The following is a 57,671-nucleotide window of genomic DNA, read 5'->3' on the forward strand; positions in this document are numbered from 1 at the left end:
GCCGCCCAAATCACGTGGGTCAGCGATTTTCGGCGAGCTTCTTTACCCGTGGATCCACCGGACCCGACTTTTATCAGGCTAGTGCGCACGTAGGCTGTGGATGTTTGCGAGGATTTCGGCGAGGTCGGGTGGTGGCGGTTCAGCAGCGGTCAGGGTGTGCTTGCCGGCTTGGATAGTGACGGTACGGTAGCGGCGTGCGGTGCGAACGAATTTCTTAATGCTCCAACCGGTTTGGTGCTCGATCCAGTGCGATACCGCCATCGCGGCGAAGACAACGCTGAGGTGGGCTTCGATGGAGTCGCGGGTGCGGTGATAGATCGGGCGGGCTTGCAGGTCGTGCTTGGACATCCGGAACGCCTTTTCAATGCGCCACAACTGGTGATACGCCTCGATGACGAAAGTGGCCGGTTGGCTCACCAGGTTGGTGGTGTATCCCTTCCACCCGGCCAACGCCCGGGCCTTGGCCTCCAGTGTGCGATTCACGCTCTTGGTAGCCCCGGTGAGCTGGATGTAGCGGTTACGTTTGACCGGGGCATGCCCGTCAACAGCACGTTCGGCCTTGGCCACCTGCTCATCGATCCCCCGCAGCGTGCGCCGGGCCCGGTCATGGCGGTACTGGTAGTGGATGATCCGGTCCGGGATGCCGCGGGTTTTCTCGCCGCTGGTTGATGGCCAGGGCTGGGTGAGCACCAGGCCGTCGGGGATCGCCTCATCGGAGTGCTTGTCGCGCCACTCGCGCACCACATCAGGTAAAAACGGAATCCTCGCGCCGAGAATGTAGGACAGCCCTGCCGCGTGCAGGGCGACCTGGTTGGCTTCCGAGATCATCCCGGCATCAGCGACGACCGTGACGTCGGTGAGTTGGTGAGCGGCCTTGAACGCGTTGATCACCGGCAGCATGGTCGCGGTCTCTGCCTTATTGCCCTCAAAGGCCGCCACCGTCAACGGGAACCCGCCAGCATCGGTCAACAACCCCAGGGTGATCTGCGGGTCCAACCGTCTTTCCTTGGAGAATCCGGGCTCCCGGAACCCATCACCAGCATCGGTCTCGAAGTGCAGCGTCGACACGTCATAGAGCACCAGACTGGCCGGACCCAATTGCGCGTGGGCAGCGCATGCGGTCGAAAGCGCTTGCCGGAAAGCGGGTTTGGCGAACACCGGCAGACGGCGGTTCAGCGTCGGATACGACACCGGGACGACCCCAGTCTCCTCGACGACCCGAAGTGAATCGGCCTTGCTGGTCGGTTCGATGATCCGGGCCAACACCAACTGACGAAACGCCTCATCCCCATCGGCGACGTTGGCGAACCCGACCTTGTCATAAGCAGCGCACAATGCTTCCCACAGCAGCGCCGACTTCGAGGACGTGATCGGCAACGGCTCGGCCGCCGAACGTTCGGCCAAGCCAAGGTCGAGTTGCGCTTGGCCGGCGGCCAGTCGCTGCGCCGCGGCAGCCTTCAAAGCGGCCACCCCGGCCTCGTCATGCGCCGAACCCAGATGCTCGATCCGGCGTGACCCGCGCCGCGAGGACCACACGACCTGCACAGCCATCGCCCCCGAGGATGTCTTCACCGTGCGCACATAGGCCACGCAGGCACCCTACGGCCCACCGGCTAGTGCACAAATCCGCACCAGGCCACAACCGAAGACACAGGTCACAGCCCTACACAACCGCCGGATCGCCGACAGTGATAAAAGTCAGGTGATAAAAGTCGGGTACGAGTAGCGGGTTTCCAGCCCGCAACCCGTGCAGGTATGGGTAGTCATCCGGCTATGGTCTCATCGCGGCGGGCGTGCCTCGCGACTGACGCCTGACTGGGCCCAAACGCGTTGGAGCTAAGGGGATTCGAACGTCTTACCCGCAACAACCGCTACTGCCTGCCGGCAAAGCGGGACCTGGCCGCCCAAATCACGTGGGTCAGCGATTTTCGGCGAGCTTCTTTACCCGTGGATCCACCGGACGCCGGTCTTTTCGCTGGCCGCGACGGCCGCCTTGGCGGCAGCCTTGCGCACCGCGAGGCTCCGCTGCTCCACCTTTTGGGGGTTATCGTCCCGGGGCGCCATCGCCATCCTCCGGCCCGCTTAGTGCTGCATGTTCGGCAATCATCTGCACGATTTCGGAATCATCGACAGTCGCCAGTCTAGAGGCCACCAGGGCGGAGAGCATTTTCCAGCCCAACTCGGCCTGGGTGGCGGTGACCCCGCCGTCGACGGATTCGGATCCGTCCGCTTCCGCGCCGAAGTGCCCGGGTCCGATGGCATCAACCCGCACGACCACTCCTCCTCCCACCACCGCGGCAGCGAAGCCCTGTATGGCATGGCCGACGTCGTCTACGGTCACGGCGACCAACTCCAAGCCGACGGCATGACTGCCGAACATCGCCATTCCCTGGGCGGCGTGCAAGTCAGGATTCCAGGACTACCCCCGGTCACCATCGGTCCACGGCCCACTGCGCGGCCCGCGGGTAAGGGACGTCGTGGGTGATCGTGGCGAGTTCTAGCTAGCTCGGCTTGCTGGTACTGCGCCCGACGACTTTGATTGCGCCGCACATGGTTTGGCGCCCGGTCGGGACATCGCCGACTACGAATTCTCGGGCGGTGGACCATAGTAGCCTCGAATTTTGCGCTACTCGCCATTCCCTATTCAGCACTCGGCACGTAAGAGTAAGACTCGCGCACTTCCATTATCGACGACCACTGAGGAAATCCGGCGATTATCTCAGCGTCGGATAACTCACCCATATCAGGCGGCGCGCCGTCGATCCCCTCAATATGCCCAATATAAATACTGGCGCCCAGGCCAGATACCGACAAACGACCAAATTTCAGAATATATTCTGCTAACCCACTGGGGTTCAGACCTGCCGAACTCGCCGACGAGTTGAGTCCTTTTCCCTGCCGCGAGCTGTCTGACGCGTCAAGGGCCCGCATGTCCTCGTCGCTGCTATTCCACTGCGGAAACGGCGGTCCTGCGCCCGCGGACCCTATGGGCTCCCAATTGGCGTACCGCGCATGCCAGGGCCGCTGGCGCGCTGCGTCGTCGTTCGACCAAACAACGTTGCCGACACCGGTTACGACAACGAGTGCAGTATTCGAGCCTTCGAAACCACAACACCATTGAATGTCACAGAGGATGCCGACGCGAGACCGTTGCGGCGACAGGCGCATGTCGATGAACTCGGCATCGTTTAGCGCGCCGGTAATGGTCAGTGGGTTGCGGTGCAAGGACGACTTCGATTCCACGTCCGGCGTGAACTCATAAAGCTCGCTAACCGGGTAAAAATTCATGACCACCTCTCATTACTCCGGCAACGGTATGTGCGCATAGTCATCCGACGGAGGTATCGTTCGCCCGGTAAAGGGATTTACCGTTTGGCCCATGCCATTCATGTACACTACATAACCATCTGGATATTGGGCCGTCGGTTCCATAACGCGGATTGTCGTCACACGTGGGTCAATCCCCGCGTGACCAGGTGGCAATGAAAACTGCCAGCCCTTACCGGATTCGGCGGGTCCGATTGCGCTCTCTCCGGATGGGACACCCGGCAATTGCTCGCCGTGCGGGCCAACGACGCTCTCGGGCGGATGCTGATGGAATAGAACATCAAGATACTGCTGTTTTTCGGCGTTAAGCTGTTCGGTCTCAACGTGAAAATCGGCCCTTCGTGGGTCATTGGGCGGAAGCTGCTCAATGACCGGCTTATCGATATGGTTGTGCTCCCATATCCTTTTGTTGACATCTTTGAGACCAGCTTTGGCTTGCTCGCGTGACATGCCTGACGATGGAGCGTCTTTGAACGTGTGGTTGTCGACGCCGCGCACGTGACCATCCGTGGACGGCCTATTGGCGGTCGGATCGTGCGGGAAGGTATCGCGAACACCGGCGACCACGGCGGTGATTTTGCCGGCGACTTCTTGGTCCAGACTGACGAGTTGCGCCGCACGTTGGCGGATATCGCCGGCTAAGGCCCGGGCCTGAGCTTGCCGAGCGGCCCGCTGCGCGGTCGAGCCACCAACCGTGCGATCCCTAATCGAAAGATCTTCGCCCACATCGAATCCCGCGCTGTGCGCATCTTCGACGGCGTAGCGCACGCGGGAGCGGGCCGCAGAGAGATCCGAGGCCCCGCCACGCGCCACACTGGCTGCCGCTCGCAGCTGGTCAGCGACCGCGCTGGTGCTCGTCATGTCGGCGTGCGTCGCGCTGCGCAGCGTGTCAGCGGCGGCGCCGCGCCAATCGGCTGACAGCGCGTCGCGCCACACCTGGTGCGCGATCCCGAACGTGCGCTCGCTTACGGTCTCCCAGTAATCTGCTGCCTCGGTAAGGTGGTCGGTCGGCCAGGCCAATAGCGCGGATAACCCGGGCACCCCTGCGACGCCCGGCATTGCTACACGGTGGTTACCGGCGCGGCGACCGCAGCGAATTCGGCGGCCGACGCGCCTTCGTTGGAGGCATACCGACGATCTGCTTCGGCCAGACTAGTCGCGCGAGTCCCAATGCGGATGGCCAACTCGGCTCTGAACGAGGCGATAGCTCCGTGGGCGGCGCTAACGGCAGACAAACTGGGCTGGCACGACGACCCTGGCGTCGGCGGAGCCGCCGTCTCACTGAGAAGATCGCCCGCCGCAGCATCCCACCGGGCAGCCACAGCATGAAGACCGGCGCCATCAACACGCAATATGTGCTGCACGATCGCAACTGTAGGTTCGATGTTTCACGCCTGCCAGTCACTAGCCACGATGCTGCCGAGAACGCGTCGGGCCACAAGCGGCGGAGCAGTCACCGCAACGGGTGAGTCGGGCCATGGGTTACACCTGCGCGCCGCTGATGACTCGTGGAGCTAAGGGGATTCGAACCCCTGACCTACTCGATGCGAACGAGTCGCGCTACCAACTGCGCCATAGCCCCTGATCGCTAAGCAGGCTACCAGCCGCGGCAGCAACTGCCGAAACCGCGAGCACTATTCGCCGACGGCGCGCGGCAAGTCCCTGGGCCAACCGAACGTCCGCATCGGCATCGCGTACTCCAGGTGCTCGAAGATCGGGTCCTCGTCGTCGATCTCGAGCACCACCGCGCCCGGGCGCCGCAGCCGCGACGGCACCACGTCGTACTCACGGGCATAGGCGTTCTCGACGCCGAGCCGCGCCCGCGCCATCCGCTGCATGCGGCGCCGGCGCACCTTCTCCTCGATGCGCGTCTGGCGGCGCAGATAGCCCAGGTAGAGCAGGGTCACGGTGGTCGCGGCGCCGCAGACCCACCACGCCGTCGGCGAGATCTTGAACGCCGCGGTGGCCGAGCCGACCAACACGACCGCCATCGCCATCAGCACCCGCTTGCGGAAGGCGTATTTGCGGGCGCTGACCGCGGCGGCGGTCTTGGTGTCGAACCGGCGCCGCCGCGAGGCGTTGCGCGGCATCGGCGCCGGCGCCTCCTCGTCGGCCTCGTCGCCCTCGGCGGCAGGCTCCTCCAGGCCGGACGAGTCGTCGACGTACTCGTAGCTGTCCTGCTCGTCGCCGCCCTTGGCGACCGCCTCGGTGTCGACGTCGTCGTCCTCGGCCGGCTGCTCGTCGTTGTTCTCGGCCGCGGAACCGCTGGCGCCCACCGGAAGTGCGGCGGAATCCTCGACCACGTCGACGTCCAGATAGTCGGGCTCGGCGGGTTCGGCGGTGGCCATCCTCATGACCACCGGCCGCCGGCGGCTCAGCTCGTCGGTGTCGGCGTCGTCGTCCTGGTCACCGGGCTCGTCCGCGGCGACGTCGTGCTCCTCGTCGAGGTCGGCGTCGGAGTCTTCCGGTCGCGTCCAGTGGGGATCGCTGCGGTGCCCGGCGGCCGGCCCGCCGCGCTTGACCAGCCGAGAGTTGGCCCCGCCGTTGAGGACTCGGGTCGCCAGCGCCACATCGCTGGTGCGGCGCACCGCGTCGCGTTTGCTGACCAGCATCGGCACCAAGACGAACAGCCACAGCACCACGAGCGATATCCACAACAACGACTGCGGGATGCTTGGCATGATGACCTGCTCTCTTCGGTTCCCATCCCCCGCGAAGCCCATCGGTGGCCAACGCGGCCGGGTCGTGATGACCAGGACAATTACACACCTGTAATTTGCCTCTCACAAGCACCACTAGTCACTCGTGTCGCGCTAGTCCCAGATGGGCAACGTTTCGGCCGCCACCGGCGCGTCGCCGTAACGCCGCCGTACTAGGCCACGGCCGTCACACCCAGCTCGCGTTACCGGCCCGCACCAGCGTCGACGCCACCGATCCGCTGACCTCCTCGACCGTGATCGCCATCAACAGATGGTCCCGCCAGGCCTTGTCCACCTCGAGGTAGCGCTGCAATAGGCCCTCCTGGCGGAACCCGACTTTCGCCAGCACGGCCCGGCTCGCGGCGTTCTCCGGACGCACGGTGGCCTCCACCCGGTGCAGCATGACCGGGCCGAAGCAGTGGTCGAGACCCAGCGCCAGGGCCGCGGTGGCCACCCCGCCGCCGGTGGCCGAGCGCGGTACCCAGTAGCCGATCCACGCCGACCGCAACGCCCCGTGAGTGACGTTGCCGACGGTCAGCTGGCCGCAGAAGCGCCCGTCGAGCTCGATGACGTAGGGCAGCATCCGGCCCTGGCGCGCCTCGGCGCGCAGGCCCGAGCACAGGGCCGGCCAGGCGGCCACCGCGTGCCGGGTCGTCCAATCGCCCTCGGCGCTGGGCTCCCACGGTTCCAGATGCGCCCGATCGGCCAGCCGGATCCGGCTCCACTGCGCGCCGTCGCGCAGCCGGACCGCCCGCAACCGGACCACCCCGGCCGGCACCCGCAGCGGGCCGACACTCATCGGCCAACCGGGATGACGGGAATTGTTGCGCAACAGGTTCACGATGTGTGCAGTCGTTCCGCTCAGCCGCGCTGAGCCAAGAAGGCGACGTCGACGATCTCGCCGGTGCGGATCTGCTCGGCCCCGCTGGGCACCACCACCAGGCAGTTGGCTTCGGCGAGGGTGGCAAGCAGGTGCGACGACGCGCCCGGGGCGCCGCCCAGCGCCTGCACCAGATACTCGCCGCTGTCCTGATCGCGCATCAGCTGCCCGCGCAGATAGCCCTTGCGCCCGGCCACCGACGTGATGGGCGACAGCGTGCGGGCCTGCACGATGCGGCGCATCGGCTGGCGCTTGCCCAGCGACAACCGGATCAGCGGGCGGACCATCACCTCGAACACCACCAGCGCGCTCACCGGATTGGCGGGCAACAGGAAGGTCGGAACGCCCTCGCGGCCCAGCTGCCCAAAACCCTGGATGGAGCCCGGGTGCATGGCGACCCGGACGACCTCGATCTCCCCGAGCTCGGACAGCACCTGGCGCACCGCTTCGGCCGCGGCGCCACCGACCGCGCCGGCGATCACGATCACCTCGGCGCGGTTGATCTGGCCCTCGACGATGTCGCGCAGTTCCCTGGGGCCGCCGCCGACGATCCCGATCCGGTTGACCTCCGCCCCGGCGTCGCGGGCCGCCGCCGCCAGCGCATAGGAGTTGACGTCGTAGACCTGCCCGTTTCCCGGGGTGCGCGAGATGTCGACCAGTTCTCCGCCCAGCGCCATGATCGTCACCCGCGGCCGCGGATGCACCAGCACCCGCTCGCGGCCGACCGCGGCCAGCAGCCCGACCTGGGCCGCCCCGATCACCGCTCCGGCGCGCACCGCGACGTCGCCGGGCTGGACGTCGTCGCCGGCCCGGCGCACATAGGCGCCCGAGGGCGCGCCCCGGTAGATCCGCACCCGCTGCGTCCCGCCGTCGGTCCACCCCAGCGGCAGCACCGCGTCGGCCAGCGTGGGCAGCGGGGCGCCGGTTTGCACCCGGACGGCCTGCCGCGGCTGCAACCGACTGGGGGTGCGCGACCCTGCCTCGACGGTTCCCATCACCGGCAGCACCAGCCCGTCGCGCGCGTCGTCGACCGAGTCGTCGAGCGGCGCGGGCAGGCCCTCGGCGCCCACCTCGCCGACGCCGAGCACGTCGACGCTGCGCACCGCGTAGCCGTCGATCGCGGCCTGATCGAAACCGGGCATCGGGCGTTCGGTGACCACTTCCTCGGCGCACATCAGGCCCTGCGCCTCGGCGATCGCCACACGTATCGGCCGCGGCGCCACCGCGGCAGCCGTGATCCGGGCCTGCTGCTCTTCCACCGAACGCACAGCGCGCCTCTCTGCCCTCAAATCCGGCGGGCGCCGCATGGCGCACGACCCGCCCACTGCGCGGGCGGGGCATCCCCGCCCGGGACCGCTTGGCGTTGCGCCGACCCGCCGTCGCCTGCCGGCCCGGTTACTGCTCGGACAGGCCTAACCGCGCCACCAACCACTGCCGCAAATCCGGGCCGTAGTCGTCACGGTCCAATGCAAAGTCAACCGCAGCCTTGAGGTAGCCGCCAGGATTTCCCAAGTCGTGTCGAGATCCGCGGTGCACGACCACGTGCACCGGGTGGCCCTCGGAGATCAGCAGCGCGATCCCGTCGGTCAGCTGGACCTCGCCGCCGGCGCCGCGGTCGATGCGGCGCAACGCGTCGAAGATGGCGCGGTCGAGCACGTAGCGGCCCGCCGCGGCGAACATCGACGGCGCGTCCTCGGCCTTCGGCTTCTCGACCATGCCTTTGACCCGCAGCACGTCCGGATCGTCGTCGGGCACCGGCTCGACGTCGAAGACGCCGTAGGCACTGATCTCCTCGGGCGTCACCTCGATGGCGCACAACACCGTGCCGCCGTAGTGCGCCCGCACCTTCGACATGGTCCCCAGCACACCGGTCGGCAGCACCAGGTCGTCGGGCAGCAGCACCGCGACCGCGTCCTCGTCGTCGGCCAGCCGCGGTTCCACACACCCGATCGCGTGGCCCAGTCCCAGCGGCTCGCTCTGCACCACCGACTCGACCTTGATCAGCCGCGGCGCCCGCCGAACCTTGTCCAGCATCGCGGTTTTGCCGCGCTCCTCCAGCGTGCTCTCGAGCACCAGGTCCTCGACGAAGTGCGCGACGACACCGTCCTTGCCCTCCGAGGTGACGATCACCAGGCGTTCGGCGCCTGCCTCGGCCGCCTCGGCGGCGACGAGCTCGATCCCGGGGGTATCGACCACGGGCAGCAGCTCTTTGGGGACCGTCTTGGTCGCGGGCAGGAATCGGGTACCGAGGCCGGCGGCGGGCACAATCGCCGTGCGTGGCACCACCACGTTTGGGCATGACATCGTTCACACGATAACCCGCATCGACTTTGCCGAGTGGATGTGGCGCAGGCGAAGACCGGGCTGTCATGGTTTACCCATGGCCACCACCGGCAAGGCCGCCCTGCGCGAACGGCTGCTCGCCGCCCGGCGCCGCGTTGCCGACGACGTTCGCGCCGCTGAGGCGCGGATGCTGCGCGAACAGCTGGAGTTCATGGTGACCAGCGGCAGCACCGTGTGCGCCTACGTGCCGGTGGGCGCCGAGCCGGGCTCCGTCGAGATGCTGGACATGTTGCTGCGGCGGGCCGGGCGGGTGCTGCTGCCGGTTGCCCGCACCGCCGCCGACGACACCCCGCTGCCGCTGTGCTGGGGCGAATACCGGCCCGGCACCCTGACCACCGGGCGGTGGGGGCTGCTCGAGCCGGCGCAGCCGTGGCTGCCCGCATCGGCGCTGGCCGACGCGGCCCTGGTGCTGGTGCCGGCGCTGGCCGTGGACCGCCGCGGGGTGCGCCTGGGCCGGGGCCGGGGGTTCTACGACCGCTCGCTGGGCGACCGCGATCCGCGGGCGCGGCTGGTCGCGCTGGTGCGCGACGCGGAACTGCTCGACGAGCTACCGGCCGAGCCGCACGACGTCCCGATGACCCACGCGCTGACGCCGCAGCGCGGGTTGGTCACCCTCGGCGCCCGCTGACGTCTCGGTCGTCTCGGTCGTCTCGGGAATGAGACGCGTCACCTGGCGGTTCTAGCACTTGACACGCTAGAGTGCTAACAAGGTTTGCGACCATCCGGAGGTTTACGTGCCGACTTACAGCTATCAGTGCACCGAGTGCGACGATCGCTTCGACATCGTGCAGGCCTTCACCGACGACGCGCTGACCACGTGCAAGCACTGCTCCGGGCGGCTGCGCAAGCGCTTCAACTCCGTCGGCGTGGTGTTCAAGGGCAGCGGCTTCTACCGCACCGATAGCCGGGAGTCCGGCAAGAAGCCCGCGGGGTCGACCAACGGCTCCTCCTCGAGCGACTCGAGCTCGTCGACGAGCGACAGCTCCGGCTCGAGCGCCAAGTCCGGCTCGGGCGAGAAGGCCGCCAGCAGCCCCGCGCCGGCCGCCGCCGCGGCCGGCTGACGGTTATCCACAGCGGCGCCGCCGAGCGCCGACCCGGGCGCCGCGCCGCGCCTACCGTTGCGGCGTGGGCGAATCCTCGCTGAACCCAAGCGTATTGAGCCGGCTGTCGGTGTGGCTGCGGCCGGACTGGACGCGCACCGTACTGGCCCGTCGGGTCGCGGCCGGCGCCCTGGTGGTGTTGGCCGCGATCGCCGCGCTGCGGTCCGATCCCGCCGGTGACTATGCGCCGGTAGTGGTGGCCGAGCACGACCTGCGCCCGGGCGCCGCGTTGACCGCCGCCGATGTCCGTCTCGAAAAGCGTTTGGCCGCAACGGTTCCCGAGGGATCACCCGCCGAGATCGGCGCGGTGCTGGGTTCCACACTGGCCGGCCCGGCGCGACGCGGCGAGGTGCTCACCGACGTGCGACTGCTGGGCAGTCGACTGGCCGAGGCGGCCGTCGGGTCCAAGGCGGCAGCGGGCGCGCGCATCGTGCCGCTGCACCCGGCGGACGGCGCGCTGATCGACCTGGTGCGGCCCGGGGACGTGGTCGACGTGCTGGCCGCGCCGGCCAACACCTCGGCGGAGACGACCCACGCCGCGCCCAAGGTGCTGGCCACCGACGCCGTCGTGGTGCTGGTGTCGGCCCGGGAAAAGATTCAGGCCGCCGGTGCCGACCGCGTAGTGTTGGTTGCGCTACCGGCTGGGGTGGCGAACACGGTGGCAGGAGCGGCGCTCGGCCAGACGGTGACACTCACCCTGCACTGAGCGCCTGTCCGCGGGGGATCACCTGGCCGACAGCAAACTCTGTCCAGTCCCAGAAAGGCCATCGCCAATGCTCAAAGGGTTCAAGGAGTTTCTCTCGCGGGGCAACATCATCGACCTGTCCACAGCGGTGGTCATCGGTACCGCGTTCACCGCATTGGTCACGACATTCACCGACAGCATCATCAAGCCGTTGATCAACCGCATCGGCGTCAACCAGAAGTCCGACATCGGCATCCTGCGGATCAGCATCGGCGGCGGGCAGACCATCGACCTGAACAACGTGCTGTCCGCCGCGATCAACTTCGTGATCATCGCCGCGGTGGTCTACTTCCTGGTCGTGTTGCCCTACACGACGCTGCGCAAGCGGGGTGAGGTCGAGCCGGCCGACGACGCCCAGGTGGTTCTGCTCACCGAGATCCGCGATCTGCTCGCGCAGACCAACGGCGACTCGTCGGGCAAGCACGGCAGCGTGAGCACCACACCCCCACCGGAGTACGGGCCGCGCGCGGAGGCCGAGTCGTAACGACCGGCGCCGGGCAGCCCGGGTCTAGATCTCCAGGCTCGACAACTGCCCAATGATCTGGGCCGCCAACGGATTCAGCGTCGCCATGCCGTCGCGCACCGCATAGCGGGAGCCGGCCAGGTTGACCACCAGCGTGCTGCCGGACACCCCGGCCAGTCCGCGTGACAAGCCGGCGTCGATGATGCCGGCGGACAGCCCCGAGCCGCGGATGGCCTCGGCGATGCCGAGGATTTCGCGATCGAGGATCTCCCGGGTGGCCTCCGGGGTGACGTCGCGCGGGGTGACGCCCGTCCCGCCGACGGAGACGACCAGGTCCACCCCGCCGATCACCGCGGTGTTGAGCGCGTTGCGGATCTCGACCTCGTCGGCGGCGACGGCGACCACACCGTCGACGACGAATCCCGCCTCGGTGAGCAGCTCGGTCACCAGCGGCCCGCTGTGGTCCTCGTCCCCGTGGGCGGTGCGATCGTCGACCACCACGACCAGTGCCCGGCCAACTACCAACTCCGCACCCGTTTCCATGGGTGCAACCGTATATCCGAGCTCCGACAATCCCGCCGCCGAGGGTTCGTCCACTCTCACTACTGGTCCGCCTTTCCCAGGGTGACCGGCAAAGTCCGGCTGCCGCCGCCGGCGGGATCGGAGAACGTCAACGTGATCTTGTCGCCCGGCGCTTTGGACCGCACGGCGGCGACCAACGCGTCGGCGCTGTTGATCGGGCGGTCGTCGACCTTGGTGACGACCACGTTCTTGGGCAGGCCGGCGCTGGCGGCCGCACCGCCCGACACCACGTCGACGACCTTGGCGCCCGGGGTGCCCTTGTCGTTGGTCACCTGCACGCCCAGCGAGGCATGTGACGCCTTGCCGGTGGCGATCAGCTCGTCGGCGATCCGCTTGGCCTGGTCGACCGGGATCGCGAAGCCCAGCCCGATCGAGCCGCTCTGCGCGTCCGGCGAGTCGGCGCCCAGCGTGGCGATGGCCGAGTTCACGCCCACCAGTTGGCCGTTCATGTTGACCAACGCTCCCCCGGAGTTGCCGGGGTTGATCGCGGCGTCGGTCTGGATGGCGTCCAGCACGGTGTTCTGGTTGCCGGACTCACCGGTGGTGGACACCGGCCGGTTCAGGGCGCTGACGATCCCGGTGGTCACCGTGCCGGACAGACCCAGCGGCGACCCGATCGCCACCACCGGCTGACCGACCCGCAGGTCCGACGACGACCCCAGCGAGATGGGGGTGAGCCCGGACATGCCCTGCACCCGGATGACGGCGATATCGCTGGTGGGGTCGGCACCGACCACCGTGAACGGCGCGGTGCGGCCGTCGGAGAAGGTGACCGTCGTCTTCGGGGTGCCGGCGCCGGGACCACCGCCCGGGCCGCCGGGCGGCAGCGGGACCACCGGGGGCGCCGCGGGACCCTTGGGCGGTCCCGCCGCGGCCGCGACGACGTGGTTGTTGGTCAGGATCAGCCCGTCGGTCGACAGGATGATGCCGGAGCCCTCCTCGGACTGACGGCCCAGATCGGTCTCCAGCATCACCACGCTGGGCACCACCTTGGCCGCCACCTGCTCGACACTGCCCGGCGGCATGTTCGCCGCCGGGACGCTGGGCGCCGCCCCGGCGATGCGCCCGCCGCCGCTGCCCGTTGCGTGGGTGCCCATTTCGACGGCCGTTGCGGCGGCACCACCGATGCCGGCCGACACCACCGCGATGGCGACCGCTCCCACCGTCAAAAGCCCTGCGCGAGAACGCTTTTGAGGTTCCGGCGGCCCGGGCATCCCGGGGTGCATGCCGGGCAGCGGACCGGTGCCGGTGCCGCCGGGGACGCGTCCCGGCCCGGCATTGCCGAAGGGCTCGTAGGGCGAGCGGAACTGGGTGGTTTGCGAGGGCTGCGACCGATAGCGCCAGTCGAATTGCTGCTGGTAGGGCTGCTGCCCCTGGGCATAGCCTGAGGAGCCCGCGTGGCTCGGGACGGGCGCAGTCTGATTCGGCGCGGGCGGGTATCCCGGCTGCTGCTGCGGCGGTGGCGAATACCTCGGGTCATTCGTCATGTCGCTAAGTCGCTCTTCCTCTATCTCGGCGTTTCGGCTCGCGGTGGGCTCGGCTCGGCTGGGTTTAACAGTAGCCGCAGACCTACCTTGCCCGCGCGGACTGAGAGTCCACTGAGATAACGTTCGCCGATTCCCGAGAGTTCGCCGTGTCCCCGGCCACCGGTACGGCGGGGTCGGTGGCGGCCTCCGCCTTGTCGGTTTCCGACTCGCCGGCGGGCGTCGAGTGGCCGGCCGGCGGCAGCGGCCGCCCCGGCAGCAGCACATAGAAGGAGGTGCCCGGCGGCTGGCCGCCTGGCACCGTGTCCTCGACGCGCAGCATGCCGCCGTGGTTGAGCACGACCTTCTTGACGATGGCCAGCCCCAGCCCGGAGCCGGGCATGGCCCGCGCCGACGTCGAGCGGTAGAACCGCTCGAACACCAGCCGGCGCTCCTGCGGCGGAATGCCGGGCCCGTGGTCAGAGACCACCAGCTCGGCGTGCGACGGGTCGAGCTGGCGCATCGTGACGCCGACGTGCCCGCCGGGCGGGCTCCACTTGGCCGCGTTGTCCAACAGGTTGAGCACCGCACGCGACAACCCGGCGGCATCGCCGTACATCTGCCACGGCGTCACATCGACGTCGAAGTGAATGTCGTTGCGCCGCCGCCTGACTCGCTCCAGGCTGCGATCGATCACATCGGACATGTCGACCGGCTCGTGCACCACCTGCCCGGCGTCGTCACGGGTGAGGTCCACCAAATCGCCTACCAGCGTTGACAATTCCTCGATCTGGGCGAGCACATCGGCGCGCAGCTCGACCATCTCCTGCTCGGGCAGCCGCGGGGCACCCGGCTCCATCGAGGCCATCAGCAGCTCGACGTTGGTGCGCAGCGACGTCAGCGGGGTGCGCAATTCGTGTCCGGCGTCGGTGACCAGCCGGGCCTGTCGCTCCCGGGACTCGGCCAGCGCCCGCAGCATCAGGTTGAACGACTCGGTGAGCCTGGCCAATTCGTCGCTGCCGAACACCGGGATGGGCCGCAGGTCGTCGGTGCGCGCCACCCGCTCGGCCGCTTCGGTCAGGCGGGCCACCGGGCGCAACCCGGCCCGGGTGACCATGCCGCCCGCCACCGCCGCGACGGCCACGCCGACACCTCCGACGATCAGCAGCACCCACCGCAGTTTGTTCATCACCGCCTCGGTCGGCTTGAGGCTCTTGGAGATCAACAACGACGTGCCGTTCTGCAGATGCACGGCCAGGATGCGCTGATCGCCCGCGGTGCGCCGCGACATGAACAGTTCGCCGTGGATGACCGCCTTTTCCGGCGACCCCACCGGCAGCGTCTGACCCGGCTGCTGGGCGGTGTAGATGGCGTGGCCGGGGTTCACCAGCATCGCGTTGACGTCCGAATAGGCGGTGCCCTCGATCGCCTTGCCGGGGTCGGCGGCCAACGAGCCGCTGGCGATCAGCAGTTGCGCCCGGCTCTGCAGTTGGTTGTCGATGTCGCTGTAGAGGGCGGCCGAAATCACGGCGTAGACGGCGAACGCCATCAGCACCACGACCATGGCCACCATCGACATGGCCAGCAGCATCACCCGCCATCGCAGCGACAGCGAGGGGGTGGCGCGCAGGGGCGCGCGCAGCGGGGGGCGCTGGGGCCGGTGCAACCGGATCATCGCGGCGGGCGGCTCGTCACGGCGGCGTCTCCCGAAGCACGTAACCCACCCCGCGCACCGTGTGGATCAGCCGCGGCTCGCCGTCGGCTTCGGTTTTGCGGCGCAGGTAGCCGACGTACACCTCCAGCGCATTGCCCGAGGTGGGGAAGTCGAAGCCCCAGACCTCTTCGAGGATGCGGCTGCGGGTGAGCACCCGGCGCGGGTTGGCGATCAGCATTTCCAGCAGCGCGAACTCGGTGCGCGTCAGGCTGATCCGGCGCTGCCCGCGGGTGACCTCCCGGGTCACCGGGTCCAGCGTCAGATCGGAGAACGTCATCGCCACGGATTCGGCGTCGTCCTCGGGCTTGGTGCGGCGCAGCAGCGCCCGCATCCGGGCCAGCAGTTCTTCCAGGGCGAACGGCTTGGGCAGGTAGTCGTCGGCGCCCGCGTCCAGCCCGGCCACCCGCTCGGAGACCGAATCGCGGGCCGTCAGCACCAGGATGGGCAGGTCGTCACCGGTGCTGCGCAGCTGACGGCACACCTCGAGGCCATCCAGTCGCGGCATCATCACATCCAGGACGAGCGCGTCGGGGCGATCGCTCGCGATCATGTCGAGAGCCTCGACCCCGTCATGGGCCAACTCGACGGAGTAGCCGTTGAAGGACAACGACCTGCGTAACGACTCGCGCACCGCGCGATCGTCGTCGACGACCAGTATTCGCACGGCCCCTAGTTTCGTCCCACCGCCTGAGACTGACCTGAGAGGCGCGCCGGGATTGCGGCTAGCGGCGGTCGAGATCGATCAGGCCGAGACGGGCCGCCTTGAGCAGCCTGCGCGGCACCTTGTGCCGCTGACCTGCCACCGTCACACCGACGAGCTCGGTCTTCTCCGCCTTCCACTGCGCGCGCCGGCTACGGGTGTTCGCGCGCGACATTCTGCGCTTGGGTACGGCCATGGTCGGGCCTAACTCCTCGGTCGGGGGCTTGAACGGGCATGTCGCGCGGCGTGGCCGGTCGGGCCGAACGTGCGACGATTGGACATCAGGATAGTCGTTGGCCTGCTGGTCACCAAAACGACGCCCGCCGACGATCGACCGTCCTTGACGTGACACCGGCGGTACCCGATAACCTACCGGTTGGTTGGTTGGTTCGCGGTCACCGGTACGCCCACGAATGGAGGACACGCATGGCCTCTCCTTCCGGTCCTCCCGGCGATCCGGGAGCGGTCCGCATCGCGAACTGCTCCGGGTTCTACGGCGACCGGCTGTCGGCCATGCGCGAGATGCTGACCGGCGGTGAGGTGGACTACCTCACCGGCGACTACCTGGCCGAACTGACCATGCTGATCCTGGGCCGCGATCGGATGAAGCACCCCGAGCGCGGCTACGCCAAGACCTTCCTGACCCAACTCGAGGACTGCCTGGGCGAGGCCCGCGACCGCGGGGTCCGCATCGTGGCCAACGCCGGCGGACTCAACCCGGCCGGCCTGGCCGACGCGATCCGCGACCTCGCCGCCCGGCTCGGCCTCGATGTCCGGGTCGCCCACGTCGAGGGCGACGACCTGCTGGCGCGCGCCGCCGAGCTGGGGCTGGGCAGCCCGCTGACCGCCAACGCCTACCTGGGCGCCTGGGGCATCGTCGACTGCCTGGGCGACGGCGCCGACGTCGTCGTCACCGGCCGGGTCACCGACGCCTCGGTGATCGTCGGGGCGGCCGCGGCGCACTTCGGCTGGGAACGCAGCGACTACGACCGGCTCGCCGGGGCGGTGGTGGCCGGCCACGTCATCGAGTGCGGGGTGCAGGCCACCGGCGGCAACTATTCCTTCTTCACCGAGGTGCCCGACCTGACCCACGCGGGTTTCCCGCTGGCCGAGGTGCACGCCGACGGCTCCTCGGTGATCACCAAGCATCCGGGCACCGGCGGGCTGGTCAGCGTCGACACCGTCACCGCGCAACTGCTGTACGAGATCACCGGCGCGCGCTACGCCAACCCCGACGTCACCGCGCGGATAGACACCGTCGAGCTGTCCTCCGACGGCCCCGACCGGGTGCGCATCAGCGGCGTGCGCGGTGAGCCGCCGCCGCCCACCTACAAGGTGTCGCTGAACAGCATCGGCGGATTCCGCAACTCGATGACCTTCGTGCTGACCGGCCTGGACATCGAGGCCAAGGCCGAGCTGGTGCGTCGGCAGCTGCAGTCCGCGTTGGCGGTCAAACCCGCGGAGCTGCAGTGGTCGCTGGCCCGCACCGACCATCTCGACGCCGACACCGAAGAGGCCGCCAGCGCCCTGCTGCACTGCGTCGTCCGCGATCCCGACCCGGCCAACGTCGGGCGCCAATTCTCCTCGGCCGCAGTCGAATTGGCACTCGCCAGCTATCCGGGATTTCATGTCACCGCCCCGCCGGGCGACGGCCAGGTGTACGGCGTGTTCACCGCCGGCTATGTCGACGCCGATAAGGTGCCGCACATCGCGGTGCACGCCGACGGCACCCGGGTCGACATTCCTTGCGCCACCGATACTTTGGAGTTGGCGCCGGTCGATGACCCGGCGCTGCCCGAACCGCTGCCGGACGGCCCGGTGCGCCGCGCGCCGCTGGGTACTATCGCCGGGGCCCGCAGCGGAGACAAGGGCGGCTCGGCCAACGTCGGGGTCTGGGTCCGCACCGACGAGCAGTGGCGCTGGCTGGCCCACACGTTGACCGTCGAGCGGCTCACCGAGCTGCTGCCCGAGGCCGCCGAGTTCGCCGTCACCCGCCACCTGCTGCCCAACCTGCGCGCGGTCAACTTCGTCATCGACGGCATCCTCGGACAGGGTGTCGCCTATCAAGCCCGGTTCGACCCGCAAGCCAAGGGGCTGGGCGAATGGCTGCGCGGCCGCTACCTCGACATCCCGGAGAGCCTGCTGTGAATCTGTGGACCACCCCCGAGCGCGAACAACTGCGAAAGACGGTGCGCTCGTTCGCCGAACGCGAGATCCTACCGCACGTCGACGAGTGGGAGCGCAGCGGCGAGCTGCCGCGCGAATTGCACCGCAGCGCCGGGGCGGCCGGGCTGTTGGGCGCCGGCTTTCCCGAATCGGTCGGCGGCGGGGGCGGCGACGGCGCCGACGCGGTCATCATCTGCGAGGAGATGCATCAGGCCGGAGCACCGGGCGGGGTGTTCGCGTCGTTGTTCACCTGCGGCATCGCGGTGCCGCACATGATCGCCTCCGGGGATCAGCGGCTCATCGAGGAGTTCGTCCGGCCCACGCTGGCCGGCGAGAAGATCGGTTCGCTGGCCATCACCGAGCCGGGCGGCGGTTCGGACGTCGGTCATTTGCGGACCTCCGCGGTACGCGATGGTGATCACTACATCGTCAACGGCGCCAAGACCTACATCACCTCCGGGGTGCGTGCCGACTATGTGGTGACCGCGGTCCGCACCGGGGGCCCTGGGGCGGCAGGGGTTTCGTTGCTGGTGGTCGAGAAGGGCACTCCCGGGTTCGAGGTGACGCGCAAGCTGGACAAGATGGGCTGGCGCTCCTCGGACACCGCCGAGCTGTCCTACACCGACGTCCGGGTACCGGTGTCCAACCTGGTCGGCGCCGAGAACACCGGGTTCGCCCAAATAGCCCAGGCCTTCGTCTCCGAGCGGATCGGCCTTGCCGCACAAGCGTATTCGAGTGCGCAGCGGTGCCTGGACCTGACGGTGCAGTGGTGTCGCGACCGCGAGACGTTCGGCCGGCCGCTGATTTCCCGGCAGTCGGTGCAGAACACGCTGGCCGAGATGGCCCGCCGCATCGACGTCGCCCGGGTGTATTCGCGCAACGTGGTGGAACGCCAGCTGGCCGGTGAGACGAATCTGATCCCGCAGGTGTGCTTCGCCAAGAACACGGCCGTGGAGGCCGGCGAATGGGTTGCCAACCAGGCCGTGCAGCTGTTCGGCGGCATGGGCTACATGGCCGAATCCGAGGTCGAACGCCAATACCGGGACATGAGGATCCTGGGCATCGGCGGCGGCACCACCGAAATCCTGACCGCGTTGTCCGCCAAACTGCTGGGATTCCAATCATGACCGTGCTGCAGTCCACCCTCGACCGCGAGGCCACCGCCTTCACCGACGCGGCGTCGGCGGCGATGGCGAAACTCGAGGAGATCGACACCGAACTCGCCAACGCGCTGGCCGGCGGCGGACCGAAATACGTTGAACGCCACCACGCCCGGGGCAAGCTGACGGCGCGGGAACGCATCGAACTGCTGGTCGACCAGGACTCGCCGTTCCTGGAGCTGAGCCCCCTGGCGGCCTGGGGCAGCTCCTTCAAGGTCGGCGCCAGCACCGTCACCGGTATCGGCGTGGTCGAGGGCGTCGAATGCATGATCGTGGCGAATGACCCCACGGTCAAAGGCGGCACCAGCAACCCGTGGACCCTGAAGAAGATCCTGCGGGCCAACCAAATCGCCTTCGAGAACCGGCTTCCGGTGATCTCCCTGGTGGAGTCCGGCGGGGCGGACCTGCCCACCCAGAAGGAGATCTTCATCCCCGGCGGACGGATGTTCCGCGACCTGACCCGGCTGTCGGCTGCCGGAATCCCCACCATCGCTTTGGTTTTCGGAAACTCCACGGCGGGCGGCGCCTACGTCCCGGGCATGTCGGATCACGTGGTGATGATCAAGGAACGTTCCAAGGTGTTCCTGGCCGGTCCGCCGCTGGTGAAGATGGCCACCGGTGAGGAATCCGACGACGAATCACTGGGTGGGGCCGAAATGCATGCCCGGGTCTCGGGTTTGGCCGACTACTTCGCCGTAGACGAACTCGACGCGATCCGCATCGGCCGGCGCATCGTGGCCCGGTTGAACTGGGTCAAGCAGGGCCCCACACCCAAACCGGTCACCGAGCCGCTGTTCGACACCGAAGAGCTCATCGGCATCGTGCCCGCCGATCTGCGCATCCCGTTCGATCCGCGGGAAGTGATCGCCCGCATCGTCGACGGCTCCGAGTTCGACGAATTCAAGCCGCTGTACGGCTCGTCGCTGGTGACCGGCTGGGCCCGGCTGCACGGCTATCCGATCGGCATCCTGGCCAACGCGCGCGGTGTGCTGTTCAGCGAGGAGTCGCAAAAGGCCACCCAGTTCATCCAGCTGGCCAACCGCTCCAACACGCCATTGCTGTTCCTGCACAACACCACCGGCTACATGGTAGGCAAGGACTACGAAGAGGGCGGGATGATCAAGCACGGGTCGATGATGATCAACGCCGTGTCCAACTCGACGGTGCCGCACATCTCGCTGTTGATCGGCGCCTCCTACGGCGCGGGCCACTACGGCATGTGCGGCCGCGCCTACGACCCGCGTTTCCTGTTCGCCTGGCCGACGTCGAAGTCCGCGGTGATGGGCGGCGCCCAGCTGGCCGGCGTGCTGTCCATCGTGGCCCGCGCGGCGGCCGAGGCCCGCGGCCAGCAGTTCGACGAGCAGGCCGACGCGGCGATGCGGGCGGCGGTGGAAGGCCAGATCGAAGCGGAGTCGCTGCCGCTGGTGCTGTCCGGAATGCTCTACGACGACGGGGTGATCGATCCACGAGACACCCGCACGGTATTGGGAATGTGTTTGTCCGCCATAGCCAATGGCCCGATCGAGGGGACGTCGAACTTCGGCGTCTTTCGGATGTGAGCCCGATGGGAATCACGCGAGTACTGGTTGCCAACCGCGGCGAGATCGCCCGGCGGGTGTTCGCTACCTGCCGACGGCTGGGGGTGAGCACCGTCGCCGTCTACACCGACCCCGATGCCGGCGCGCCGCATGTCGCCGAAGCCGACGCCCGGGTGCGGTTGCCGAACACCACCGACTACCTCAACATCGAGGCCATCATCGGCGCCGCCCGCGCGGCCGGCGCCGACGCGCTACATCCCGGATATGGATTCCTCTCCGAGAACGCCGATTTCGCGACCGCTGTCGCCGACGCCGGACTGACTTGGGTCGGTCCGCCGGTGGATGCGGTGCGCGCGATGGGCTCCAAGATCGAGTCGAAAAAGCTGATGGCCGCCGCCGGAGTGCCGGTGCTCGACGAGCTCGACCCCGACACCGTCACCGAGGCCCAACTGCCGGTGCTGGTCAAGGCGTCCGCGGGCGGTGGCGGCCGCGGCATGCGGGTGGTGCACGAATTGTCCGCCCTGCGTGGCGAAGTGGAGGCCGCGCGCCGTGAGGCGCAGTCGGCGTTCGGTGATCCGACGGTGTTCTGCGAACGCTATCTGCCCACCGGTCACCACGTCGAGGTTCAGGTGCTGGCCGATGCCCACGGCACGGTGTGGGCGGTCGGCGAACGCGAATGTTCGATTCAGCGCCGTCACCAGAAGATCATCGAGGAGGCCCCCTCACCGCTGGTGGAGCGCACACCGGGGATGCGCGCCAAGCTGTTCGAGGCGGCCCGGCTGGCCGCCGGCGTCATCGGCTACACCGGGGCCGGGACGGTCGAGTTCCTCGCCGATGACGACGGAGAGTTCTACTTCCTGGAGATGAACACCCGGCTGCAGGTCGAACACCCGGTCACCGAGGAGACCACCGGGCTGGACCTGGTCGAGCTGCAGCTCGCGGTCGCCGACGGCGCCCGCCTGGATGCGGAACCCCCTGCCGCCCAGGGTTATTCGATCGAGGCCCGGCTGTACGCCGAGGACCCGGCCCGCGGTTGGCAGCCGCAGGCCGGCGTGGTGCACGCGTTCGCGGTGCCCTCGGTCCGGGCCGAGTTCGGCTCACTGGGGCGGCGGATCGGCATCCGGCTGGACGCGGGTATCACCGACGGATTCGCGGTGTCGATCCACTACGACCCGATGCTGGCCAAGGTCATCTCCTACGCGCCGACCCGCCGTCAGGCGGCGCTGGTGCTGGCCGACGCGCTCACCCGCACCCGGGTGCACGGCGTGCGCACCAACCGCGATCTGCTGGTGAACGTGCTGCGGCATCCGGCGTTCCTCGACGGCGCCACCGACACAGCGTTTTTCGACACCCACGGCCTGGCCGAGCTGGCGGCGCCGCTGGGCGACGCGGCGGCGGTGCGCCTGTCGGCGGTCGCGGCCGCTCTCGCCGACGCCGCGCGAAACCGCGCTCACGCCCCGGTGCTGGGCGCCATCCCCAGCGGCTGGCGGAACCTGCCGTCGGGCTTTCAGGTCAAGGACTACCGCGACGACGAGGGCCACGAGCATCGGGTCCAATATCGTTTCACCAGAACCGGTTTGGTTCTGCCCGATGACCCGTCGGTGCAGCTGGTGTCGGCCACGGCCGACGACGTGGTGCTGCGCACCGATGGTGTCGAGCACAACTTCTCGGTGCGCCGCTACCACGGCGCCGACGCCGACGTGTATGTCGATTCGGTGCGCGGGCCGGTGCACTTGACCGTGCTGCCGCGCTTCCCCGAGCCCGGTTCGAGCGTCGAAAAGGGCTCGCTGGTGGCGCCCATGCCCGGCAACGTCATCCGGCTCGGTGCCGCGATCGGGGACACCGTCACCGCCGGTCAGTCCCTGATCTGGCTGGAAGCCATGAAGATGGAGCACACCATCGCCGCCCCAGTCGACGGGGTGCTCGCCGAGCTCAATGTCAAAACCGGTCAGCAAGTCGAAGTCGGCGCTGTGCTGGCAAGAGTGGAAGCGCCGCAATCAGAAGGAGATGCACAGTGACCGACAGCAGCTTCATCGAAAACGAAGAGCGTCAGGCGTTGCGCAAGGCGGTAGCCGAGTGGGCATCCAACTACGGCAGCGAGTACTACCTGCGGAAAGCCCGAGCCCACGAGCACACCAACGAATTGTGGTCCGAGGCAGGCAAACTCGGCTTTCTCGGGGTGAACCTGCCCGAGGAGTACGGCGGCGGGGGCGCCGGCATGTACGAGCTGTCGCTGGTGATGGAGGAGATGGCGGCCGCGGGCAGCGCGCTGCTGTTGATGGTGGTGTCGCCGGCCATCAACGGCACCATCATCAGCAAGTTCGGCACCGAGGAGCAGAAGAAGCGCTGGCTTCCCGGGATCGCCGACGGCACGCTGACAATGGCGTTCGCCATCACCGAACCCGACGCCGGGTCCAACTCGCACAAGATCACCACCACCGCCCGCCGCGACGGCAGCGACTGGATCCTCAAGGGCCAGAAGGTTTTCATTTCCGGCATCGACCAGGCGCAGGCGGTGCTGGTGGTGGCCCGCACCGAGGAGGCAAAGACCGGCAAGCTGCGGCCCGCGCTGTTCGTGGTGCCCACCGATGCGCCCGGTTTCAGCGCCACGCCGATCGAGATGGAATTGATCAGCCCGGAACGCCAGTTCCAGGTCTTCCTCGACGACGTGCGGCTGCCGTCGGATGCGCTCGTCGGCGCCGAAGACGCCGCGATCGCACAGCTTTTCGCCGGGCTCAACCCCGAACGCATCATGGGCGCGGCCAGCTCCGTCGGGATGGGCCGGTTCGCGCTGGCCCGGGCCGCCGAATACGTCAAGACCCGCCAGGTGTGGGGCACCCCGGTCGGCGCGCACCAGGGCCTGTCACATCCGTTGGCGCAGTGCCACATCGAGGTCGAACTCGCCAAGCTGATGATGCAGAAGGCGGCCACCCTGTATGACGCCGGCAACGACATGGGCGCGGCCGAGGCCGCCAACATGGCCAAATATGCTGCGGCCGAGGCGGCTACCCGCTCGGTCGACCAGGCGGTGCAGTCGATGGGCGGCAACGGCCTCACCAAGGAGTACGGTGTGGCCGCCATGCTGGCCTCGGCCCGGCTGGGCCGCATCGCCCCGGTCAGCCGCGAGATGGTGCTCAACTTCGTCGCCCAGACCTCGCTGGGCCTGCCCCGCAGCTACTGAGACGATGGACGCCCTGGTCGACTACGCCGGCCCCGCCGCCACCGGCGGTCCGGTGGCGCGGCTGACGCTGAACTCACCGCACAACCGCAACGCGCTGTCCACCGCGCTGGTCAGCCAGTTGCATCAGGGGCTGCGCGACGCCTCGTCGGATCCGGCGGTGCGCGTGGTGGTGCTGGCCCATACCGGCGGCACCTTCTGCGCGGGTGCGGATCTCAGCGAGGCCGGGTCCGGCGGGTCCCCCTCATCGGCCTACGACATGGCCGTCGAGCGGGCCGGGAGATGGCCGCCCTGATGCGCGCCATCGTCGAATCCCGACTGCCGGTGATCGCCGCGATCGACGGCCACGTCCGGGCCGGCGGGTTCGGCTTGGTGGGCGCCTGCGACATCGCGGTCGCCGGCCCGCGCAGCAGCTTCGCGCTGACCGAGGCGCGGATCGGCGTCGCCCCGGCCATCATCTCGCTGACGCTGCTGCCGAAGCTGTCGGCGCGCGCGGCGGCGCGCTACTACCTGACCGGCGAGAAGTTCGACGCCCGGCGGGCCGAGGAGATCGGGTTGATCACCATGGCCGCCGAGGACCTAGACGCCGCGATCGACCAACTCGTCACCGACGTGGGCCGCGGTTCGCCGCAGGGCCTCGCGGCGTCCAAGGCACTGACCACCGCCGCGGTGCTGGAGCGCTTCGACCGGGACGCCGAGCGGCTGGCTGAGGAATCCGCCCGGCTGTTCGTGTCCGACGAAGCCCGCGAAGGCATGCTGGCGTTCCTGGAGAAGCGGTCACCCAACTGGACGAGTTAGCCAGCCGATAAGTTAGCCAGATGTCAAACAGGGGATGCGGCCGGACGGGCCGCGCGGCGTCGTGGGCCGGTGCAAGGTTGCAGTTTAGCCAATCCTCTTGCAGCAAAAGCTGGACGTCGTAGGCTCGTGGGTGATGAGCAACTCAACGCAACGGGATGCGGAGGATACGCGCGACGAGCCGTCGCGCGCCGCCGATACTGATCGCATACAGATTGCACAGTTGCTGGCATATGCGGCCGAGCAGGGCCGGCTGCAGCTCAACGACTATGAGGACCGCCTGACCAGGGCTTATGCGGCCAAAACGTACGAGGAACTCGATCAGCTGCGGGCCGATCTGCCGGGCGCGCCGATCAGCCCGCGCCGCGGCGGCAAACCGAATCCGGCGCCCTCGACGCTGCTGCTGGCCTTGTTGAGCGGCTTCGAGCGGCGCGGCCGGTGGAACGTCCCGAAGAAGCTGACCACCTTCACCCTGTGGGGCAGCGGTGTGGTCGATCTGCGCTACGCCGACTTCACCTCGACCGAGGTCGACATCCACGCGATGTCCATCATGGGCGTGCAAAGCATTTTGCTGCCGCCGGAGGTCAACGTCGAGGTGCACGGCCGCGGCGTGATGGGAAACTTCGACCGCGACGTCCCCGGCCAGGGCACTCCGGGCGCGCCGACGGTGCACATCCGTGGCTTCTCGCTGTGGGGCGGGGTGGGCATCAGGCGCAAGGCGCGCCGGCCACGGCCCTAGGGGCGCATCTTTTGGCAGCATCGAAAAGGACTGTCGCGCAGCTTTTTTGATGCTGCGCCGTCAGCGTGGTATGTAGTCGAAGGTGTCCGGATTGGGGCCGCGTCGCCCGGATTCCCCGCGGTCCAGCGCCGAGATCGCCTCCATCGCGCGCTCGTCCAGCTCGAAGTCGAACAGTTCGAAGTTCGATTTCATCCGATCCGGGTTGACCGTCTTGGGAAAGACGATGTCGCCGCGCTGGATGTGCCAGCGCAGCACCACCGGCGCGGCGGTGCGGCCGAGACCGTCGGCGATGCGGTTGATGACCGCGTCGCCGAGCACGTCGCCCTGCGCGATGGGCGACCACGCCTCGATCGCGATGCCGTGCTCGCGGGCGTAGCCGCGGACCTTCTCGTTGGTGAAGTAGGGATGCACCTCGACCTGGTTGACGGCGGGCACGGTGTCGGTTTCGGTGGCGAGCCGCTCCAGGTGTGGGACTTGGAAATTCGACACACCGATGCTGCGGGCGCGGCCGTCGCGGGCGAACTCCTCCAAAACCCGCCAGGTGGAAACGAAGTCGCCGCCGTACAGCGTGGGCAGCGGCCAGTGGATCAGAAACAGGTCGACGTAGTCGGAGCCCAAGGCTTTCAGCGTGGCGTCGAATGCCCGGCGCGCGGCGTCAGGTTCGTGAAATCCGTTGTTGAGCTTGCTGGTGACGAAAACCTCGGATCGATCCAGCCCGGCGTCGCGAATACCCTGAGCGACTTCCCGTTCGTTGCCGTACATTTCGGCGGTGTCGATGTGGCGGTATCCGATATCCAGAGCCGCCCGCACCGCCGCGGCAGTCTCGTCGGGCTTGATCTGATACACGCCGAAGCCGAGCTGCGGGATGCGCGCACCGTCGTTGAGTTCGATCGTCGGAACCTTGCTCACCCGGGTTTTCCTCCTTCACAGTCAAACTCAGTCGCGCGACCGGTGTCGCTATCGACGCCGCCGGGACCGCAGGTAGTCGCCCACCACGGCCGCTCCCAATCCGTCGAGGTCGGGCACCACCACGCGCCCCTCGACGCGCCGGGCCACCTGGTCGATGAACCGAGCCAGGCCAGGGTCGCTGCCCAGCCGGAAGATGGTGATCTGCGCCCCCAGCCGTGCCATCTCGTCGAAGCCGCGCACGGTGTGCGCGATGGTCCGCGGGTGCGGGGGGTAGTCGAAGAACACGGTCGTGCCCTCGCCCTCGAAGTCCTCCAGGTGCGCGGTCGGTTCACCGTCGGTGACCACCAGCACCACGGGCTGCGCGTTGGGGTGGCGGCGCAGATGCCGGCCCGCCAGCGCCAGCGCGTGATGCAGATTGGTGCCCTGCTCGTACACACCCTCCAGCCCGGTCAGCTCGGCGGCGGTCACCGTCCGGGCGTAGCGGCCAAAAGCAATGATCTGCAAGGCATCCGAACGAAACCGGGTGCACACCAGATGGTTGAGCGCCAGCGCCGTCTGCTTCATCGGCAGCCAGCGGTTCTCCATCACCATCGAGAACGACGTGTCCACCAGCAGCGCGACCGCGGCCTGCGTGCGCGTCTCGGTTTCGGAGACCTCGACGTCGTCGACGGTGATCTTCAACCGCCCGTCCGGTCCGTCCAGAGTGGCCGTCCCGGCTTGGCGCAGCACGGCGTTGGTCAGGGTGCGGGAGATGTTCCACGGCTCGGTGTCACCGAACTGCCAGGGCCGGGTGGCGCCGGTGAGTTCGCCGGCCGCCCCCGCGCGCCGGTGGTCACGTTCACCGCGGCGGCCGGAAAGCTGTTGTGCCACATCGCGTAATGCCGTCTCACCCAGGCGGCGCATGGCCTTCGGCGATAGCCGCCATTGGCCGTCGGACCCGCGGTCCAAAAAGCCCTGATTGACCAGCGCCCGTTCCAGCTCGGCGAGCGTGCGGGCGTCGACGGCCGCCTGGTCGCCGAGTTGGCGTGCCAGCGCGTCCAGATCGACGTCATCCATGGTGGCGCCCGGATAGCTTTGCGACAGCTGCTCGGCCAGTTGCTCCAGCTCGGCGATGTCGGCCAGCGCCTGGGTGCCCTCGCCCATGCCGAACGGGTTGTCGCCGGAGAACTGCTCGGACCCGCCCCAGTCCTCCCCGGGCCGCGCCGCCTGCAGATGCGCGTCGAGCCGGTTCAGCGCCTGCATCAGGTCGGGCGAGCCGAAAGCCTGCTGCGCCAAGGCATCCAGCTCGGCGCGCTGCTCGGCGGACAGGCTGTTGCGGAACCGCTGCGCGGCGGCGGCGCGCTTGGCCAACGAATCCAGCAGCTCCTCGACATTGCGCGGGCTCTCCGGGAAGAACTCGCCGTGCTTGGCCATGAAGTCGTCGAAGTCCTGCTGGGAGTCTTGGCCTTTGGCGTGCTTGTCCAGCAGGTCGTTGAGGTCGTTCAGCATGTCGCTGACCCGCTGACGGTCCTCGTCGGTGGCGCCCTGCAGCGCCTGCTTCATGCCCGCGAAGCGTTGGTCGAGCATCTCGCGCCCGAGTAGATCCTTGATCTGGTCGTACTTTTCACGCGCCTCGCTGCTGCGCCAGTTGTATTCGGAAAGCTCCTGCACGGCCTTGGCCGGCGACGCCGGCAGCGCATCGAGCTGCAGTTCACCGAACCGGGCGTCATCGTCGAGCGCGCGGGCCAGCTCCTTGCGTTCGGCCAGCACGGCCTCGTCCAGCAGCTTCTTGATCTCCTGCAGGGTGCCGTCTAAATTGTTGCGGCGCAACAATTCCCGTCGCCGCCGGTTGGCCTCGGCGGCCAGCCGGTCGGCGCCGGGCATGTTCTTGGTGCCGCGCCGCAGCAGCTCGGAGAGGGCACGCCGCGGCGAGGTGCCGGCCATCACGTCCTGGCCGATCTGTTCGAGCGCCTCCCGCAGATCCACCGGCGGCGCCAGCGGATCGGGTCCGCCGGTGTACGCCGAGTATCGCGACGAGTGGCCCCTGTTAGCCATAGACGGTCTGGCCCTCCCCGGACACCTTGTCGATTCGCTTGGCCAAATACAGTGCCTCCAGCGCAAGTTCGAGCGCCGCGGCGCGTTCGCCCTCCGAGCGGGCGTGCAGCTTGTCGGCGATCTTGTCCACCACCGGCAGGCTGGGGATCGCCGCCAGCACATCCTTGGCCGACACCCGCTCACCCGTCGTCACCGCCGAGCCGCCCTCGACGGCGGCCACCAGCGACCCGACGTCGATGCCGCCCAGCACCCGCGACGCGGTGTCGGCGGTCGCGCGGCGCAGCAAGTGCTCGAGCACTGCCTGTTCGCGGCCTTCCTCGCCGGACTCGAATTCCAGCTTGCCGCGCAGCACGTCGATCACCGTGCCCAGGTCGACGACCCGGGCCACCGGATCCGTCTCGCCCAGCACGGCGCCGCGGTGCCGGGCCGCGGCCGCGACGGTTTCGGCGGCCGCGATCGCGAACCGCGCCGACACTCCGGACCGCTGGTCAACGGAGTTGGACTCGCGCAGGTAACGCGCGAACCGCGCGATGATCTGCATCAGGTAGTCGGGGACGTGGGCGGACAGGTGCGCTTCCTGCGCGATCACGCCGACTTCCGCGGACAACTCGAGCGGGTAGTGGGTGCGGATCTCGGCGCCGAAGCGGTCCTTGAGCGGGGTGATGATGCGGCCCCGGTTGGTGTAGTCCTCCGGGTTGGCGCTGGCCACCACCAGCACGTCCAGCGGCAGCCGCAGCGTGTAGCCGCGGACCTGGATGTCGCGTTCCTCCATCACGTTGAGCATCGACACCTGGATGCGCTCGGCGAGGTCGGGGAGCTCGTTGACGGCGACGATGCCGCGGTGTGCCCGCGGGATCAGCCCGTAGGCGATGGTCTCCGGGTCCCCGAGGCTGCGGCCCTCGGCGACCTTGATCGGGTCGATGTCGCCGACCAGGTCGGCGACGCTGGTGTCCGGGGTGGCCAGTTTTTCGGTGTAGCGCTCGCTGCGGTGCTTCCACTCCACCGGGAGGTCGTCACCCAGCGTGGCGGCCTTGCGGATGGACTCCGGCGTGATCGGCGAATACGGGTGCTCGCCCAGTTCGGCCCCGGCGATCACGGGCGTCCACTCGTCGAGCAGGCCGACCAGCGCGCGCAGCAGCCGGGTCTTGCCCTGGCCGCGCTCACCGAGCAGCACGAAGTCGTGGCCGGCGATCAGCGCCCGCTCCAGCTGAGGCAGGACGGTGTCGTCGAATCCCAGGATGCCCGGCCAGATGGCCTCACCGTCGCCGCCTTCGGCGAGGCGGGCCAGCAGATTCTCGCGGATTTCCTGCTTGACTCCCCGTTCACGATGTCCGGCGGCACGCAATTCGCCGACGGTGCGGGGCAGGTTGCTCGGTGACGTCACCACTCCACGCTACGACGAGCGCCCAGACGCGTCATCCGAAGGGCGTTCACTGCGTGCCGACACGAAGGCCGGGCATCGTGGGGACGCCCGGCCTTCGCGGCGTACCTAACCGGTGGTGACGGTGGCCTCGGCGTCACCCGGCTTCCAGGTGATGGTGCCGTGCTCGAACGTCGACTTCTTCGCGCCGTCGGGGGTGTCCACCTCGTCGCTGGTCGGGTAGCCCAACTGGCCCTGCGACCCGCCCAGCTGGTTCCACTTGTCGCGGATCTTGCCCCACACCACATAAGCCTGTGTCTTGGAAACGATCACGCCGCCGTCGAATTGCTGGTAGACGCCGCCGTCCGGGTTCTTCTGCTCGTTGCCCGTCGGGGCGCCCAAGTCCTTGCGCGCCTTGTCGTCGAGGGCGTTGTACTTGGCCAGGATCGGCCCCTCGACGGTGTACGGGGTGCCGTTGGCGCCGTTGATCTGCGTCGAACTCGGGGCGCCGCTGGTGCCCGTGCTTTCCGACGGTGCCGCGCTCGCCGAGGTTCCCGAGGTTCCCGAGGTCGCCGAGGAGGTCGCCGACGAACTCGCCGGGCTGGTTGTCTGCCCGGCGTTGTTCGACTTGCTGCACGCCCCACCGATCAGCGCGAAGGCCGCAAGCGCAACGGAGAAAGCAGCCGTTCGTTTCGTAATCTCGCGCATTTCAATTCCTCTCGAAAATGGACGGGACCAGCCGTCCGTGTATCGAAAAGGGAAGGTAGGTCGATCCGCGACCGCCCGAAAGGAAAGGAGGAAACTCGCAGGGGCCGTCGGGTCCTCCCCCGAACGCATCGTACTGAGAATCGACGCGTTTGTGACCCCCATCACCGGCATCGCGGCCAATCGCTAGTGGGCGAAGTGACGCGCCCCGGTGAGATACAGCGTGATGCCGGCGTTGGCGGCGGCCGCGGTCACCTCGTCGTCGCGCACCGATCCCCCGGGGTGCACGACGGCCTTCACCCCGGCGCCGGTGAGCGTCTCGAGCCCGTCGGGGAACGGGAAGAACGCATCCGAGGCCGCGACCGCGCCGCGCACCCGGTCCCCGCCTCGTTCGACGGCCAGCCGGGCGGCGTCGACCCGGTTCACCTGGCCCATGCCGACGCCGATGGTGGCGCCGCCGGCGGCGATCACGATGGCATTCGATTTGACGGCGCGGCACACCCGCCACGCGAACACCAGGTCCGCCAGCGTGGCCGGGTCGGCGGGTGCCCCGGTGGCCAGCGTCCAATTGGCCGGGTTGTCGCCGTGCGCGTCGAGTTCGTCGCGCTGCTGCACCAGCAGCCCGCCGCTGATCGGGCGCAGTTCGGTGCCGCCGGTCAGCGGCTCGGACGCCACCAGCACCCGGATGTTCTTCTTGCGGGTCAGGATGTCCAGGGCGGCCGGCTGATACGCGGGGGCGATGATCACCTCGGTGAAGATGGTGCTGACGTATTCGGCCATCTCGACGCTGACTTCGGTGTTGGCGGCGATGACGCCGCCGAACGCGCTCAGCGGATCGCATTCGTGGGCCTTGCGATGCGCGTCGGCGACCGATGTCGACGAGATCGCGATCCCACATGGGTTGGCGTGCTTGATGATTGCCACACACGTTTGTTCATGGTCGAAGGCCGCCCGCCAGGCCGCGTCCGCATCGGTGAAGTTGTTGTAGGACATCTCTTTTCCGTGCAGCTGCTCGGCTTGCGCCAGGCCCGGCCAGGCACCCGGGTCGCTGTACAGCGACGCCTGCTGGTGCGGGTTCTCGCCGTAGCGCAGCATCGCCGAGCGGCGCCAGCTGCGGCCCAGCCACTTCGGGAAGGTGGTCGGCGGATGTTCGGGGGCCAGCGTCGACTCCATCCACGTCGCCACCGCGATGTCGTAGTCGGCGGTGTGCTGAAACGCCAACGCCGCCAGCCTTTTACGCTCGGCGAGGGTGAATCCGCCGTGGCGCACCGCCGCGAGCACCCCGTCGTAGCCGAGTGGGTCGACGACCACCGCCACGCTGGGGTGGTTCTTGGCGGCGGCCCGCACCATCGACGGGCCGCCGATGTCGATCTGTTCGACGCATTCGTCGATGCCGGCGCCGGAGTCGACGGTTTCGGTGAACGGATACAGGTTGACGACGACGAGCTCGAAGGCGGCGATGCCGAGTTGCTCGAGCGCCGCGGCGTGTTCGGGTTTGCGCAGATCCGCCAGCAGTCCGGCGTGCACGCGCGGGTGCAGTGTCTTGACCCGGCCGTCGAGCACTTCGGGGAAACCGGTCAGCTCCTCGACCCGGGTCACCGGAATGCCTTTCTCGGCAATGACCTTCGCGGTGGAACCGGTCGAGACGATCTCGATGCCCGCCTCGGTCAGTCCCTGGGCGAGCTCGACCAGACCGGTCTTGTCGTACACGCTGATCAAGGCGCGACGGATCGGCCTTTTGGCGTTTTCCCGCCAGTCGTCGGTGCTCATCGGTTGGTCGCCTTTCATCCGATCGTCGCTTTTCTCCCGACCAGGGTCAGGCCGCCGGTCGCGATCGCAGCCACCACATCCACCAGCAGCTTGCGTTCGGTGACTTTGATGCGTTCGTGCAACGTCTGTTCGTCGTCGCCGTCGAGCACCGGAACGGATTGCTGAGCCAGAATCGGCCCGGTGTCCGTCCCGGCGTCCACCAGGTGCACCGTACAGCCTGTGACTTTCACGCCGTAGGCCAACGCTTCGGCCACGCCATGTGCGCCCGGGAAGGCCGGCAGCAGCGCCGGATGCGTGTTGATGACCCGCCCGTAGAAGCGTGAAAGAAATTGCGGCCCAAGGATTTTCATAAACCCTGCGGATACCACCAGGTCGGGCGAGTGGGCGGCGGTGGCCTCGGTGATCGCGGCGTCCCAGGCGGCGCGGTCGGGGTGGTCGCCGAGCCGGACGGTGAAGGAGGGCAGGGAGGCGGCCGCGGCGATCTGGGTGGCCAGGCAGTCGCGGTCGGCGCCGACCGCGACCACCCGGGCCGGGTAGTCGCCCACGGCGGCGTCGATCAGCGAGCTGAGCAGCGATCCGGTACCCGAAGCCAGCACCACCACCCGCGCCGGCGCATTGGGGGGCACATGCAGCGGTTCGACCACATCGGCGAGCCTAGTCAGGCGACGATGCGTGCCGTCACGGCACGCTGAGGAGCCCGACAATCGGGCCGCAGCGGGCGACGATGCGTGCCGTCACGGCACGCTGAGGAGCCCGACAATCCGGTGCCCGGGCGCCGGCGCGCCGTGCGGGTCGAGCGTCGGCGCCCCGCGCGGGCAGGGCGCCGGCGCGCCGCGCCGGCGGGGCACATGGGAAGTGCCGCCTCTGAGCGACAATCACCGAAGTCCGATCCCCCGACGTGTCGTTGTCGCTCAGAGGCGGGCAAAGTTCCTATTCCCCGGGCCGGCGCTCGCCCGCATCGCCCGCGTCGCCCGGCCCGCGCTCCCCGGGATCACCCGCGTCACCCTCACGCTCGCCCGCAACGCCCGGGGATTCGTCGACACCCTCCGCCGCAACCTCGTCGACACCCTCCGCCGCAACCTCGTCGACACCTTCCGCCGCAATCTCGTCGAGGCCCGCAACGTCACCAACGGGCCCGACCGCCTCGCCGAAGACGGAATCGTGCTCCTCGGCCACCGGCGCCGCGGGCGCGGGGCGCGGCTTGAGCCGTCGGGTGGGGCGCCGGATCCCGCCGCTCATCACCACCGTGGCCCCGCCGACCACCGCGAACCAGAAGAAGACCCCGACCAGCAGCGCACCCTGGTCCACGCCGACGTGCCCGAAGTTGCCCAGCTGGCCGCTGCCGGCGTAGGCGAGCAGCGACATCACCAACGCCCCGGCCACCGAGGCGGCCAGCAGTTTGACCATCGCGGCAACGGGCGGCAGCGGGCGCCGCGCGCACTGCTGCCCGACCGCCACGCCCGACGACGCCCCGATGATGAGCAGCGCAACCCACACCGGTCCCAGCGGCGGCCGGGGCACGGCGGCGAGCACCGGCAGGGCCGGGATGTCCCCGCCGAACACGGTGAACGAACTGAACGTCGCGAAACCGATGTGCGCGCTGGACCCGACGGCCACCGCCGCGGTGCCCACAATGACGTTGGGGGCGTACAGCATTGACAACACGGTGAGGCTGAACTCGCCGAAGATCGAATCGGTGATCCCGTAGAGCTCCTGCATGGTCGCCCAATGCACCACCAGCGACCCGGCGGTCACGAAGCCGGACAGCCCGAGCAGCGCCAAGACGCCGGCGGTCGCGGCGCGCAACGAATCACCCAGCCAATAGGGCAGCGACGACGCCGCCAGCGCGCGCGGCCCCACCTGCGACCACACCCCGATCCCGGCGCCGATGGCATGCACCAGGAGCACGCTCAGAAATGCCCGCAGCGCGCTGGGCGTCTGCAACTCGGTGATCACCGACGACGCGTCGTGGATGACGGCCAGCGCGACCGCCGTCATCAACAACGGGCCACCCAGCGCCGAGGCAACCACCCAGCGAATGACCAACCACGACGAGTGCGGCGAGGTGGCCCGCGCGGTGTTGCGCGCCGTGGCCCACACCATCAGCAACACCGGCAGCAGCGGCAGCACACCCAGTTCGCGGCCGCCGATCGACACCGGCACCTGGTGCACGCCCAGCCACATGCTGGCGATGGCGCCCAACGCGCCGGTCATGTCGCTGTTGGCGATCAACAACTGGATCAGCGTGACCGCGGCGATGATGACCAGTGCCACCACCGCCGGGGCGAACGCGACCCTGACGAGGTCACGCGCCTGGCGAGCGCCCGCTGCCCGGTTGTCCTCCACCCGTGTCACTCTGGGGCACGTTCCCGACTAGGCGCGACAGGGCACGTTAGGCGGGCGTCGGCCCAGACGGTGAAGAAGGCTCCTGGCCGTAGGACTGCTGGCCACCGGCCTGCTCGGAGTAATTGGCGGTCGCCGAACCGGAGTCCGATCCCCCGCCGACGTTGGGCGGCGGGCTGAAGCTGGGGAAGCCGGTGGGCGGTGTGGACGGGCCCTGCTGCTGCGCGGACTGTTGCGGGCCGGACTGCGGCGACGGCTGGGCGCCGAAACCGCCGGTCGGAGCGCCGCCCTGGCCGTAACCGCCGTACTGCGACCCGTAGCCCTGCGGCGAATGCTGCTGACCGTGCTGCTGACCACCCGGCTGGCCCCCGGGCTGACCGCCCGGCTGACCGTAGTAGGGCTGTTGCCCGTACTGGCCGTATTGCCCGTACTGGCCGTACTGCGCGTAGGGGTCGTACTTGGGCCGCGGCGCCGGCGCCGTGATCACCCCGGCGTCCAGCAGGACCACGACCACCGCGGCGATCGCCTGCAGCACCACGCACGCCACCAGCGGCCACATCGCCCAGCCGATCGCGAAACCGGCGGGCAGGTTGATCGTCTCGGTGATGGCCAGCAGCGCGGCGAGCACCGCGACGACCGCGACCACGCCCACATAACTCTTGGCCTTGGGCAGCAGGCCCAGCCCGGCGAGCAGCGCGGCCAGCAGCGCCACCACGACGGCGGTGCCGGCGTCACCCGCGCGGCCGCCGATACCCGGGCCGAGGTCGGCGCCGATGGTGAAGGTGGGGCCGAAATTCAGCAGGTAGGCCGCGAAACCCAGGGCGACCACGGCGATGTTGAGGTAGAGCGGGAGTTTGCTCTTGCCGTCGTCGTCTTTGGCGAAAGATGGTGTGGCGCCTGCATAGGTGCCGCCAGACTGCGCCGGTGGATATCCGGGGCTGCCGGGAGAGTAGGTCATGGCTCCTCCTGTTGCTTCCACTGCCTTTTAGTGCCGAGCGGGCGCCACGGTTGCGATGCGACGCGGTGCTTGCAGGCGCGTCACTGCGCGAGCGACACGGTCGATCACCCACGCTAGCGCACGTGCGACGGCCGGTGCCGTCGCCATTGGCTTGCCCGCGGGCTTCGGAGACGACCGCGCGGCGAGACGGTCCGTATCACGACAGCTTGCCCCGCAGAGGTAGAACACGTTCTAATTCACTGCATGGATTACGGGCTTGTGCTTTTCACCAGCGACCGTGGCATCTCTCCGGCTGCGGCCGCGAAGCTTGCCGACGACCACGGGTTTGCGACCTTCTACGTGCCGGAACACACGCATATCCCGATCAAGCGGGAGGCCGCGCACCCGACCACCGGCGACGCGTCGCTGCCCGACGACCGCTACATGCGCACCCTGGACCCGTGGGTCAGTCTGGGCGCGGCCTGTGCCGTCACCTCGCGGGTGCGACTGTCCACCGCCGTGGCGCTGCCCGTCGAACACGACCCGATCACGCTGGCCAAGAGCATTGCCACCCTGGACCATCTGTCCGGCGGCCGGGTCAGCCTCGGGGTCGGATTCGGTTGGAACACCGACGAACTCGCCGACCACGGCGTGCCGGCGGGCCGGCGCCGCACCATGCTGCGCGAATACCTGGAAGCGATGCGCGCCCTGTGGACGCAGGAAGAAGCGGCCTACGACGGCGAGTTCGTCAAGTTCGGGCCCAGCTGGGCCTGGCCCAAGCCGGTGCAGCCGCACATCCCGGTGCTGGTGGGCGCGGCCGGCAACGAGAAGAACTTCAAATGGATCGCGCGCAGCGCCGACGGCTGGATCACCACGCCGCGCGATTTCGACATCGACGAACCGGTCAAGCTGCTGCAGGACACCTGGGCGGCCGCCGGCCGCGACGGCGCCCCGCAGATCGTGGCGCTCGACTTCAAGCCGGACGCCGAGAAGCTGGCCCGATGGGCCGAGCTCGGGGTGACCGAGGTGCTGTTCGGCCTGCCGGACAAGTCCGAGGACGAGGTCGCCGCCTACGTCGAGCGGCTGGCCGGCAAGCTCGCCGCCCTGGTGTGACAACGACCCAGGCCACGGACGTGACGCCCAGGCCAGGCACGCGCCGCGGAATCAGGCCAGCGTGGCCCGGTTGTCCTTCTCGGTCGCCGTGACCACGATCGACGCGCCGAGCGGCTCGCCGTCGCTGAGCAGGCCGACCAGCTCGGGATCCTCGGTCAAGGCCAAAAAGCGGCTGCCGTCGTCGTCGAGGCGGCCGATGATGATGCCGGTGCGCACCGGCCAGTCGTAGCGCACGGTGTAGGTCTCGATGGTCGCGCGACCGTCCGCCCTGACGGTCACCGGAACCGTGGGACGGGCGGCGACCTCGGCGCGCAGCGCGGCGCTGTTGTCGGGTTTCCAGTTCACCGGCGTGGTCGAGTACACCCCGACGGAGTACTTGCTCATGATCCCGCCGTTGGCGGCGACCAAGCCGAACTGGCCTGGCCGGTCCCGCATTTCGCTGACCGTCTCGGCGATGCCGTGCAGCGAGTAGTTGTTGCCCGGTCCGCCGAAGTACGGCAGGCCGCCGGTGAGCGTCAGGCCGCGCGGATCGTCGGTGGCCAGGCTCGTGCCGTCGCAGAAGTTGAACACCGGCACCGGGAAGCAGCTGTACAGATCGAACGTCGAGACGTCGTCGATGCCGATGCCCGCCCCGACCAGCGCCTCCTGGACCGCCAGCACCGACGCCGAGTTGTAGGTCAGGTCGAGGCGGTCCAGCAGCGGCTGGTCCACCATGTCCGCGTGTCCGTGCAGGAACACCCAGCGCTCCTCGGGCACGCGGAACCGCCGCGCGGCGGCCACCGACATCAACAGCGCGGCCGCGCCCTGGTTGACCTGGTCGCGGGCCACCAGCAGCCGGGGGTAGGGATCGCAGATCATCCGGTTGGACGGGGTCACCGTGATGAGCTCGTCGACGCTGCGTTCCACCGGGGCGGACGCGAACGGGTTCTTGGCCGCCACCTTGGTGAACGGGGCGAACAGCTCGCCCATCCGGCGCCGGTAGTCGGCCACGCTCAAGCCCAGCCGGGCGCGGCGCGCGTTCTCCAGCAGCCCGTACTGGGCCGGCGCGCCGATCAGGCCGTGGGCGACGGTGTGGTCGTCGAACAGGCCTTCGTAGCCGAAACCCCGGTCCTCGAGCGAACCCTCGACCGTCTCGGAGTGGTCCGGCTTCTCCCGGTCGGCGAAATACCGGATGCTGGAAGTGTTTTCGGAGCCGAAGATCATCACGACCTCGGCGTCCCCCGCGGCGATGACGCCGGCGAACTCGGTGACCAGATGCTGGGGGCCCTGGCCGCCGATGGGTTCGAGGACGGCGCGGGCCGGGGCGGCGCCGATGCGCCGCGCGACCGACCGCGGGTAGTTGTTGGACTTACCCATGGGTGCAGGCGTGCGCCCGGACAGCTCGAATTGCCGGATCGCGGCGACGGTGTCGACGGCCGCGGCGACGGCGGTGGCGTCGGCCCCGCAGTCGTGCAGCGCCGCCCGCGCCGCTTCCGTCGCCAGCTCCACCGACGACATGCCGCGGTACCCGGAGTCCTCGATGCGCTCGGTGAACTGCCCCACCCCGACGATGACGGGGGTGTTCGGGTCGAGATTCATAGACCCACTATCTACCGCGGGCCGGGCCCCGGCAAAATCCGGGGCCCCACCGCGGGCCGCTACAGGCTCTGCAGGATCTCTCGGGCCAGCGCGGCCGTCTCCGACGGCGTCTTGCCGACCTTGACGCCGGCGGCCTCCAGGGCCTCCTTCTTGGCGGCCGCGGTGCCCGACGAGCCGGACACGATGGCGCCGGCGTGACCCATCGTCTTGCCTTCCGGCGCAGTGAATCCCGCGACATAGCCGACGACCGGCTTGGACACGTTGGCCTTGATGTAGTCGGCCGCGCGCTCCTCGGCGTCGCCGCCGATCTCGCCGATCATCACGATGATCTTGGTGTCGGGGTCCTTCTCGAACGCCTCGATGGCGTCGATGTGGGTGGTGCCGATGATCGGGTCACCGCCGATGCCGATCGAGGTGGAGAACCCGAAATCGCGCAGCTCGTACATCATCTGGTAGGTCAGGGTGCCGGACTTGGACACCAGCCCGACCGGCCCGGGACCGCTGATGTTGGCCGGGGTGATGCCGGCCAGCGCCTCGCCGGGCGTGATGATGCCCGGGCAGTTGGGTCCGATGATGCGGGTCTTCTGACCCTTGTCCACGTTGTAGGCCCACGCATATGCGCTGTCCTGCACCGGAATTCCCTCGGTGATGACGACCAGCAGCGGGATCTCGGCGTCGATGGCCTCGATGATGGCATCCTTGGCGAACTTCGGCGGCACGAACACCACCGACACGTTGGCGCCGGTCTCCTTCATCGCCTCGGACACCGTGCCGAACACCGGCAGTTCGACGTCCTTGCCGACCGGGTCCACGTGCGAAACCGTGGTCCCGGCCTTGCGGGCGTTGACCCCGCCCACCACCTGGGTTCCGGCCTTGAGCATCAGCGCGGTGTGCTTGGTGCCCTCGCCGCCGGTGATGCCCTGGACGATGACCTTGGAGTCCTTGTTCAAAAAGATCGACATGGCTTGGCTCCCTTACTTGTTCGCCAGCTCGGCGGCTTTGTCGGCGCCGGAGTCCATGGTCTCGGCCTGGATCACCAGCGGGTGGTTGGCTTCGGCGAGGATGCGGCGACCCTGGTCGACGTTGTTGCCGTCGAGCCGAACCACCAGCGGCTTGTTCGCCTCGTCACCGAGCATGTTCAGGGCGGTCACGATGCCGTTGGCGACGGCGTCGCACGAGGTGATGCCGCCGAACACGTTCACGAACACGCTCTTGACCTGCTTGTCGTGCAGGATGACGTCCAGGCCCGCGGCCATCACCTCCGCCGACGCGCCGCCGCCGATGTCGAGGAAGTTGGCCGGCTTGACCCCGCCGTGCTTCTCGCCCGCGTAGGCGACGACGTCCAGGGTGGACATCACCAGGCCCGCGCCGTTACCGATGATGCCGACCTGGCCGTCCAGCTTCACGTAGTTGAGGTCGTGTTCCTTGGCCTTGAGCTCCAGCGGGTCGGTGGCGTCGCGGTCCTCGAACGCGGCATGGCCGGGCTGCCGGAAGTCGGCGTTGGCGTCCAGGGTGACCTTGCCGTCCAGCGCCAGGATCTGGTCGTCGGGGGTGCGCACCAGCGGGTTGACCTCGACCAGGGTGGCGTCCTCGGCGACGAAGAGCTCCCACAGCTTGTTGATGGTGACCGCGGCCGCGTCGAGCACCTCGGCGGGCAGGTGGCCCTTCTCGGCGATGGACCGCGCGGTCGCCAGGTCCACGCCGGTGACGGCATCCACCGGCACCTTGGCCAGCCGCTCGGGCTTGGTGGCGGCCACCTCTTCGATCTCCATGCCGCCCTCGACCGAGCACATGGCCAGGTAGGTGCGGTTGGCCCGGTCCAGCAGGAAGGAGATGTAGTACTCCTCGGCGATGTCGCTGGCCTCGGACACCAGCAGCTTCTTGACGACGTGGCCCTTGATGTCCAGGCCGAGGATGTTCTTGGCGTGGGTGTAGGCGTCCTCGGGCGTGGCGGCATATTTCACGCCGCCCGCCTTGCCGCGGCCACCGGTCTTGACCTGCGCCTTGACCATGACAGGACGGCCGATCTCGGCGGCGATGTCCCGAGCACCCTCGGCGGTGTCGGTCACCCGTCCCGGCGTGGTCGGTACGTTGTGCTTGGCGAACAATTCTTTTGCTTGATACTCGAAAAGGTCCATGGACTCTCTGTCTTCGCTCGACTCAACTACTAGGCCTCTTGGTGGGCGGTGCCGCAATCGGCAACTCGCACGGACGAACTGTATCCACCCGCCAAACCGCTGCTACCGCCGCGTCCGCCGATGTGGCACAGCTCACGGGACCCGGATAGACCGGCCAGGTGATCCAAATCACAATTCCGTCGGGTTTGTGCGACGAGGTTGCCAGTCCCGCGCGTCAGCAGATACCTTCCTAGGGTCCAGATAACGTTATGGTCACGATACGAGGACATTTCAGGTTGTCCCAGCACCGTTTTGCCCGCTCTTCTGCCGTAACAACAGGCGTCGTGAGGGTAGGTCGCGCGGCAGGCGCCCGGTCGGCGGAACCCCATCGAACCGAAGTCACCGAGATCCTCCCGCTGGACGGATTCGACTTCGACGACCTTGACTTCTGTGACGACGCCGGCGATCACGGCGACCTGGACTTCAGCACCGACTCCCCCTTCGACAATGAGGCGCAGGTCTTGCTGGCGCCCGAGCTCGACGATCTGAACGAGACCGACGACCTGCGGCCGCTGTGGCTGGCCGCTCCGGTCACCGAGGTGCTGCCCCGGACCACCGTCGCGGCCCGCACCGAGCGGCGGCCGGAGCGCCCCCGCGGCGCCGACGTGGTGGGGGTGGCCCGCCGCGGCGGGCAGCATCGCAAGCAACCGACCAGCGCGGCCCGCGGCCGGCTGCTGATCTCGGCGATGGCCGCGGGCGCCGCCGCGGCCGCCGCCCACACCGCCACCAGCCACGCCGACACCCCGAAGACCGACGCGGTGCTGACCGCCAACGCGTCCTCGCTCACCGGCGGGGCGGGCGGCAGCAACACCGTCCGCGGGCCCCAGGTGATCGCGGCCGAGCCGGCGGCCACCGCCGCCCTGCACAACCAGGAGCTGGCCAAGGGCGTCGCCTTCGCCAACGACCGCGCGCAGCGCGAGGCACGCCTGCAGCAACCGCTCTACGTGATGCCGACCAAGGGCATCTTCACCTCCAACTTCGGCTACCGCTGGGGGGTGCTGCACGCCGGCATCGACCTGGCCAACTCGATCGGCACCCCGATCTACGCGGTGTCCGACGGCGTCGTCATCGAGGCCGGGCCGGCGGGCGGGTACGGGATGCTGGTCAAGCTGCGGCACGCCGACGGCACCGTCACGCTCTACGGCCACATCAACACCGCGCTGGTCAGCGTCGGCGAGCGGGTGATGGCCGGCGACCAGATCGCCACCATGGGCAACCGGGGCAACTCCACCGGCCCGCACCTGCACTTCGAGGTGCTGCAGGGCGGCACCGAGCGCATCGACCCGGTGCCGTGGCTGGCTAAGCGTGGCCTTATGGTCGGCAACTACGCTGGTTGAGGTGACCGCGCCGAACGATCCACCTTCCGGTCCGCGTCCCTCCGAGCCCGCTGCGGAGCCGTCACCGCCCTCCGACACCCGGACCCGGATCATCCGCCGCGCGCCGACCGGGCCGATTCCCGTCACGCCGGATTCACCGACCACTCACTTCGCTCCGCAACCGCCGTCGTATCGCGGCGGCCCCCGCGCGGGACGAACCGGCTACTCCGGGCTGCCGGCACTCGAGCCCAGCGACCGGACGGCCGTCGCCGCCTGCGCGGTCGCAATCGTCAGCGGCTGGGCCACCTCGGTGGTGGCCACCGACCTGATCGCCGGGTGGTGGCGGTCGGACCGGCTGTTCTGCATCGCAGTCGGGTTCCTCGCCCTGGTATTCGCCGCCACCACGGTGTCGGGGGTGATCGGGCTGCTGCAGCGCCGCTCGGTCAGCCGCTACCTGCTGCTGGCCGGCGCGCTGGTCGCTTTTCTCACCTATATCGGCGTGTTCATCGCCGGCGCCCGGGTGGCCTGGGTGGTGCACCTGCTGCCAGTATTGCCCATCGCCACGGTGGTGCTGGTGCTGTTGCCCCAGACCAAACGCTGGCTGGACGCCTGAGCGTCGCCGAACGTGCACTGACGGCGAAGATTTCGCGGGCGATTTTCTCGCACTGAATGCACGCTCGGCGCGGTTAGAGCTTGCTGATCGGGGCGTGGTTGTGCATCAGCTTCACCCGCCCGGAGCTGCCGAAGTCGATCAGTGACATCGCCGACTCGCCGGCGCCGGACACCTCCTCGACTCGGCCCAGCCCGTACTTGTCGTGCGTCACCCGGTCGCCCGGCGCCAGCACCAGCAGCGGCCGTTTGCTCATTGCGGCGCGGGTCGGGGCCGCCCGCGGGGTGCCGAACCGGCCGGCGCCGCTGACCGGTGCGCTGAACGACGGCGCCGGCGCGGTGCGCCGCCACTCGATCAGTTCCTGCGGAATCTCCCGCAGGAAGCGAGATTCCGGGTTGAGCATGGGCTGGCCCCACGACGAGCGGACGATGGCCCGGCTCAGGTAGAGCCGCTGCCGGGCCCGGGTGATGCCCACGTAGGCCAGCCGCCGCTCCTCGGAGAGTTCGACCGGATCGTCCAGCGACCGCATGTGCGGGAACATCCCGTCCTCCCAACCGGTGACGAACACCACCGGGAACTCCAGGCCCTTCGCGGTGTGCAGGGTCATCAGCGTGACCATCCCGGCGCCGTCCTCGGGGATCTCGTCGCTGTCGGAGACCAGCGAGACCCGTTCCAAGAACTCGGCCAGCACACCGGTGTCGGGCACGTCTTCGTCGTCCGCGGCGTCCAGCGACTCGTCCAGCGCGGCGGCGTTCGCCCGGTCGGTGCTGAATTCGTGTGCGACGCTGACGAGTTCGTTGAGGTTGTCCAGACGCGCCAGCTCTTGGGGATCGGTGGACGATTCCAGCTCCCGGCGGTAGCCGGTGCGTTCGAGCACCGACTCGACCAGGTCGCCGAGATCGTCGTCCAGCCGGCCGCGCAGGTCGTCCAGCAACTCGACGAAACCCGCGATCGCCTTCTCCGCGCGCGAATTCAGCATCGGCACTTTGCCTTCGGCCGCGGCCACCAGCGCGTCGGCGAAACTGGCACCGGTGTTCTCGGCGTACACCGCCACGCAGGCCTCGGCCCGATCACCGATCCCCCGGCGCGGGGTGTTGAGGATGCGCCGCATGCTCACCGCGTCGCCGGGGTTGTCCAGCACCCGCAGGTAGGCAATGATGTCGCGGATCTCCTTGCGCTCGTAAAAGCGCACTCCCCCAACGACTTTGTAGGGGATCCCGGCGCGGATGAACACCTCCTCGAAGGACCGCGACGAGTTGTTGGTGCGGTAGAAGACGGCGACGTCGTTGTAGGTGATCTCGCCCTTCTGCGCGAGCGCGTCGATCTCCTCGGCGACGAAGCGGGCCTCGTCGTGCTCGTTGTCGGCGACGTAGCCGACGATCAGCTCGCCCGCGCCGGCGTCGGTCCACAGCCGCTTGTCGCGGCGACCGGAGTTACGCGCGATCACCGAGTTGGCCGCCGACAGGATGTTCTGTGTCGAGCGGTAATTCTGTTCCAGCAGAATGGTTGTCGCGTCCGGGTAGTCGCGTTCGAAATCCTCGATGTTGCGGATGGTGGCGCCGCGGAAGGCATAGATCGACTGGTCGGCGTCGCCGACAACGCACAGCTCGCCGGGGGGAACGCCGTCCTCGGTGTCGGTGCCCACCAACTCGCGCACCAGCACGTACTGCGCGTGGTTGGTGTCCTGGTACTCGTCGACGAGCACGTGCCGGAACCGCCGCCGGTAGTGCTGGGCGATCTGCGGGAAGGCGCGCAGCACCGCCACCGTCTCGCCGATCAGGTCGTCGAAATCCAACGCGTTGGCCGCCCGCAGCCGGCGCTGGTATTCGCCGTAGACGCTTGCCACGGTGCGGGACAACTCGTCGGAATCGTCGGTGAGGTTGGCGACCGCCGCGGCGGGGTCGATCAGCTCGTTCTTCAGGTTGGAGATCGCGTTGGCCAACAGCCGCGGCGAGTAGCGCTTGATGTCCAGGCCCATGTCGCGGCCGATCATCTGCAGCAGCCGCCGCGAGTCGTCGGCGTCGTAGATCGAGAAGTTGGAATTGAGGCCCTCGATCAGCGCCGCCTGGTTGCGCAGGATGCGCACGCAGGTCGAATGAAAGGTGGACACCCACATGGCGCGGGCCCGGTTGCCCACCAGCCGCACCACCCGTTCCCGCATCTCCGCGGCGGCCTTGTTGGTGAAGGTGATGGCCAGCACCTGGCCCACCCCGACCCCCCGGGCCGCGATCAGGTAGGCGACGCGGCGGGTCAGCACCGCCGTCTTCCCCGAACCCGCCCCGGCGACGATCAGCAGCGGCGAACCCTCGTGCACCACGGCCTGGCGCTGTTGCGGATTGAGCCCCTCGAGCAATTGCTCGGCTTCGGAGACCGGCTTGGCATCTGTTACGTGCACACTCATGTCAGTCCAAACTTACCGCCGCCCACCGACGCACAGCGCCCAGTCGTCCAACCAGGTTAGTGTCCCGGCCGCCCGCCGCCGGGCCAACCGGGCCGCCGGGAGCGACGGCGTGTCGCGACGGTTGACGCGGCCCGCCGACCGGCCCGCCGGCACAATTACACCCGAGTCAAAAAGACGCAGCTCAAGTGCGGTTTTTTGCGCACGTACCGGATCTAGTGGCACACTCATTTGGTGCTCACCGTGCAGTGTTACCGGCGGTTGTCCAGCCCAAAATGGCGCCGTCGATCCGTCCACGGACACCGGTCCGCGGCGGCCGTGGTCTGACTGCTTCCGCAGAGCCCCGCGCGGGGCTCGTCTTCTCCTGAGGCCTGATACTGCATGAGACCCCAATCCCCAGATGACGACGACGACGCGGAGTCAGCAGAGATGAACACGGAAACGGTGGATCCCCGTGAGGCCACCGACATCGACCAGTTGCGCCGGGAGATCGACCGGTTGGACGCGGAGATCCTGGCCGCGGTGAAGCGACGCACCGAGGTGTCGCAGGCGATCGGCAGGGCGCGCATGGCATCGGGCGGCACCCGGCTGGTCCACAGCCGGGAGATGAAGGTCATCGAGCGCTACAGCGAGCTGGGTCCCGACGGCAAAGACCTGGCCATGCTGCTGCTGCGGCTGGGTCGGGGCCGGCTCGGGCACTGACGTCGGCGGCGCCGCGCACGTCGCGCGACCTGGCTCCGTTCCGTCGCAACCCATAGGGTCTGAACCATGAGCCGCGTCGGCGACGCGAAGCGATGAGGAGGAGCGGCGCCCATGACATCCGTGCACACCCTGCCCGACATCACCGCCACCCCGGCGTGGGACGCCCTGCGCAAACATCACGACCGCATCGGCGACACCCACCTTCGCCAGTTCTTCGAGGAAGATCCCGACCGTGGCCGCGAGCTGACAGTAACCGTCGGTGACCTCTACATCGACTACAGCAAGCACCGCGTCACCCGAGAAACCTTGCGGCTCTTGGTCGATCTGGCCCGCACGGCCAAACTCGAAGAGCGCCGCAACCAGATGTTCGCCGGGGTGCACATCAACACCTCGGAGGATCGCGCGGTGCTGCACACAGCGCTGCGACTGCCCCGGGACGCGGAACTGATCGTGGACGGCCGCAACGTCGTCGCGGACGTGCACGAGGTGCTCGACGCCATGGGCGAGTTCACCGACCGGTTGCGCAGCGGTGAATGGACCGGAGCGACCGGCAAGCGGATCAGCACCGTCGTCAACATCGGCATCGGCGGATCCGACCTCGGCCCGGTCATGGTGTACCAGGCGTTGCGCCACTACGCCGACGCGGGAATCTCGGCGCGCTTCGTGTCCAACGTCGACCCGGCCGACCTGATCGCCACCCTGGCCGACTTGGACCCCGCCACAACACTTTTCATCGTCGCGTCCAAGACGTTCTCGACGCTGGAAACCCTCACCAACGCCACGGCCGCGCGCCGCTGGATCACCGACGCCCTCGGCGACGCCGCCGTGGCGCACCATTTCGTCGCCGTCTCCACCAACAAACGCCTGGTCGACGACTTCGGCATCAACACCGACAACATGTTCGGGTTCTGGGACTGGGTGGGCGGCCGTTACTCGGTGGACTCGGCGATCGGCCTTTCGGTGATGGCCGTCATCGGCCGGGAGGCCTTCGCGGATTTCCTGTCCGGGTTCCATATCGTCGACCGGCATTTCCAGACCGCGCCGCTGGAATCCAATGCCCCTGTGCTGCTTGGGCTTATCGGCTTGTGGTACTCCAACTTCATGGGCGCGCAGTCGCGTGCGGTGCTGCCGTATTCCAACGACCTGGCCCGGTTCGCGGCCTATCTGCAGCAGCTGACCATGGAATCCAACGGCAAGTCCACCCGCGCGGACGGCAGCCCGGTCACCACCGACACCGGCGAAATCTTCTGGGGCGAACCGGGAACCAACGGTCAACACGCCTTCTATCAGTTGCTGCACCAGGGCACCCGGTTGGTGCCGGCCGACTTCATCGGTTTCAGTCAACCGATCGACGACCTGCCCACCGCCGAAGGCAGCGGCAGCATGCACGACCTGTTGATGAGCAACTTCTTCGCCCAGACCCAGGTGCTGGCGTTCGGCAAGACCGCCGAAGAGATTGCGGCCGAAGGCACTCCGGCCGACATCGTGCCGCACAAGGTGATGCCCGGCAACCGCCCGTCGACCTCGATCCTGGCCAACCGGCTCACGCCGTCGGTGCTGGGCCAGTTGATCGCGCTCTATGAGCACCAGGTCTTCACCGAGGGCGTGATCTGGGGCATCGACTCTTTCGACCAATGGGGGGTGGAGCTGGGTAAGACCCAGGCAAAGGCGCTGCTTCCGGTGATCACCGCGGACAACTCGCCGGCGCCGCAGTCGGACAGCTCCACCGACGCCCTGGTGCGCCGCTACCGCAGCGAACGCGGCCGCACCAGCTGACTCAGGCGAACATCTTCGTCAGCCGCGGCGGCAGCACCCGCATCAACTGCACCAGCGGCGCCCACGGCCACCACGGCACCGCCGCGCGGCCGGGCTCCCGCTCCATGGCGGCGACCAACGCCTTGACCCCGGTTTCGTTGTCCACCATCAACATTGTGCTGTTGGATTTGGCCGTCATCTCCGACTCGATGTAGCCGGGCTCGAGCACCGAAACCTTGATCGGCCCCTTGGCGTATTCGGCGCGCAACGATTCACCCAGCGAGCTCAGGCCGGCCTTGCTCGCCGCGTACGCCGCCTTGACGCCGGGCACTCCCTTGTTGCCGAGCACCGACGAGATCAGCACCAGGTGGCCCGACCCGTTCTTGTGGAACATCTCCAGCGCGGTCTCGATCTGCACCAGCGCGGACACCAGGTTGGTCTCAATGGTCGCCTTGTTGGCCCACAGTTTGCCGGAGCCGAGCTTGGCGCCCTTGCCGATGCCGGCGTTGACGATGATGCGGTCGATGCCGCCGAGTTCGTCGCTGAGTTCGGCGAAGACCTTGGGCACCTGCTCGTGGTCGTTGACGTCCAGCGCGGCGACCGCGACCGTGATTCCCGGATACCGTTGCGACAGTTCGGCTTTGAGCTCGTCGAGCCGGTCGGCGCGGCGCGCGCACAGCGCGAGGTCGCGGCCCTTGGCGGCGAACGCGCGCGCCATCCCGGCGCCCAGGCCCGAGCTGGCGCCGGTGATGAGGATCTTCTGGCGAGTCATCTCCGGCAGCATATCGACAGGTGTCAAGTCCGCGGCCGGCGGCTACTTCAGCAAACGCGACATCCGCCGGTCGGCCAGGATCTTGCCGCCGGTCTGGCACGTCGGGCAATACTGAAAAGACTTGTCCGCGAACGACACTTCGCGCACGGTGTCGCCACACACCGGGCACGGCAACCCGGTCCGGGCATGCACCCGCAATCCGGAACGCTTCTCGCCCTTGAGCATGGCCGCCCCCTGGCCGACGGACCGGCTCACCGCGTCGGTGAGCACCGTGACCATGGCGTCATGCAGGGTGGCCAGCTGTTTGTCAGACAACTTGCCGGCCGTGGCGAACGGGGAGATCTTCGCGACGTGCAGAATCTCGTCGCTGTAGGCGTTGCCGACCCCGGCGATCACCTTCTGGTCGGTGATCACCGTCTTGATCCGGCCGGTGTTGCCGGCCAGCAGGTCGGCCAGCGCGTCGACGTCCAGGTCCAGGGCGTCCGGGCCCAGGGCGGCGATCCCAGGCACCCGCGCCGGGTCGTCGACGAGCCACACCGCCAGCCGCTTCTGGGTGCCGGCCTCGGTCAGGTCCAAGCCGGGGGCCGCGCCGGGTGTGCCCAGATGCACCCGCAGTGCGATCGGGCCCTTGCCGGGCCTCAGCGGCGCCGCGGTCAGCCGGTCCGACCAGCGCAACCACCCCGCCCGGGACAGATGGGCGATCAGGAAAAGGCCCTCGGTCCGCAGGCCCAGGTATTTGCCCCAGCGCTCGGCGCCCACCACGGTCTGCCCGTGCAGCGCGCTGATCGGCGGGTCGAACGTCTTGAGCACGGACAGGGCGGCGACGTCGACCCGGCCGATCGGCAGCCCGACGGCATGGCGCCGCAGGTGGTCGGCCAGCGCTTCGATCTCGGGCAGTTCGGGCACGGTTTCAGTGTGCCGGTCGCAGCAAATAGGTGTCCATGATCCAGCCGTGCCGGGCGCGGGCCTGCGCGCGCAGCGCGGCGATGCGGGGCCCCACCTCGCCGACGGTGCCGGCGACCAGCAGTTCGTCGGCGGTGCCCAGGTAGGCGCCCCACCAGATGCGGGTCTCGGGCGCACACAGCTGGAACGAGCAGTCGGCGTCGAGCATCACCACCGCCGAGCCGGACATGCCGTGGGCGCGCAGCTGGCGACCGGTGGTGACGAGCACGGGTTCGCCGACCTCGTTGAGCGGGATGCGATGCCGGGCGGTCAGCGCTTGCACGGCGGTGATGCCGGGGATCACGTCGAAGGTGAATTCGACGTGCCCGGCGACGGTGTCCAGGATGCGCAACGTGCTGTCGTAGAGCGACGGATCGCCCCAGGCCAGAAAGCCGCCGACGCCGTGCGGGCCGAGTTCGGCGGCGATGGCGTCGGCCCAGATCTGCGCGCGTGCGGCATGCCATTCGGCCACCGCGTCGCGGTAGTCGGCGCGGTCGGACCGCGTCGGGTCGGGCAGCTCGACGAAGCGGTAGCCGGGCTGACGGATGAACCGGGAGCAGATCTCGCGTCGCAGCGCCACCAGGTCGCTCTTCTGCTCGCCCTTGTCCATCGCGAAAAACACCTGGGTGTCGTTGAGCGCCTCGATCGCCTGCACGGTCAGGTAGTCGGGGTCGCCGGCGCCGATGCCGATGACGTGGATGTGCCGCCCCAATCGACCCTCCTGACTTGCTTCTGTCGCCCACATTGCCGAATCGATACCGCAAGGGCCTAGTCGGGACCGCAAGTACCCAGTACCATGGGTACCGTCTGAAGCGCCCGAGGCGACGATGCCAAGCGATCAGGAGGACCCGACCATGACGCGCGCCGAGACGATCCGAAGCGACGCGAGGCCCACCGGACCGAGTCGCGAAGAGTTCTCCGAGCGGCTGCTGAAGGGCTCGGTCAAGAAGTCCTACGAACCCGTCGTCGACATCGACTGGGACGCCCCGCTCGACCCGGACAAGTTCTTCCTGCCGCCCCGGCTGGTGTCGCTGTACGGCACGCCGATGTGGGACGAGATGACCCGCGAACAACAAATCGAGCTGTCCCGCCAGGAATTGGTCAACACGCTGTCGGCCGGCATCTGGTTCGAGAACATGCTCAACCAGTCGCTGCTCCGCACCATCCTGCACGAGGACCCGACCAGCCGGTCCACCCACTACAAGCTGACCGAGCTGGGTGACGAGACCCGCCACATGGTCATGTTCGGCAAGGCCATCGAACGTGTGGGCGCAAAACCGGTGCAGCCGAAGCGTTTTCACCGCTACATCATCAACGCGCTGCCGCTGGCCTTCCAACGCGGATCGATGCTGTGGGTGGCCGCGCTGATCGGCGAGGAGATCTTCGACTCGCTGCAGCGACAGATGATGGACGACCCCGAGCTGCAGCCGATCATCCAGCGGCTCATGCGGATTCACGTCACCGAGGAGGCCCGCCACATCCAATTCGCGCGCGACGGGGCGCGCAAACGGGTCGCCGAGATGCCCCGGCTCAACCGCTGGTTCATGGCCAACATCAACGGGCTGGGCGGCTACTTCTTCAACTATCTGTTCAGCAACCCGGTCCCCTATGCGCGTGCCGGCCTGGACCCCAAGCGGGCCCGAAAGACCGCGCGCACCAGCGCCCATCGCCGCGAGATCCAGATCGCGGGGTTCGCTCCCCTGGCGGCGTTCCTGACCGAGGTTGGCCTGATGGGCCCGCTCGCGCGTCGCGGCTGGAAGCGCAGCAGGTTTCTGTGACGGCGCCGCCCGAGGGCGCCGGGGGCCGCTGCCACATCGCGGTCGTGGGCGCGGGAGCCGCCGGGCGATGCGTCCGATCCGCCCTGCGCGCCGCCGGATTCGCCGACCTGGTCACCCTGGATCGGCCCGACCATGAAGTCCGCCGGTCCCGGTTCGACGACGACGCCGATGCCTGGCGGCTGACCACGACCGACGGCGAACTCTGGTGCGCCGATGTCGTCGTCGCCGCATACCGGCCGGCGCAGGTGCCCTGGCTGCCCGACATCGCCGGGCGCGACGAGTTCGGCGGCGCGTCGTTTCACGCCGCGGCGTGGGATCCCGGCTTCGACCCGTCCGGCAAACGCATCGCGGTGATCGGCACCGACGCCGCCGCCGCGCACCACCTCGGCCGGCTGGCGCACACCGCGGCGTCGGTCCTGGTGTTCGCTCATGCTCCCCGCCGGGTGGTGCCCGAGATACCGCGCTGGCCCACCCGCGCCCGACGCCGGCTGCTGCGGACACCGCGACGGCCCGGGCCGGTGATCGTGCCGTCGCCGATCCGGGCGGTGACCCGCTCGGGCGTGCAGACCGCCGACGGCGCCCACCACCACGTCGACGCCATCATCTACGGCACCGGCTTCGCCATCCCCGCGCACGTCGCCGACGACACGATCACCGGCGCCGGCGGCGTGCCCCTCCGGCAGGCCTGGCCCGACGGCACGGAACCGTTCTGCGGCGTCGCGGTCCGCGGCTTTCCCAACTACTTCTTCGCCACCGGACCGGATCCCGGCCCGCAGGCGCGCTACATCGTCGAGTGCCTGAAGCTCATGCAGCGCACCGGCAGCCGCCGCATCGAGGTGCGCGCCAGCAGCCAGCAGGTGTTCAACGAACGCGCCCAGCTACGCCCGGTCGAGCCGCCCCCGGTGGCGTCCGCCTTCGACCTTTCGGCCAGCACGCCCGCCGGCGATGACACCTACGACGGCGCCGCCACGCTCGAGATCGCCGGTGACCGGCATCCGGTGCGGGTGCGGCTGACGGGCCACCTGGATCCCATCGACGGCCGATACCACTGGCAGGGAACGGTATTCGGGTCGCCGTCGCAGCCGCTGCCCGGCGACCTGCTCGGCCAGGCCCGCGCCGCCACCCTGACCGTGGGCCAGCGCAGCGCGCCGGCCCGCATCGTCGAACGCACACCGTGGGGCACGCACACGGTCGCCGGCGTCGGCGCCCCGCCCTACCCTGGCCACCGCTGAGCGGCCGTCGCCATTGCGCTGGTCGCGCTCCCGCCTTGCGGACTCGCGGGGAGTTTGACGGCCGGACCCGCGTGGTAACCCCAGGCAAGCTCGTGCTGGACACCTGATCACGGCGCGTTCGGGGGAAGTGCGCATCGACGCCGCGCGGGCGGGGAGGGGGCGCATGATCCTTGCGTTGCGGGCCGGCGACGCGGGCCCGCGGAGACGCCGATCGCAACCTGCGGTTCCGCGCCGCCTTGAGGCCAGCCGATCGCGAACTAGACTTTTGCTCCTGAAGGCGGATACTCAAGCAGTCGACCCGGCAGAACACGAGGAGCGGGAAATGACACCGGACGTCCGGACCGAGCCGGGATGAGCCGGGTTGCTGAGTCGGCCGGCTCATTGGCCGTGTCGACGCGGACGGATGATGCGGCCACCGTGCTGACCGTCGACGGCGTCCTCGATCCCGCCAGCTCCACCCTCCTTCGCGACCGGATCATCAAGGCCACGCTGGACCAGACCCCCGCCGTGGTCATCGACGTCTCCGCGCTGAAGGTGAACGCCGAATCCACCTGGTCGACCTTCATGGCCACCTACTGGCAGCTGGGAAACACGCCGCATGTTCCGCTCGTGTTGGTGTGCGCCAAGAAGGCCGCCCGTGAGGCGATCGCCCGCAGCGGCATCACCCACTTCATGCCGGTGTACTCGAGCCAGAAGGCGGCCTTGAAGGCACTGGGCCCCAACAGCCGTCGCATCGTGCGGCGCGCCGATGCCCAGCTGCCCGCCGATCTGACCAGCCTGCGCGAGTCACGGCGCCTGGTGCGCGAGTGGCTCACCACGTGGTCACAGTCCAAGCTCATTCCGGTCGCCCTGGTGGTCGTCAACGTGTTCGTGGAGAACGTGCTGGAACACACCGCGAGCGTGCCGGTGATGCGGGTCGAGGCGCAGGGCACCACGGCCACCATCGCCGTCTCCGACGCCAGCAACACGCCCGCCGTGCGGCTGCCGTCGCCGGTCAAGGGCATCGACGTGTCCGGGCTGGCGATCGTCGACGCCTTGTCGCGCGCATGGGGCAGCACGCCCACGGCGTCCGGCAAGACGGTGTGGGCGATCATCGGCCCCGAGAACCAGCTCTAGCCGGTCGGCCTCCCGGGAAGCCGGCGCGCCGATCTGCCGGTTGTGCTGAAACTAGAACACGTTCTAATGTCGTGTGACGACCCCTTCAGGAAGGTAGATGACGTGCGGTTTACCTACGCAGAGGCGATGACGGACTTTAGGTACTACATCCCGCTGGCCAAGGCCGCCGAGGCGGCCGGGTACCACGCCATGACGATCGCCGACAGCATCGCCTACCCCTTCGAATCCGACTCGAAGTATCCCTACACTCCGGACGGCAGCCGGGAGTTCTTGGACGGCAAGGAATTCATCGAAACCTTCGTTCTCACATCGGCATTGGGCGCGGTGACCTCGAAGCTGCGGTTCAACTTCTTCGTGCTGAAGCTGCCGATCCGGCCACCGGCGTTGGTGGCCAAGCAGATTGGGTCGCTGGCCGCCATGACCGACAACCGGGTGGGTTTCGGCGTCGGTACCAGCCCGTGGCCCGAGGACTACGAGTTGCTGGGCGTGCCCTTCGCCAGGCGCGGCAAGCGGATGGACGAATGCATCGAGATCATCCAGGGTCTCACCACCGGTGAGTACTTCGAATTCCACGGCGAGTTCTACGACATTCCCAAGACCAAGATGACGCCGGCGCCCACCAAGCCGATCCCGATCCTGGTCGGCGGGCACGCCGACGCCGCGCTGCGGCGTGCCGCACGGCTGGACGGCTGGATGCACGGCGGCGGGGACCCGGAGGAGCTCGACCACCTCCTTGCCAAGCTCAAGCGGTTCCGCGAGGAAGCCGGCAAGACCGGGCCGTTCGAGATCCACGTCATCTCCGCCGACGCCTACACCCCGGACGGCATCAAACGGCTCGAGGACAAGGGCGTCACCGACGTGATCGTGGGCTTCCGCATTCCCTACATCAAGGGCAAAGACACCGAGCCGCTGGACACCAAGATCCGCAATCTGGAGATGTTCGCCGAGAACGTGATCGCGAAGGTCTGACCGGACGTCGCCAAACCCCAAGCGTCACAGCGCTTTACAGGGGGTCCCACCTCGGCGCTCGCTTCTCCCGGTGCGCCAGGGCGGCCTCGGCCGGGTTGTTGGTGAAACCGGACAGGATCTGGGTGCGGTTCTCCAGCTCGATGGCGTGGCGCAGGCTGGGCGCGTCCAGCGCCGCGTTGAGCCCGATCTTGGTCTGCCACACGCCATAAGCATTGTTCTCGGCGATCGAGCGGGCCAACCGCAGCGCGGCGGGCATCAGCTGATCGGGCGCGACGACCTCGTGCACCAGCCTGATGCGATAGGCCTCGGCCGCGTCGATGATGCGGCCGGTGAGCATCAGCTCGCGGGCCACCCCGGCGCCGACGATTTTAGGCAGCAGGTAGCTGGTGCCCATGTCCATCGACGAGAAGCCGGCCTTGATGAACACCGAGCCGAACCGGGCCTGCTCCGAGGCCACCCGGATATCGCTGACCAACGCGAACGCCAGCCCGCCGCCGACGGCGACGCCGTTGACCGCGGCGATCACCGGGATATCGAGCTCGTAGATCCGGGTGTACAGGCTGGCCAGCCGGACCTGGGCGTCGTAGTTGACCTTGAACGCCGGGGTGGTCGGCTTGTTCCGCGTCCACGGCCGGCCGGTGCCGCTCAGATCGGCGCCGGCGCAGAATCCCCGGCCCGCGCCGGTGAGGACCGCCACCCGGTGGTCACCGTTGTCCAGCACGTCCAGGGCCTCGTGGACACCGTCGATCAGCGAGCCGTCGATGGCGTTGAGGCGTTCGGGGCGGTTCAGGGTGATGCAGGCGATGTCGTCGTCGAGGGTCGCGAATTCCACTGCGGGCATAGGTGAACCGTAAGCGACACCGCGGCAGTTCAAAGACCCGGCATAGCATGCACGCATGACACGCAGCGAGGGTGATACCTGGAACCTGGCCAGCAGCGTCGGCGCCACCGCGACCATGGTCGCCGCCGCGCGCGCGGCCGCGACCCGGCGTCCGCGGCCGGTCCTGACCGACGAGTACGCCGAGCGGTTGGTCCGCGCCGTCGGATTGGACGTGTTCACCAAGTTGGCGAGCGGCGAGCTCGATCCCGACGATCTCGAGCGCGACGTCGGATTCGCCCGCATGGTCGACACATTCGCGGCCCGCGGCCGGTTCTACGACGACTACTTCGCCGCGGCCGGCAAGGCGGGCCTGCGCCAGGTGGTCATCGTGGCATCGGGGCTGGACGCCCGGCCGTACCGGCTTTCCTGGCCGGCGGGGACGACGGTGTATGAGATCGACCAGCCCGAGGTGATCGCGTTCAAGACCGCGACGCTGTCGCGGATCGGTGCGGCCCCGACGGCCGAGCTGCGCACCATCGGCATCGACCTGCGCCAGGATTGGCCGGCGGCGCTGCAGAACGCCGGCTTCGATCCCGCGCAGCCCACCGCGTGGCTGGCCGAGGGGGTGCTCATCGGGTTTCTGCCGCCGGAGGCCGAGGTTCGGCTGCTGGACTCGATCACCCCGCTGTCGGCCGAGGGCAGCCGCTTCGCCGCGGACTACGGGTCGCTCAACGACGCCTCGCAGGCGTCGACGGAGCAGGCGCGGCGCACGACCGAGGGCTGGCGCCGGCGTGGGCTGGACATGGACATCGCCGCCCTGACCTACCCGGGCAAGCACACCGACGTCGCCGCGCACCTGGGCGCCGACGGCTGGGCAACGACCACGTTCGGGCTGGCCGACCTGTTCGCCGCGGCGGGCCTGCCGGAACTCACCGAGGCCGAGCAGGGGCCGGCCGCCACGCTCAGCTTCGTGCGGGCGATCAAGTCCTGACCGCAGCGAGCACCCGGTCAGGACCGTTTGGCCAGCCATTCGGCCTGCATCACCAGCAGGGCCATCACTTCCAGTTGCGGGGTGTGCGGGTCGAGTTCGCGGTATCGCTGGTAGACGTTGACGACGACGCGCTCGGCGTCCAGCCAGGTCGCGTACTCGCCGAGGTCGATGGTGTCCGCGGCCTCGGGCCACGACAGGCCCTTGCGGTAGGCGGCCTCGGCCTGTTCGGCGATGTGCACGAGATACCCACGCACCGCGCGGATTCCGTCCGGATCGGTGACCGGCCCGTGGCCTGGCACCACGGTCGGCGCGTCCAGCGCGATCATCGCGTCGCAGGCCGCGACCCAGTTGGCGATCGGGCCGGCCCACACGATGGGGGTGCAGCCGATGAACAACAGGTCACCGCCGAACAGCACCCCCGCGTCGGGGACGTGCACCACCGAGTCGGCGGCGGTGTGCGCGGGCCCCAGATTCAGCACGTCGACCCGCCGGCCACCGACCTCCACGGCCAGGCTGCGGTCGAACGTCTCGTCGGCGTTGCGCAGCGTGATGTTGCTGAAGTCGAAGTGCCCGAAGCGTTCTCGCGTGTAGCGGGTGGCCACCGGTCCCAGGTTGGCGGTTTGGGCCATGGCCAGCATCTCCGGCGCCATCCCGTGCGCGATCTCCTCGGCGGTGCCGTGCGCGGCGATGATGCGCACCGCAGGGTCGAGCAGCTGGTTGCCGTGCGTGTGGTCGCCGTTGGAGTGCGTGATCACCGCGTCGGTGATCGGCGCCGACGCGGTGATCGGCCGCATGGCCGTGAGCATTTCGCGGGTCAACGCCAGGTCGAACAGGGTGTCCACCAGCAGCGAGGCGCCGTCGCCGGCGATCAGGCCGGCATTGCTCCAGCCGTAGCCCCCGTCGGGCAGCGTCCATGCCCACACCCGGTCGCCGACCTGGTGCAGCCCGCGGGTGTAGGGCACCCGCGCCGCGGCCCGGTTGACCCGCGGTGCGGCCGGCGGGGCGTCCGGGTTGGGCCGGGCGGCCAGCGGGTGCGGCGCGCCGCTGGCGCGCACAGTTTGCCGGGTCTCGCCCAGCCCTTCGACCCGCAGCGTGACGACGTCGCCGTCGTGCAGCCAGCCCGGAAACGATTCCAGCGCCGCGGGATCCAGGTGCTCGACCAGTGTGCAGGTGGGCACCGTCCCGGACCCGATGACGTCACCGGGTACCAGGGTGACGCCGCGCGACGCATAGGAGATGACTTCGCCGAAGGTCCAGTCCATTTGGGCGGTCGACCCGGAACCGATGACGGTGTCGTTGACCGAGGCGGTGACCCGCAGGTCCAGTTTGCCGTTCCGGCGGTAGGGTTCGAGCTCGTCGGGTGTCGCAAGGTAAGGCCCTAGCGTGACGCCGCTGTCCTTGCCCTTGGCCTGCCCGATACCGAGTTGACTGTCCAGCTGCTGCAGATCGCGCGCGGACCAGTCGTTGAAGATGGTGTAGCCGATGATGGCCTGTTCGGCCTGCTCGACGGAGAGATCCTTCCCGCCGGTCCCGATCACCGCGGCGATCTCCAATTCGAAGTCCTGCCATGCACTTCCGGGTGCGGTGGGCGCATCGTCGTACGGGCCCAAAACCGTTGCCGGACAGGCGAAGTAGAACGCCGGTACGCGATACCAGGTGTCGGCGAGGACCCGCCCGGCGCCCAGCGCGGCCTGGCAGTTGCGCATGTGGTCGAGGAAGCACAGCGAGTCCCTGATCGACGGCGGGCGCGGG

50 protein-coding genes, 1 tRNA gene and 2 pseudogenes (1 of these 53 running past the window's edge) are annotated in these 57,671 nt (G+C 68.7%); 21 read left to right on the top strand and 32 right to left on the bottom strand.

All coding sequences use genetic code 11. The features are described 5' to 3' along the window. Positions 1-78: 78 nt before the first annotated feature. The 9 genes from NF20_RS16950 to NF20_RS16980 form a co-directional block, all read right to left on the bottom strand. Positions 79-1,545 (bottom strand): IS1634 family transposase, encoded by a 1,467-nt coding sequence (locus NF20_RS16950; protein ID WP_019733492.1) that lies wholly within the window; start codon positions 1,543-1,545, stop codon positions 79-81. A 499-nt stretch (positions 1,546-2,044) separates the two neighbouring features. Beyond that, positions 2,045-2,404 carry a hypothetical protein gene (locus NF20_RS27720; RefSeq protein ID WP_033713192.1) on the bottom strand — a complete coding sequence of 120 codons (360 nt, stop codon included), beginning with the start codon at positions 2,402-2,404 and terminating at the stop codon, positions 2,045-2,047. A gap of 236 nt (positions 2,405-2,640) precedes the next feature. Continuing rightward, the gene (locus NF20_RS27300) at positions 2,641-3,288 is read right to left on the bottom strand and encodes a hypothetical protein (protein ID WP_139334244.1); all 648 of its coding nucleotides are present in this window, start codon (positions 3,286-3,288) and stop codon (positions 2,641-2,643) included. Positions 3,289-3,300: 12 nt separating this feature from the next. Beyond that, complete coding sequence (locus NF20_RS27305; protein WP_139334245.1) at positions 3,301-4,386, bottom strand: hypothetical protein; 1,086 nt, start codon at positions 4,384-4,386, stop codon at positions 3,301-3,303. A 450-nt stretch (positions 4,387-4,836) separates the two neighbouring features. Continuing rightward, a tRNA-Ala gene (locus NF20_RS16960) sits at positions 4,837-4,909 on the bottom strand. A gap of 52 nt (positions 4,910-4,961) precedes the next feature. Then, positions 4,962-6,008 (bottom strand): gephyrin-like molybdotransferase receptor GlpR, encoded by a 1,047-nt coding sequence (gene glpR / locus NF20_RS16965; protein ID WP_050427660.1) that lies wholly within the window; start codon positions 6,006-6,008, stop codon positions 4,962-4,964. Between the two features lie 205 nt (positions 6,009-6,213). Then, a complete protein-coding gene (locus tag NF20_RS16970) occupies positions 6,214-6,867 on the bottom strand; it encodes a GNAT family N-acetyltransferase (protein WP_179151722.1) in 654 nt (217 codons plus the stop codon). A gap of 20 nt (positions 6,868-6,887) precedes the next feature. Continuing rightward, positions 6,888-8,174, bottom strand: coding sequence for a gephyrin-like molybdotransferase Glp (gene glp / locus NF20_RS16975; RefSeq protein WP_003872802.1), 1,287 nt, complete (start codon positions 8,172-8,174; stop codon positions 6,888-6,890). A 127-nt stretch (positions 8,175-8,301) separates the two neighbouring features. Continuing rightward, complete coding sequence (locus NF20_RS16980) at positions 8,302-9,210, bottom strand: UTP--glucose-1-phosphate uridylyltransferase (RefSeq protein ID WP_003877502.1); 909 nt, start codon at positions 9,208-9,210, stop codon at positions 8,302-8,304. Positions 9,211-9,286: 76 nt separating this feature from the next. On the opposite strand from NF20_RS16980, the gene NF20_RS16985 reads away from it, so the two are divergent. From NF20_RS16985 to mscL, 4 genes are all read left to right on the top strand, one after another. Beyond that, positions 9,287-9,877, top strand: coding sequence for a 5-formyltetrahydrofolate cyclo-ligase (locus NF20_RS16985; protein WP_011723942.1), 591 nt, complete (start codon positions 9,287-9,289; stop codon positions 9,875-9,877). A gap of 106 nt (positions 9,878-9,983) precedes the next feature. Continuing rightward, positions 9,984-10,310 (top strand): FmdB family zinc ribbon protein, encoded by a 327-nt coding sequence (locus NF20_RS16990; RefSeq protein WP_003872805.1) that lies wholly within the window; start codon positions 9,984-9,986, stop codon positions 10,308-10,310. Positions 10,311-10,374: 64 nt separating this feature from the next. Next, complete coding sequence (locus NF20_RS16995) at positions 10,375-11,055, top strand: SAF domain-containing protein (protein ID WP_009975242.1); 681 nt, start codon at positions 10,375-10,377, stop codon at positions 11,053-11,055. A gap of 67 nt (positions 11,056-11,122) precedes the next feature. After that, positions 11,123-11,578, top strand: coding sequence for a large-conductance mechanosensitive channel protein MscL (gene mscL / locus NF20_RS17000; protein ID WP_003872807.1), 456 nt, complete (start codon positions 11,123-11,125; stop codon positions 11,576-11,578). Between the two features lie 24 nt (positions 11,579-11,602). Here the strand turns inward: mscL and NF20_RS17005 are convergent, their stop codons facing one another. The 5 genes from NF20_RS17005 to rpmF form a co-directional block, all read right to left on the bottom strand. Continuing rightward, on the bottom strand, positions 11,603-12,100 hold the full coding sequence (locus NF20_RS17005; protein WP_008254072.1) for a MogA/MoaB family molybdenum cofactor biosynthesis protein: 498 nt from the start codon (positions 12,098-12,100) through the stop codon (positions 11,603-11,605). A gap of 59 nt (positions 12,101-12,159) precedes the next feature. After that, positions 12,160-13,626, bottom strand: coding sequence for a S1C family serine protease (locus NF20_RS17010; protein ID WP_011723940.1), 1,467 nt, complete (start codon positions 13,624-13,626; stop codon positions 12,160-12,162). 82 nt (positions 13,627-13,708) lie between these two features. Further along, on the bottom strand, positions 13,709-15,277 hold the full coding sequence (locus NF20_RS17015) for a HAMP domain-containing sensor histidine kinase (protein WP_019732008.1): 1,569 nt from the start codon (positions 15,275-15,277) through the stop codon (positions 13,709-13,711). A gap of 16 nt (positions 15,278-15,293) precedes the next feature. Further along, positions 15,294-15,980, bottom strand: coding sequence for a two-component system response regulator MprA (gene mprA / locus NF20_RS17020; protein WP_003872811.1), 687 nt, complete (start codon positions 15,978-15,980; stop codon positions 15,294-15,296). Positions 15,981-16,038: 58 nt separating this feature from the next. Then, positions 16,039-16,212: a 50S ribosomal protein L32 gene (gene rpmF, locus NF20_RS17025; RefSeq protein ID WP_003872812.1), complete on the bottom strand. Its 174-nt coding sequence runs from the start codon at positions 16,210-16,212 to the stop codon at positions 16,039-16,041. A 230-nt stretch (positions 16,213-16,442) separates the two neighbouring features. Between rpmF and NF20_RS17030 the strand changes: the two genes are divergently transcribed. From NF20_RS17030 to NF20_RS17060, 7 genes and pseudogenes are all read left to right on the top strand, one after another. Next, the gene (locus NF20_RS17030; RefSeq protein WP_019732009.1) at positions 16,443-18,164 is read left to right on the top strand and encodes an acyclic terpene utilization AtuA family protein; all 1,722 of its coding nucleotides are present in this window, start codon (positions 16,443-16,445) and stop codon (positions 18,162-18,164) included. Then, positions 18,161-19,309 carry an acyl-CoA dehydrogenase family protein gene (locus tag NF20_RS17035; RefSeq protein ID WP_011723936.1) on the top strand — a complete coding sequence of 383 codons (1,149 nt, stop codon included), beginning with the start codon at positions 18,161-18,163 and terminating at the stop codon, positions 19,307-19,309. The genes NF20_RS17030 and NF20_RS17035 overlap by 4 nt, the downstream gene beginning before the upstream one ends. Before the next feature lie 2 nt (positions 19,310-19,311). Then, on the top strand, positions 19,312-20,901 hold the full coding sequence (locus tag NF20_RS17040; protein ID WP_085988239.1) for an acyl-CoA carboxylase subunit beta: 1,590 nt from the start codon (positions 19,312-19,314) through the stop codon (positions 20,899-20,901). Between the two features lie 5 nt (positions 20,902-20,906). After that, positions 20,907-22,898 carry an acetyl/propionyl/methylcrotonyl-CoA carboxylase subunit alpha gene (locus tag NF20_RS17045; protein WP_011723935.1) on the top strand — a complete coding sequence of 664 codons (1,992 nt, stop codon included), beginning with the start codon at positions 20,907-20,909 and terminating at the stop codon, positions 22,896-22,898. Further along, on the top strand, positions 22,895-24,061 hold the full coding sequence (locus NF20_RS17050) for an acyl-CoA dehydrogenase family protein (RefSeq protein ID WP_011723934.1): 1,167 nt from the start codon (positions 22,895-22,897) through the stop codon (positions 24,059-24,061). The genes NF20_RS17045 and NF20_RS17050 overlap by 4 nt, the downstream gene beginning before the upstream one ends. A 4-nt stretch (positions 24,062-24,065) precedes the next feature. Continuing rightward, positions 24,066-24,856 (top strand): annotated as a pseudogene (locus tag NF20_RS17055) (enoyl-CoA hydratase family protein). Positions 24,857-24,989: 133 nt separating this feature from the next. Then, positions 24,990-25,592 carry a DUF1707 SHOCT-like domain-containing protein gene (locus tag NF20_RS17060; RefSeq protein WP_003877494.1) on the top strand — a complete coding sequence of 201 codons (603 nt, stop codon included), beginning with the start codon at positions 24,990-24,992 and terminating at the stop codon, positions 25,590-25,592. 60 nt (positions 25,593-25,652) lie between these two features. Here NF20_RS17060 and NF20_RS17065 read toward each other — a convergent pair whose 3' ends face one another. The 8 genes from NF20_RS17065 to NF20_RS17100 form a co-directional block, all read right to left on the bottom strand. Next, entirely contained in the window at positions 25,653-26,501 is an 849-nt protein-coding gene (locus NF20_RS17065) for an aldo/keto reductase (RefSeq protein WP_011723931.1), read from the bottom strand. A 48-nt stretch (positions 26,502-26,549) separates the two neighbouring features. Next, entirely contained in the window at positions 26,550-28,535 is a 1,986-nt protein-coding gene (locus NF20_RS17070) for a vWA domain-containing protein (protein WP_019733868.1), read from the bottom strand. Then, positions 28,528-29,922 (bottom strand): ATP-binding protein, encoded by a 1,395-nt coding sequence (locus tag NF20_RS17075; protein WP_003872822.1) that lies wholly within the window; start codon positions 29,920-29,922, stop codon positions 28,528-28,530. Before NF20_RS17075 ends, NF20_RS17070 begins: the two co-directional genes overlap by 8 nt. Positions 29,923-30,024: 102 nt before the next feature. Beyond that, positions 30,025-30,603 carry an LGFP repeat-containing protein gene (locus NF20_RS26535; RefSeq protein WP_011723929.1) on the bottom strand — a complete coding sequence of 193 codons (579 nt, stop codon included), beginning with the start codon at positions 30,601-30,603 and terminating at the stop codon, positions 30,025-30,027. Between the two features lie 183 nt (positions 30,604-30,786). After that, the gene (purH, locus tag NF20_RS17085; RefSeq protein WP_024636987.1) at positions 30,787-32,370 is read right to left on the bottom strand and encodes a bifunctional phosphoribosylaminoimidazolecarboxamide formyltransferase/IMP cyclohydrolase; all 1,584 of its coding nucleotides are present in this window, start codon (positions 32,368-32,370) and stop codon (positions 30,787-30,789) included. A 14-nt stretch (positions 32,371-32,384) separates the two neighbouring features. Then, positions 32,385-33,014 carry a phosphoribosylglycinamide formyltransferase gene (gene purN / locus NF20_RS17090; protein ID WP_003872825.1) on the bottom strand — a complete coding sequence of 210 codons (630 nt, stop codon included), beginning with the start codon at positions 33,012-33,014 and terminating at the stop codon, positions 32,385-32,387. A 286-nt stretch (positions 33,015-33,300) separates the two neighbouring features. Continuing rightward, a complete protein-coding gene (locus tag NF20_RS17095; protein ID WP_019732629.1) occupies positions 33,301-34,716 on the bottom strand; it encodes a DUF6350 family protein in 1,416 nt (471 codons plus the stop codon). 46 nt (positions 34,717-34,762) lie between these two features. After that, a complete protein-coding gene (locus NF20_RS17100; protein ID WP_009975222.1) occupies positions 34,763-35,671 on the bottom strand; it encodes a DUF5336 domain-containing protein in 909 nt (302 codons plus the stop codon). A 243-nt stretch (positions 35,672-35,914) separates the two neighbouring features. On the opposite strand from NF20_RS17100, the gene NF20_RS17105 reads away from it, so the two are divergent. Continuing rightward, complete coding sequence (locus NF20_RS17105) at positions 35,915-36,763, top strand: LLM class F420-dependent oxidoreductase (protein ID WP_019732630.1); 849 nt, start codon at positions 35,915-35,917, stop codon at positions 36,761-36,763. Positions 36,764-36,814: 51 nt separating this feature from the next. Here the strand turns inward: NF20_RS17105 and NF20_RS17110 are convergent, their stop codons facing one another. Genes NF20_RS17110 through sucC form a run of 3 tightly spaced genes read right to left on the bottom strand, consistent with a single transcriptional unit; the run spans position 36,815 to position 40,479 of the window. Continuing rightward, positions 36,815-38,341 carry an acetyl-CoA acetyltransferase gene (locus NF20_RS17110; RefSeq protein WP_033713189.1) on the bottom strand — a complete coding sequence of 509 codons (1,527 nt, stop codon included), beginning with the start codon at positions 38,339-38,341 and terminating at the stop codon, positions 36,815-36,817. A gap of 59 nt (positions 38,342-38,400) precedes the next feature. Further along, positions 38,401-39,303 (bottom strand): succinate--CoA ligase subunit alpha, encoded by a 903-nt coding sequence (gene sucD / locus NF20_RS17115; protein WP_003872831.1) that lies wholly within the window; start codon positions 39,301-39,303, stop codon positions 38,401-38,403. Positions 39,304-39,315: 12 nt separating this feature from the next. Next, entirely contained in the window at positions 39,316-40,479 is a 1,164-nt protein-coding gene (sucC, locus tag NF20_RS17120; RefSeq protein WP_019732632.1) for an ADP-forming succinate--CoA ligase subunit beta, read from the bottom strand. 323 nt (positions 40,480-40,802) lie between these two features. On the opposite strand from sucC, the gene NF20_RS17125 reads away from it, so the two are divergent. Both NF20_RS17125 and NF20_RS26540 read left to right on the top strand, forming a co-directional pair. Next, positions 40,803-41,855: a M23 family metallopeptidase gene (locus tag NF20_RS17125; RefSeq protein ID WP_080710782.1), complete on the top strand. Its 1,053-nt coding sequence runs from the start codon at positions 40,803-40,805 to the stop codon at positions 41,853-41,855. Between the two features lies 1 nt (position 41,856). Then, positions 41,857-42,447, top strand: a complete 591-nt coding sequence (locus NF20_RS26540; protein WP_003872834.1) for a hypothetical protein — start codon at positions 41,857-41,859, stop codon at positions 42,445-42,447. 73 nt (positions 42,448-42,520) lie between these two features. Here the strand turns inward: NF20_RS26540 and pcrA are convergent, their stop codons facing one another. Continuing rightward, a complete protein-coding gene (gene pcrA / locus NF20_RS17135; RefSeq protein WP_033713184.1) occupies positions 42,521-44,845 on the bottom strand; it encodes a DNA helicase PcrA in 2,325 nt (774 codons plus the stop codon). 378 nt (positions 44,846-45,223) lie between these two features. On the opposite strand from pcrA, the gene NF20_RS17140 reads away from it, so the two are divergent. Further along, positions 45,224-45,544, top strand: a complete 321-nt coding sequence (locus tag NF20_RS17140; protein ID WP_010949011.1) for a chorismate mutase — start codon at positions 45,224-45,226, stop codon at positions 45,542-45,544. 111 nt (positions 45,545-45,655) lie between these two features. Beyond that, a complete protein-coding gene (pgi, locus tag NF20_RS17145; RefSeq protein ID WP_023900183.1) occupies positions 45,656-47,320 on the top strand; it encodes a glucose-6-phosphate isomerase in 1,665 nt (554 codons plus the stop codon). 1 nt (position 47,321) lies between these two features. On the opposite strand, the gene NF20_RS17150 is transcribed toward pgi, so the two are convergent. The 4 genes and pseudogenes from NF20_RS17150 to cobF form a co-directional block, all read right to left on the bottom strand. After that, the gene (locus NF20_RS17150) at positions 47,322-48,071 is read right to left on the bottom strand and encodes an SDR family oxidoreductase (RefSeq protein WP_033713201.1); all 750 of its coding nucleotides are present in this window, start codon (positions 48,069-48,071) and stop codon (positions 47,322-47,324) included. A 42-nt stretch (positions 48,072-48,113) separates the two neighbouring features. Beyond that, the gene (locus NF20_RS28295; RefSeq protein WP_224097603.1) at positions 48,114-48,581 is read right to left on the bottom strand and encodes a zinc finger domain-containing protein; all 468 of its coding nucleotides are present in this window, start codon (positions 48,579-48,581) and stop codon (positions 48,114-48,116) included. A gap of 153 nt (positions 48,582-48,734) precedes the next feature. Then, positions 48,735-48,977: pseudogene (locus NF20_RS28300) on the bottom strand (DNA-formamidopyrimidine glycosylase family protein); the annotation flags it as partial. Positions 48,978-48,981: 4 nt separating this feature from the next. Then, on the bottom strand, positions 48,982-49,725 hold the full coding sequence (gene cobF / locus NF20_RS17160) for a precorrin-6A synthase (deacetylating) (RefSeq protein ID WP_033713183.1): 744 nt from the start codon (positions 49,723-49,725) through the stop codon (positions 48,982-48,984). Between the two features lie 115 nt (positions 49,726-49,840). Here cobF and NF20_RS17165 point away from each other — a divergent pair, with 115 nt between their 5' ends. The 4 genes from NF20_RS17165 (at position 49,841) to NF20_RS17180 (ending at position 54,108) form a co-directional block, all read left to right on the top strand. Beyond that, complete coding sequence (locus NF20_RS17165) at positions 49,841-50,791, top strand: AurF N-oxygenase family protein (RefSeq protein WP_011723918.1); 951 nt, start codon at positions 49,841-49,843, stop codon at positions 50,789-50,791. A 245-nt stretch (positions 50,792-51,036) separates the two neighbouring features. Then, the gene (locus NF20_RS17170) at positions 51,037-52,023 is read left to right on the top strand and encodes a DUF4873 domain-containing protein (protein WP_224097602.1); all 987 of its coding nucleotides are present in this window, start codon (positions 51,037-51,039) and stop codon (positions 52,021-52,023) included. A 351-nt stretch (positions 52,024-52,374) separates the two neighbouring features. Then, positions 52,375-53,139, top strand: coding sequence for an STAS domain-containing protein (locus NF20_RS17175; RefSeq protein ID WP_023861842.1), 765 nt, complete (start codon positions 52,375-52,377; stop codon positions 53,137-53,139). Between the two features lie 102 nt (positions 53,140-53,241). Beyond that, positions 53,242-54,108, top strand: a complete 867-nt coding sequence (locus NF20_RS17180) for an LLM class flavin-dependent oxidoreductase (RefSeq protein ID WP_003872844.1) — start codon at positions 53,242-53,244, stop codon at positions 54,106-54,108. A gap of 34 nt (positions 54,109-54,142) precedes the next feature. Here NF20_RS17180 and NF20_RS17185 read toward each other — a convergent pair whose 3' ends face one another. Then, positions 54,143-54,940, bottom strand: a complete 798-nt coding sequence (locus NF20_RS17185) for an enoyl-CoA hydratase/isomerase family protein (protein WP_170924266.1) — start codon at positions 54,938-54,940, stop codon at positions 54,143-54,145. 64 nt (positions 54,941-55,004) lie between these two features. On the opposite strand from NF20_RS17185, the gene NF20_RS17190 reads away from it, so the two are divergent. After that, on the top strand, positions 55,005-55,919 hold the full coding sequence (locus NF20_RS17190; RefSeq protein WP_033713181.1) for an SAM-dependent methyltransferase: 915 nt from the start codon (positions 55,005-55,007) through the stop codon (positions 55,917-55,919). Positions 55,920-55,936: 17 nt separating this feature from the next. On the opposite strand, the gene NF20_RS17195 is transcribed toward NF20_RS17190, so the two are convergent. Next, a protein-coding gene (locus NF20_RS17195; protein ID WP_033713178.1) for a fumarylacetoacetate hydrolase family protein crosses the window boundary here: on the bottom strand, positions 55,937-57,671 show its 3' portion. The gene runs 203 nt beyond the window's last position; the window shows 1,735 of its 1,938 coding nt (coding positions 204-1,938); its start codon lies off the right edge, out of view; its stop codon occupies positions 55,937-55,939.

The sequence above is a fragment of the Mycobacterium sp. MAC_080597_8934 genome (assembly GCF_000523975.1).
In the GTDB taxonomy this organism is placed as follows: domain Bacteria; phylum Actinomycetota; class Actinomycetes; order Mycobacteriales; family Mycobacteriaceae; genus Mycobacterium; species Mycobacterium avium.

Bases quoted from the DNA above. Each gene is read 5' to 3' on its own strand.
- sucC (WP_019732632.1), bottom strand. From the start codon at position 40,479: ATGGACCTTTTCGAGTATCAAGCAAAAGAATTGTTCGCCAAGCACAAC.
- NF20_RS17060 (WP_003877494.1), top strand. From the start codon at position 24,990: ATGAGCAACTCAACGCAACGGGATGCGGAGGATACGCGCGACGAGCCG.
- NF20_RS17100 (WP_009975222.1), bottom strand. From the start codon at position 35,671: ATGACCTACTCTCCCGGCAGCCCCGGATATCCACCGGCGCAGTCTGGC.
- NF20_RS17190 (WP_033713181.1), top strand. From the start codon at position 55,005: ATGACACGCAGCGAGGGTGATACCTGGAACCTGGCCAGCAGCGTCGGC.
- NF20_RS27305 (WP_139334245.1), bottom strand. From the start codon at position 4,386: ATGCCGGGCGTCGCAGGGGTGCCCGGGTTATCCGCGCTATTGGCCTGG.
- NF20_RS17015 (WP_019732008.1), bottom strand. From the start codon at position 15,277: ATGATCCGGTTGCACCGGCCCCAGCGCCCCCCGCTGCGCGCGCCCCTG.
- pcrA (WP_033713184.1), bottom strand. From the start codon at position 44,845: ATGAGTGTGCACGTAACAGATGCCAAGCCGGTCTCCGAAGCCGAGCAA.
- NF20_RS26535 (WP_011723929.1), bottom strand. From the start codon at position 30,603: ATGCGCGAGATTACGAAACGAACGGCTGCTTTCTCCGTTGCGCTTGCG.
- NF20_RS17030 (WP_019732009.1), top strand. From the start codon at position 16,443: ATGGCCTCTCCTTCCGGTCCTCCCGGCGATCCGGGAGCGGTCCGCATC.
- NF20_RS17140 (WP_010949011.1), top strand. From the start codon at position 45,224: ATGAGACCCCAATCCCCAGATGACGACGACGACGCGGAGTCAGCAGAG.
- sucD (WP_003872831.1), bottom strand. From the start codon at position 39,303: ATGTCGATCTTTTTGAACAAGGACTCCAAGGTCATCGTCCAGGGCATC.
- NF20_RS17010 (WP_011723940.1), bottom strand. From the start codon at position 13,626: ATGACGAATGACCCGAGGTATTCGCCACCGCCGCAGCAGCAGCCGGGA.
- glpR (WP_050427660.1), bottom strand. From the start codon at position 6,008: ATGCCAAGCATCCCGCAGTCGTTGTTGTGGATATCGCTCGTGGTGCTG.
- pgi (WP_023900183.1), top strand. From the start codon at position 45,656: ATGACATCCGTGCACACCCTGCCCGACATCACCGCCACCCCGGCGTGG.
- NF20_RS17045 (WP_011723935.1), top strand. From the start codon at position 20,907: ATGGGAATCACGCGAGTACTGGTTGCCAACCGCGGCGAGATCGCCCGG.
- rpmF (WP_003872812.1), bottom strand. From the start codon at position 16,212: ATGGCCGTACCCAAGCGCAGAATGTCGCGCGCGAACACCCGTAGCCGG.
- NF20_RS16985 (WP_011723942.1), top strand. From the start codon at position 9,287: ATGGCCACCACCGGCAAGGCCGCCCTGCGCGAACGGCTGCTCGCCGCC.
- NF20_RS16980 (WP_003877502.1), bottom strand. From the start codon at position 9,210: ATGTCATGCCCAAACGTGGTGGTGCCACGCACGGCGATTGTGCCCGCC.
- NF20_RS17070 (WP_019733868.1), bottom strand. From the start codon at position 28,535: ATGGCTAACAGGGGCCACTCGTCGCGATACTCGGCGTACACCGGCGGA.
- NF20_RS17165 (WP_011723918.1), top strand. From the start codon at position 49,841: ATGCCAAGCGATCAGGAGGACCCGACCATGACGCGCGCCGAGACGATC.
- mscL (WP_003872807.1), top strand. From the start codon at position 11,123: ATGCTCAAAGGGTTCAAGGAGTTTCTCTCGCGGGGCAACATCATCGAC.
- NF20_RS17110 (WP_033713189.1), bottom strand. From the start codon at position 38,341: ATGAATCTCGACCCGAACACCCCCGTCATCGTCGGGGTGGGGCAGTTC.
- NF20_RS17150 (WP_033713201.1), bottom strand. From the start codon at position 48,071: ATGACTCGCCAGAAGATCCTCATCACCGGCGCCAGCTCGGGCCTGGGC.
- NF20_RS17175 (WP_023861842.1), top strand. From the start codon at position 52,375: ATGAGCCGGGTTGCTGAGTCGGCCGGCTCATTGGCCGTGTCGACGCGG.
- NF20_RS17005 (WP_008254072.1), bottom strand. From the start codon at position 12,100: ATGGAAACGGGTGCGGAGTTGGTAGTTGGCCGGGCACTGGTCGTGGTG.
- purH (WP_024636987.1), bottom strand. From the start codon at position 32,370: ATGAGCACCGACGACTGGCGGGAAAACGCCAAAAGGCCGATCCGTCGC.
- NF20_RS27300 (WP_139334244.1), bottom strand. From the start codon at position 3,288: ATGAATTTTTACCCGGTTAGCGAGCTTTATGAGTTCACGCCGGACGTG.
- NF20_RS17105 (WP_019732630.1), top strand. From the start codon at position 35,915: ATGGATTACGGGCTTGTGCTTTTCACCAGCGACCGTGGCATCTCTCCG.